Genomic DNA, 56,634 nt, shown 5'->3' on the forward strand with positions numbered 1-56,634 from the left:
GCAGCAGAACGCGGCGCTGGTGGAAGAAATGGCGGCGGCGGCGAGCAGCCTGAACAGCCAGGCGGGCGAGCTGGTCAACGCGGTGGCGGTGTTCCGGCTGGCGGGCGACGGCGGTGGTGCAGGCAACTACCGCGCATCGGCACCCGGACCGGCCCCAGGGGTGCGCAAGCCAATGGGCATGCCGGCACCGGCTGCGCGCGCCGCAGTATCGACCGAGCCTGCGGCCAAGGCTGCAGCGGCCAGCCGGCTGGCGGCGCCCAAAGGGCCAGCAGCACCCAGCCCGGCAGCGGGAGCACGCAAGGCGCCGGCCAAGGCAGGCGGGGGCGGGGAGGATGAGTGGGAGAGCTTTTAGCACGCGGCCAAAGTTCCGTGGCTGCGCAGCTTTTGCCAGGAAGCGAACAGTCCATTTCTGTGCTTCTGGCGGAACACGCGCTTGCGAAGCGTTCTTTGTGGCGCTGCCCGGGATCTATTTTTTCGTAAGGCCTTGGCTGCGCGGTGCTGGCGCTAAAAGTGCAGCGCGTCCATACCCAGTGATTTTGTGCACCACTGCAACGCCTGTTGATCCAACAGAGGGTAAGTCTACGTCGATCATCTGAGCGGCGGCCAGCACACGCAACTGGTCGATCTCCTGCTGGCCGGTAACCGTCAACGGCAGCGGTTCATCAGAGATTCGTCGAAGGAAATCTAATGGCATATGTTCTCCATCTATTGGGCAGTACGGTACGCCAATCAATCATGCTGATGTCTATACAGAAGAACGCGGGCCTAACCCAGGCGAACTCAAGGGAGGTTTGCGGACAGTGAATAGATGGGCAACACCAGCTCTCTCACCCAGAATAGATGTGCGCTACTCACTCCGCAGTTTCAACGCACACCCGGTTGCGGCCTTGGGCCTTGGCTTCATAGAGCGCGTCGTCACTTCTGCACAGAAGCGCTCTGGAGGAATCGTGCTGAGCGCGAAAGCTCGCCACGCCGGCACTTACGGTTATTCGTCCAACCAGTGGCATCTCTTGTGCCGCGACGCTTTCAACGATCGCCTGGGCAAGAGTTCGTGCGCCATCGCAGTCCGTGTCAGGCAGTATTACGACGAATTCCTCGCCACCTAACCGGCCAATGATGTCGCAAGCCCTTACGCGCTGTTGGAGTAGCTGAGCCAGACGCCGTAGTACTTCATCGCCCGCATCATGGCCAAACGTGTCGTTCACTCGTTTGAAATAGTCCACATCCACCGATACGAGACTCAACGACCGTCCGCTTCGACTTGCCAACGCCACAGCAAACTCGATCTGTGTATTGAACCCGCGCCTATTCATCAATCCTGTCAATGCATCAGTGCGCGCTTGGAGGTCCAACGCTCGGTTTGCCGCTTCTAGCTCCGCAGTTCGAACGCGAACTTGCTTTTCCATTTCTGTGTTGGCCGTCAGCAGGCGCGCTGTCATTCCACGCAACGCGAAAGAGAGCTGCTTCACGTCCCTATTCCGGTCGACGAGCGGAATCGTGGCTCCTAGCTTTCCTGCTTCTACCTGGCTAGCCGCTTCACACAAGGTCTTTATGTCTTCGCTAAGACGTCTTGCCGCGAGCCATGCCAGCACAATTGCAGCCAGCGCCGCGAACGCACCGAAGATCAGCGTGGCGTTGACGGCTCTATAGGCGTCTGCGAAGGCGACGTCCACCGGTTGCCTGGCAACAATAGTCCACCCGAGATCACTCGCTTGGTTTCGCGGCTGTAAGGGTACCGCCGAGGTGAGGTAGCTTTTCCCATCTACCCACGATGTCACTGCTGCAGGCGCCTTCGATCCCTCGGTGAAGGACGGCGGTACAGGCAGTCGTTGTTTTCCACGCTCCAACTCACTTCTGTACGCCGGAGGTGAATAGATCAGCGCACCTGAGCGGTCGAACACGAACAATGCAATCGACGAAGCTTGGGTGACAGTGGGCGCGAGACTCTCCAACACATCCCTGGTCCATTCCCAACTGCCATGCATCCCGAGCACTCCCACCGTCGTGCCGTCCATCTTGATAGGAGCTGCAAAATCGACAAATCGATGAGGCTCACCCGAAACGTTGGGAGGCAGGAGCTTCTCCAACAGCTTTGCGGGGTGAACGTCTCCAACGTGCAGGTCAGCAAGGCCAGCGGTGAACCATGGACGCTCGCGCACGCTATCACCTTCCAGCATGCCTTGTGTCGCGGCCTTCACGTCGCCTCCTGCGTCAGCGACACCGATCCATAAGCTGTAGGGGTCAATTGCCTGGTTGCGGGTGAGGAGCTCGCGTACCTCCGGCGAGTCAAGTCCCTTCTCCCAGATGCCTCGCGCTTGGGAAAGCACCTGCACGACGCGACTTCGCTCAAAAAGGCCTTGTGAAAGCTGTCGACTGGCGTTGTCTGCGACGGTGTAGAGCACCTGGCTCGCATCTTTTTGCACACTCGATCGAAGCAACCCGCCCAATCCTGAAGAGAGAACCAGAGTCAGGACCGCGACAAGAGCAGCGAACACAACAGAGAGTTGGGTTCGCAGGCCAAGTTGTCGAAATGGCGCAAAATTAATCATGCTGACCCCACTGAAGTGGCCCAAAACACCCTCTGGCACATGGGCCTTCCAAAGGCTGATACTCCAGGGACTACCGAGATCACACCTCAGATCGTAGCACTGTCAACTGGCCGATTCCAGGACTGCTGTCAAGAATTAAATGGCAATGAAAATCATATCGATTTCGCTGCGGTTCTGACGAGGACAAGCAGTTTCTGATAATTTCGATTGCATGAAAATCATCACTACAGAGCACAGGCTTCGATGCGATGCATACAGCAGTTGTTGGGTGCTTCTTGTTCGACAACGGAAGTGGTCTGTCGCTTCCGTAGAGCTCCCAGATGGCAAGACAGAGTTCGTTTACCCAGCCGAATCATTCGACACAGAAGAGGAGGCGTTGAACTACGCCAGAACCTGGATGTGCGCTTACAGTGGGACGCAGTTCCAATAGGGATGCCAGCGCTGCAACGCTGAGAAACCGCGAAGATGATGCAGGCTCGGTGCCAGATGAAGTCTTTATTGCGCCCGAGAAGGGTTGCGTTTGCCCTGTTAGTAAGCACACTAGCAGTGGTCATCAGCTACTACTAGGTAGCCAGCAGTTCCAGACGCATTTATGCCCTTTAAGAATCAACTTTTCTTTCTCGTCATTTCGGTGTTGATTCCAGATCTGGCGCGGGCATGCTGACTATTTTGTGCGGGAAACGGGCCTGATGGAATCTTTCGCACTTGGTAGACTACGAGCTCCGGTCAGACCAGAACGTTCTGCGCACTCTTGCCAATTCGCCATCTCTCTCAAGCGGCTACATGGCCACGTCCTACGAGTTCGCCAAGAAGACTGCGCCACGCCAGACACAGCCATCATCCTGATCGCCCATTGTGTTCGGGGAGGGGACTTCGGCGTTGACTCAACTGCCGGATTTCATCAAGAGATCATGAGGATCACGATGGGCCCACACTAAGGCATCGTGAGTGCGAGATATTGACGATGCAAAAACGTCACGCTCTCAGGCTAAAGTTCGTTGCGCTCCCCAAGTTCACCGGGGCTACCGGCTCCCCAGCCCCGGCCCCACCCCGGGGCACAGGACAAATACGCCACACCACTATCCAGGCTTGCTTAAGCCACGTTGGAGCCCTGGCGTTCCGATTCGGTCGGGACGCTACCCTCCGAGGCGCTGGCATGACTACCGCTATCCCCAGCGGATGCAAGCGGAAACTGCCTTCGACGCACAGGCTTTCGGTCAAGCAACATCCCTGAAAGCCTGGGCGCTCAGCGCGCAGCTTGAGCCTGATTATCTTGTCGTATATTAAGGAGATATCAATGACGGTCAAGCTCATAGACAACATTGGCATCGTGGTGGACGACATCGGTGCGGCCATCGAATTCTTCATTGCGCGTGGGCTCGAACTCAAGGGGGGCGCTTTCGGGGCGGAGTCATGGTTGCCGTGGGGATGAGCATTGGCGTGGCCCTGGCCAACGGGAGGACTCAGGCTGAAGCCTAAGTGGCGGAGGCCGACGAGGCAACGCTGTTGGCCAAACGTGCAGGCAAGCGCCGAACTCATCTGGCTTCACCAGGTTCTTAAATCCGGCTGGAGGGCGCCAGACCATGAACCTTACGCTGCTGAAACTATTGCTTATGACGGTGGATAGCAAACTACGACATATATGGCGTACATGGTTGACGGCTGCCGGATGTCGAGCTGAACGCGGCATGTAAGACAACCGGCTGAAATCTGGCAAAGGGGTTTTGTATCCCCAATGCTTTGGTTACATTCCAATCGCCGTGCGTGCATCGCGTTCAGAGCCGCGTTGTAAGTACAGTGAAAACCCCGCCGCACAAAGCGTGGCGGGGTTTTGTTTTCTAGGTCTATCGCTCACCAAAGGATTGGCAAACTGTACCGAGTGGTTACTGCACGACCACCGTCTGCACCAGGCCATCGGCCAGGCGCAAGTGCAGCAGTAGTTGCCCCTGCAGGCGCTCCAGCCAGAAAGCCTCTGCACCCGTTGCACCGATGGCACTCGTTGCGCGCTGGAGTACCGGTTGCGGATAAAACCGGTAGGCCTGTCCCAGCAGCAGCCCCGTGGCCGTGCCGTCCAGCCCTACCTGCCATTGCAGCAGGGGGTCGGCACCCACCAGCAGCGCCTGCAGCGCGCGGGGTTCGGCCAAGGCGGGCAGCACCGGGGTCTGCAGCCCGTTGGCCTGCAACAGCCATAGGTTGCCAGCGGCATCCAGCTCGAAGCGCAGGGCCTGCGCTGGCGCACCCCCTGGGCTTGCCAGCCAGCCCGGGCGCACAGCCAGGGCCAGGGCCAAGCCGTTGGGGCCGGGTCCCGATGCGTCGATGCGCCATGTGCCTGTGGCGCCCACCCTCAATTTTGCCGCGGGCACCAGCGCCTGCAATGCCTGCAGTGCCGTGTGCAGGTCTACCGGCGCGGGGCCGAAGGTTTGCACCACACCGCGCCAGGCGATGGCCAGCGTGCCATCGGGCCTCAGCGTGGCGCCGTCGGGCGTGTTCAGATCGATATGCGGCAAGGCCAACGGCAGCAGGCCGAGGGTGCTGCCGTCAGGCAGCGTCCACAGCGCGTTGCCCAGCGCCTGCTGGCCATGGCCTGTGACAGCGGGCCCGAACAGCGCCTGCAGCGCGGCGTTGGCTTGCGCCAGCAACGATGCACCCGGCGTGCGCGCAGGCGTGGTGCCGCTCAGGTCTGCGGGCGCGCTGGGCAGTTGCAGGCCGGCGGGCACGGGCGTGGGCAGCGGCGCGGGCAGCAAGGTGACCGTCTGCACCAGGCCCTGGCGGTTGACGTGGGCTTTTTCGCCAGCCAGCAGGGTGATGGTGGTCGCCGGGCTCACGCAAGGCCCGGCGCAAGGGATAAGCACGCTGCCTTCGAGCACCTGCACCGTCAGGCTGCCATCGCCTGCGCGATCGGCCAGGATGCGCGCACCACCGGGCCCGGCAACGGCTTGCCGCCCGCTGGCCGTGCTGCCCGCTCCGGGCGCCCCCACGTCGAGCAGCACCTGCCCGCCCTGGCCGCTTCCTGTAACGGTGCCTGAACCAGTGCCTGGAATGGTGCCTATGGACAAACTGCCTGACGCCAGTCCCAGCACCATGGCGCCTGAGCCCGCAGCGGGCGCCAGTACCAGCGCCCGGCCGCCACCCAGCGCCTGCGCCAGGGTGACGCTGCCTCCCTGCCCGCCCAGGCGCACGGTGGCAGTGCCTGCAGAAGGTGGCGTGATGGAGCCGCCTGCCGCGGCGGCTTGCACCGCCAACGCCGACCCCGCACTCAGCGTGGCGCTGCCGGGCGTCGACAAAGTGCCGCTGCTGCCGGGTGCCAGCGTGACATCTTCCTTGGCAGGTGGGGCGGGTGGTTCATCCGCTGCGACGGGCGTGGCGTTGGCGCTGGCCGCAGACAGTGCACCCGTTCCCGCGGAATTCATGGCGGCGACCCTGAAGGCATAGGTGGTGCCGTTGGACAGGCCCGTTACCGTGATGGGCGACGCCGCGCCCGTGGCCGTGCTGGTGGCGCCACCGGGCACGGTGGTCGCAGTGACCGTGTAGCCGGTGATCGGCGCTCCGCCGGTGAACGCCGGGGCGGCAAAGGCCACCACTGCCCGCGCGTTGCCCGCCGTGGCGCTGCCCATCGTGGGGGGCCCGGGGACGACCGCATTCACCGTGAAGGTGCGGGTGACCTGCGCGGCTGGCAGGAACGTGCCATTGCCGGGCTGGTCTGCGTTGATGGTGCACGATCCTGCCGTCACGAAGGTCAGCGCCCCCAAGGTGGTGATGGTGCACACCCCCGTAGTGGATGACGAGAATACAGGGTTCAGGCCCGAATCCGCCGTGGCGTTGAATGTCGGGGTGGTGCCGAAGTTCTGCGCCCCTGGCGCGGCAAAAGTGATAGTCTGCGTCGCTGCGGGATTGATCGGCGCAGAGGGTGCGGACGCAATCCCCGGGCCGGCCAGGTTGTTGGCGATCACGGTGAAGGTGTAGGGCTGCCCATTGGTCAACCCCACGACGATGACCGGTGACGAGGGGCCACTCACCGGCGCCACATCAGGTGGACTGACGGTGACGGTATAGCCGGTGATGGCCGAGCCTCCCAGATTGATCGGCGCCACAAAGGCCACGCCCGCCTGCGTGTCGCCCGCCGTGGCCACCACCGATGTGGGTGCCCCGGGGGTGATGGGCAGCACCGTGAAAGTCTGGCTGACGGTGGACGCTGCAAGCCAAGCCCCGTCGCCAGGCTGGTCGGCGTTGACGGTGCAACTGCCTGCGGCGACAAAGTTCAACACGCCCCCCAGCGTGATGGTGCACACGCTTGGCGTGGGCGTGCTGAATTCGACCGCAAGGCCCGACGTTGCATTGGCAGTCAAGGTGGGCGTGGTGCCGAAGTTCTGACTGCCCGGATTGTTGAAGGTGATAGACTGCGGGCCGGGAGCGGCAACCGCCAGGCTGCCGTGGGCCAGCACCCAGCCCGACAGCAACACCACTGCAAGCCGCACAAGCCACAGGCCCGGGTGCCTGCGCAGCGTGGGGGATGTGGGGTAAATGCCCGGCACAGACGGAAAAAGCATGGGTACCTCGTTGGCAAGACAGGCGTCTTGCAGTGAACGGTGGAAAACAAGAATGGCAGCACACAGGCCCGTCCCCTGGCTCCTAGACGTGGTGGATGCTGAAACGAGGCAGCCCAGGGCCGGGCAGTGCACTGGCAATGCATGGTGCGGTTGCACTCTAGACGCTTTCACCCCGACTGTCAGTACCCAGAACTGATGATGGACAGCGGCGCGCCACTGCCGATAATTTCTGCGCAGGCAGACCAGGGTGGCCGACCCAGGGGTGCACAGTTTCGCCCGCTGCCCACCGGCGACTGGGGCAGCTGATCGCGGAACACTATCTGCGCGGCACTATATAGGCCGTGAGCTGGGGGCGCCTGTGGCGCTCCACGTCCTCGGCGGTCAACGCCGAAGAAGCTGCTCCACCCACACACTCATCTCTGAGCAGTTGCTTGACGCCGCCCACAACACTCTGGCCACGCTCGCGCGCCGCGCCGGCAGAATGCTGAAAGCCTTGTTCAAGCGGCTGGCCTGCGTGCCCGGTTGCCACTACCACGTCGGCACCGTGGCTGAGTTAGTCAATGGCGAGAACAGCGCTATCCATATGGCTGCCTGGACGCTTACCCTCGTTCTCTAGTTGCATCACCTTGTCAGGGGTCATCGGTGTACTTCGCACGCGTTTGCCAGTGGCATGGAAGATGGCATTAGATATGGCAGCCGCGACACCCACCTGGCCGATTTCACCCACCCCTTTGGCGCCGAGCCGGCTCACGATCCGGTCATCTTCATCGACGAAAATGAGGTCGATGTCGTGGATGTCCGCCTGCACCGGGATGTGGTATTCGGCAAAGCTGTGGTTCATGAAGCGACCCAGTGAATTGTCGGAATGCGCTTCCTCATGAAGAGCCTGGCTGATGCCCCACACCACGCCGCCGTAGATCTGGCTGCGGGCCGTCTTTGCGCTGATGATGCGGCCGGCTGCGATGGCGCTCACCACGCGCGTCACACGGACGGTGCCCAGCTCTTCGTCCACCCGCACCTCGCAGAACACCGCAGAGTGGGTAGCCCTCGAATATTTGCGCTGCTTGAGCATGTGCGGCAGCATCAGGTACTTCTCTTCAAGAGGCTCGCCGCCAGCAGCTGCAAGGATCTGCGAAAGGGGCAGCTGCGCTCCTGACACCCCCTTCAAGCGCAGAGTGCCGCGAAAGAACTCCACGTCTGCGATGCGCGCCTTGGCAAACGGCGAATCGTCCAGGCCGCGCGCAATCTGGAACAGCCTCTTTTGCAGCTTTTCACACACTCCTTCCACGGCCGACCCCACCGTGGCCACGTGCGATGAGCCCCCCTCGATGGGCGCGACCGGTAGGGTGGAGTCTCCGAGCTTGAAGGTCACGTTCTCTAGCGGCAGACCAAGGGCCGCGGCGGCAATCTGCGCCATCACGGTGTAGGTGCCCGTGCCAATGTCGCTCGCAGCGCTGCTTACTTCCAGTCTGCCGTCAGAGTGGAGCACTGCCCGGGCGCGGGCGAACATCTGCATCGCATCCCAGACACCCGTCGCCATGCCCCAGCCGACCAATTCGTTTCCCTCCCGCATGGAGCGTGGCTCCAGCGGGCGTTTTGCCCAGCCGAAGCGCTCGGCGCCCTGTGCATAGCAGGCCCTCAGCTCCTTGGTGGAATGTGGTAGGTCCCTGGACGGGTCGCGCTCGGCATAGTTCTTCAACCGCAGCGCCAGGGGGTCCATCCTGAGCGCGTAGGAGAGTTCGTCCATCGCGATTTCGAGCGCGTGGACCCCATGGGCGGCGCCGGGTGCGCGCATGTCGATGGGGCTGTAGCGGTCCAGGTCGACGAGCTTGTACTCCAGGCGAACGTTGTCGCTCGTGTACAACTGGCCCGACCAGTTCACGACCACTTCAACGTAGTCTTCCAGGCGCGATGTCTCTGCAACCGCTTCGTGGATGACGGATTGGAGCTTTCCATCGTGGTCAGCGGCGAGCCGCACTCGCTGCACGGTTTCCGGCCGATGCCCGAAGGTGAACATCTGCTGGCGGGTCAGCACGAGCCGTACGGAGCGCTCTGTATGCAGTGAAGCCATCACCGCGAGGATGAGGTTGTACTGCGGCCGAAGCCCCGAACCAAAGGCACCCCCGACGAACGGGTTCTTTACAGTGATCTTGTCCTTGCCCAAGCCAAACACGCGCGACACCACCCAACGGCTGTTCTGCGATCCCTGCGTCTTGTCGTAGATGGTGAGGTGCCCCTCTTCGTCGCGGATCACCGTGGTGGCGTGCATCTCCATGGGGTTGTGGTATTCGGCCCCGCTGTAGTACTGCGAATCGATCTTTACTGGCGCCGCCGCAAACGCGGCGTCCGCATCCCCCTTGGGCTTCGGTGGCGGCGCATACCCGGCCTTGAACCCCTTGGGCTCGTGGGCCCGGTGAAGCGCGGCCATCAGGTCGGCTTCATGCTTTTCGACTTCGTATTCCACCTCCACCAGCTGTGAGGCCTCGCGGGCCGCCTCGAAGGTTTCTGCCAGCACCAGGGCGATGGGTTGCCCGCTGTAGAGGATCGCATCGCTGTGCAGGGGCTTGAAGGGGGAGCCACCCGGTGCCGTCATGTCCTTGTAGAAGATGTCCATGGACCGGGTTTTGGGCCGGTTCTCATGCGTCAGGATGTCGCGCACGCCGGCAACGGCCATGGCGCGCTCGAGCGCGAAGCGGACGATGCGGCCGCGGGTGATCGTGCTGTTCACCACCACGCCAAAAAGCATCCCTTGCACGAAGTGGTCTGCCGCATACAGCGCCTGACCCGTGACCTTGGCACGCCCGTCCGTGCGCGAAATGGAGTCTCCAATCCGGACATAGCCCGTTCCGGCTTCCGCCATGGGCTGCTGAGGACTCTGATTGATCGTAAATGTCATGCGGCTTGCCCTTTCGCGGAGCTGCCTGGCAGCAGGCTGGTTTGCCCGGCCAGGGCCATTTCAAGGGCGCGCACCACGGCGCGCTGGGCCATGGGGATTTTGAAAGCGTTGCTCCCGGGTCCTCTGCCCTGCGGGACCGCGCCAGCCAGCAGCGCTGCGCCTGCCTCGGCAAACACGGCCCGCTCAGGGCTTTTGCCTTGAAGTAGGGCCTCTGCCTGCGTTTGGCGCCAAGGCTTGTGTGCGACTCCCCCTATCGCTATTCGCGCTTCTACGATCCGGCCACCTTCGTCCAGATGAAGCGCCGCAGCCACTGACACGAGGGCGAAGGCGTACGACGCCCTTTCCCTGATCTTGAGGTAGGCGCTGTGCTGGACAAACTGAGGGGAGGGAGGCAGCTCGATTTGCGTGATCAACTCGCCTTGGTGCAGGGTATTGTCGATTTCGGGACGGTCCCCGGGCAGCCGGTGGAACTCGGCGAATGGAATGCTTCTGGCACCAGTGGGGGACTGGACGTGCACCACCGCGTCCAGCGCAGCGAGCGCGACGCACATGTCTGAAGGGTGGGTGGCGATGCACTGAGAGCTGGCGCCCAGGATGGAGTGCTGGCGCGCCAGGTTGCCTATTGCCGAGCAGCCGCTGCCGGGATCGCGCTTGTTGCAGGGCGTGCCGGTGTCGTAGAAGTAATAGCACCGGGTGCGCTGCAGCAGGTTGCCCCCATCGGTGGCCATGTTGCGGATCTGCGGGGACGCTCCCGAGAGGATGGCAGCAGAGAGCATGGGATACCTGTGGCGCACCAGCGGATGGTATGCCGTGGCCGCGTTGCGGGCCAGCGCGCCAAGCAACACCCCGCCGTGCTGCGTTTCCTCGATGGCGCTCAGCGGCAGCGGGTTGATGTCAACGAGCGTCCGCGGGCGCGCCACGCCCTCCTTCATCAGATCGAGGAGGTTCGTGCCCCCGGCAATGAACGCGCCCTCGCGGCTCGCCGCCAGCGCCTGCGCCATGTCTGTGGCCGCCAGGTAGGTGAAGCCTTTCATTGCGTTCCTCGCTCGCCCAATGCGACTTCGCTCACCGCGCTGAGAATCTGCACATACGCACCGCACCGGCACAGGTTGCCGCTCATGAGTTCGCGCACCTCGTCGCGCGTACTGGCATGGCCCTCCTTCATCAGGCCCACGGCGGAACACAGCTGGCCAGGCGTGCAGTACCCGCACTGGAAAGCGTCATGCGCCACGAACGCCTGCTGCAAGGGGTGCAATTGGCCGTCCTTGGCAAGGCCCTCCACGGTGGTCACCTGGGAGCCATCCCGCATGACAGCCAGGGTCAGGCAGGAGTTGATGCGCTCGCCATTGACCAGCACAGTACAAGCACCGCACTGACCATGGTCGCAACCCTTCTTGACGCCCGTGAGGCCGAGCTTGTCGTGAAGGAGGTCCAGCAACGTGACCGATGGCTCGATGTCGAACCTGCGGGTTCGGTCGTTGACTGTCAGGGAAATGGAATGCGGCATGGGGCGGCTCTTTTGACGAATCTGGGAAATCGATTCTTATGAGTGGCGCTAGGTGATCCTGTCGGACAACAAGCCATCCCGTTACTCGGCTGCGTAGTTCGGCTACTGCACGAGATTCAACGCCAAGTGGTTAGAGCACTTCTTGCCCTACTTGGTAGCACCCATCTTGCCTTGAAGCACCGCCAGCAGGTGCTGTTTCGCTTCGGCGAGCTGTGCTTTGTCGGTGTCGTGGACCTTCTTGAAGAATGCGGCGCACTCTGGGGAGCCTGCTGCTTCGGCGTCCTTGATGTACTGGTCGTAGGCCATCAATGCCTGGGCCTTGTTCTGAATCAAGGTGATCCAGTCGTAGGCGAGGTCGCTGAGAGGATGTGGATCACTGGGTTTTTCTTGCATGGGTTTCTCCAAAAGTTGAGACAGCAAAGGGGCATTGAAGATGCCCCGTATGCGGTTCTTAGCGACCGTCCTTGTCGGAATCACCGGGAACTGCCCGCTCCACAGCGTTGCTCACCCGGTGCCATGCATCGCGGGTCGCGTGCTTCGCCTTCTCCCATTCAAGTGAAGACCGCCCGCGGATTCCGCCCCAGCCTCTGCCAAGCTCGGGTTCGATGTCTTCGTACGTGCGATTCGGGTACCTGGAATAGGAATCCACGCCATACTGAAAGGCAGGTTGATACTCCTCGTAGGTCGATCCGCTGCCATAAGGACGCGAAGAAAAGTTCTCGCGCCAGTAGGTGTCTTCCGCTGCGGGATCCACTGCCTTGCTGCCCATCACGGCGCCCGCCACGGCGCCCACCACTGCCCCTATGGCAGCGCCTGCTGGCCCAGTCAGACCGCCTGCCAGGGCGCCTGCAGCGGCTCCACCGGCAATCCCTCCTGCTGCGCCTCCGACGACGGCGCCAGCGCCAGGTTTGTTCTCGGGATCAAGTGGACTGGTACGAAGCTCGCTCATGATGGTCTCCTTGGGGTCACCCGCAGACTGCTCGATTGAGGCCTGCCGCGGCTGGGTTGGAAAACTGTCAAAGTACGGCCTGCAAACGCAGGTGGGACTAGGCAGACATGCCAACTTCCCGGCAGGTATCTCCTACAGAGGGCACCGCCCGCTGCGCCCTTTCCTACGCGGCAGTTCGCACGATGCTGACACCCATACATTCGTCTGCGGCGCACCATGAATTTGTTCGCCCACCCTGCGGTCGGCGCCTCATCAGGAAATGCTATGTCTCAACACCAAACTCAGTTGTCGTCGCAGAAAGACGGCAATCAGTCTGATCGCAACCAGGCCGGACAGGTGCCGCCAAGTGGCTTGAACAAAGGCGATCGCGGTGTCGTGGATTCTCCGCCCACGACATCCGAACAACTGAACTTTGACGATGGGAGTGAGGACCACCCGCGCGGTAACACCAGACGCACTGGTGGAACTTGGGTTACGCCAGACCACAATACAGGTGATCAAGGCGATGTTGGCAAAGCGCCTGGTGCGGGCTTGTCAGACAGTAACGGCCCCAGCGTTCCGGATCCCAAGGATAAAACGCCTCAGGCCTGATCTGCCAACGGCGATTACTGCGCCGGTTCTACCCTGGCCACTTACCGCACTGGGTAGCGTCGAGATTTCCAATGGAGGATATGCCGCCATGCCAAAGCGCTTATGGACCATCACGGCCGAAAACGATGAAGGCACCGAAATTTATCTCTCGGACCTCTTCGAAACTGAGCCCTCGCGCTCTGCATTGGCCCGAGGCCTCTGCACTCTCGCGATGGAAAAGGCGGGCGGTTCTATACCGGACGGCCGGGAGGGCGCCACAGCGGAAGAACGGCTCGCCGAACTGGGTTACACGATTACCGCCATCACAGGCAAAGACCCTACGCGCTGAGCACCGCGCCACCGCAGCCGGCCTCCGATTTGCGCGTGAGGCAAGGCTCACCGTGGTTTCTGAGATTTCGTGCCGGGGGAGAAACCAATCAAAGCCAGGAGAGCATGCATGGAGGACGCCAACAAGGAAACTTTGAGACAAGCCAACGCGGCCATTTCGCGACTCGACTTTGAGGGATTTCTCGCACTCTGCACCGAGGATACGGAATGGGCATTCGTGGGCGATAACACGCTGCGGGGCAAGGAAGCCGTGCGCCAATGGATGCCAACGGCGTACCCAGAGCCACCAATATTCCAGGTGCAGCACATGGTGGCCGACGGCGACTGGCTCACCGCCATTGGCGAAATCACTTTGAAGAACGACGCCGGCGAGTCCGTACGGCACTCCTACTGCGATGTGTGGCGCTTCAAGGATGGCAAGCTGTACCAGTTGCAAGCTTTCGTGATTCCTGTGGAGTGAGCCGTTGATGTGCTGTCCGCATCTATTGGGTCACCTTCATAACGCCCCTGGGGTGTGCGGCACGGTGCAGGTGCGCGACTGGAATGCGCACGCGGATGAGGTGCGCGCCCATTGCCATTCGTCTATCAGGACCGCGATGGGCACCTCCGCATTCATAGAGCCAATCTGGGTATCACTGCCCAACCTACAACGCTGCTGGGGGCTTCCGTCCGTCGGTGACGGGAGAGGACGTGGCACTGGTCCAGGATCTCCCTGGCCGCCATGAACATGCGCGGCCTGGCAAAGACCGATAACGAGAGTGAAGTGAGTTGAGGAATGCAGCCAAGCTACTTTCAACAGGCCAGAAAACCACATCTTCGGCCCAGCCCGAGGGTGCTGCTGCTGGTGGACTTCATCAATCCCATGCAGTTTCCTGGGGCTGAAAAGCTGGTGCCGGCCGCATTGCAGGCCGCGCAAGCCACAACGCGGCTCAAAAAGCGCTTGGCCGCCAGCGGCGTGACGGCCATTTACGCCAACGACAACTACGGGATCTGGCGCTCGGAATTCAAAGACCTTCTTACCGCCTGCAAGGCTCTGCCTGGGGCGCGCGGGGAAATGGCCACGCTGCTGGAGCCTGGGGACAACGACCTCACCATCCTCAAGCCGCTGCATTCTGCGTTCCATAGCACTCCGCTAGAGCACCTGCTCAAGCAGCTCAAGGCGCGCGAATTGATCGTTGCCGGGTTGGCTGCCGATATGTGCGTGCACCTTACGGCGATGGATGCGTACATGCGTGGCTATAAGGTGTGGGTGCCGCGCGACTGTACGGCCGCGGAGAACGAGGAGTTCAAAGAGGCTGCGCTGCGGCAAATGTCGCAGGTGCTCAAGTGCTCTGTGCGAAAGTCCTCCTCCATTACCTGATTGGAGGACTCACGCTTTGACGGCGTATCAAGACAGTGCGCGGGAAGATGCCAAGCCAAGAGCTTTCACCGCCTCGTGCACGCGCGCGAGATAGCCTTGAGGGTTTGGCAGAAAGACAATTGCTCAGCATTGTTTTGAGCTGCTCGAACCAATACGCTAGCTCTTGGTGCCCAAGCGCCACTGCCGCTCATCCGACACGATGGCTTCCGATAGATCGCGCCACGAGCGGATCAGCGGGTGCCTGCGCCAGTGCCAGTGCCAGCTCCGCTGCCTGTGCCCGCTCCGGCGCCAGTACCTGCTCCTCCGCTGCCTGCTCCGGAACCTGCACCCGCGCCTGGTCCAGTTCCAGCGCCTGTGCCGGCACCTCTATCGCTGCCAGGGTTGCCGCTACCAGCGTTTGTGTTGCCAGCAGGGCTCCCAGAAGCAGCGCCTGATGTCGTACTTCCAACGGAGCCTGTACTCGCATCACCTGCCGCTGTGCCTCCGCTGGGCGCCATGCTGCCGCTGCTTGTAGAGCCGGAGGGAATGCTGTCTGCAGAGCTTGGCGTCGGCGCGGATGCTGGGCCCATCGATGAGCTAGGCGTGGTACCAGTCTGCGGGGTCTTGTTGCGATCACAAGCTGTCATCGCAAGCATGGAAGCCGCGATCAGTGGCACAGCGATCCAGCGGCGTGAAACAGGGTTGGAACCTTGGTGAGAATGGGTCATAGTTGTCTCCTTAGAAGGGTAGCAAGGCGCCACCTGCACGCATGCTCAAACTGGCAAAGGTGTTTCAGAGTAGGACGGTGCCGATAGACAGCTCTTTAACCGATGGCTGCTGTCGGTATGTTCCTGTTAGTGGCTTGGTCCTACAGCGCTTCGTGCACCCTCGCACTACAACGATGAACCGCGATCGCGAGCCACGGCCCAGGCGATGCCTGCAAGCTCCGCCTCAGGCGTGATCGCAGTCCCGTACCAACCCGAGCCAGAGCCATGACGACACCTGTAGAAATCTCCCCCAATGCTGTAGTTTCTTCAGCGCCAGCATCTGTCTCAGCGCATCGGGGCATCGTGGTGGTGATCACGGGGGCCTCTAGCGGCATCGGGCATGCCACTGCACTTGAATTTGCCAGCCGCGGTGCCCGCTTGATCTTGGCCGGGCGTGACCAGGAGACCCTGTCACCTGTGGCCATGTCCTGCATGGCCGCAGGCGCCCACGGCGCCCTCGGCGTGCCGACGGATGTCACCGATGCCGATGCCATGGATCGCCTGGCTCAGGCGGCACTGCTGGCGCATGGGCGCATCGACGTGTGGGTGAACGGCGCTGGGGTAGGTGCCATTGGCCGATTTGACGAGACGCCGCTGGCATCGCACCGGCGCGTGGTCGAGGCCAATCTGATGGGCCATATGAATGGGGCCTATGTGGCATTGCGCCACTTCCGCGAGCGTGGGCGCGGCACGCTCATCAATATGATCTCGGTGGGCGGATGGATCCCTGCCCCCTATGCTGCGGCTTACACCGCCAGCAAGTTCGGTCTGCGCGGCCTCTCAGAAGCGCTGCGCGCTGAGGTGTCCAGCCTGCCGCACGTCCACGTGTGCGACGTGGCCCCCACATTCGTGAATTCGCCGGGGTTGTCCCACGGCGCCAACTACACCGGTAGCAACATCCAGCCGCGCATCCCTTTGGTGGACCCGCGCAGGGTGGCGAGTGCCGTGGTATCACTGATAGACCGACCGCGCGCGGTGACCTGGCTCGGTGCGGGCGCGGGCCCGGGGCGGCTGGCCCATGTGCTCGCGCCTAACTGGGTTGGCGCCACCATGGAAAGGGTCACGCGCTGGGCACTGCGCCGTGCCAAGCCCGCCGCGCGCTCCGATGGCAACCTTTTCTCGCCCTCGCGAGGCACCGCTATCGACGGGGGTCAGCGCGACGCTACCCACAGTGCGGCCGCCAACCTCGTGGCGCTTGGCCTTGTAGGTCTGGCCATCGGTCTTTGGGTTGGAAGTCAGCGATCCGAACGGCAACGGACGACCGGGCGCTGAGCTTCGGCATCAGCTCAAGCACGCAAGCCCCTTGCCCAGGCTAAGCTGCGGCTGCTAGCCTACTCCCCCAAGCCCTGTTCAAGCCGCTGCACCACGGACTCCCGAAACCGCTGCAGCTGGGTGGCTACCCGGGCCTGCAACTCTAGCGCCACGTCTTCGGACATGGGCTCTGTACGCCGGGAACTCGTGCGCGCCATGTCGATGGCGCCTTCCATGAACTCCTCGAAGGCCTCGGGCTGGTTCAGGAACTGCTGCGCATACAGCATCTCCAGCAGGTAGCGCTGAGCGGAAAGTCTGGCGCTTTGCTCCATCAGCTCCATGTGAAAGGGTTCGGCCAAGCGGTCAAAAAGTTCTGCCATGCGCTCTGGCAGCTCGTCTTTCGGCGTCGTCATGTCGGTCTCTCCCGGGCTTGGTTAGTTGGAAAGGCGTAAGGGTTTCGCCTTCACTACTACACAGGGTAGTCGATGGGGAGCGTCCGGTTCGAACACAGGATGTTGTCTGACTTACATCCAGTGCAGGGGGCCCGACCATCACCCTGTCCAACCAGAAGCTCGTCCTGTCCGCTACTGAGTACACACCATGTTTCTCAAACTAGTTACCGACGCGCCGTATCCGGATGAACGCACCGCCCTGGGAGCGCTCGACGCCGTGCGGATGGTTTGCGCCCTGGGCGGCGTGGAGCCCCTTATGGCTTGGCGAGACCACGTTGCCTTGCTGGCTTGGCACGGCCACTGGTCTGCCGATGGCATGGTGTCCGCCGCAGAACGGGAGGGCGCTGCGCTATGGGAGTCGGCCTTGGTCGCCACCCGGCGTGCGCTGAAATTGCCCCTGGGGGCACAGCTCGATATCGAGTTCGTGTTTACACACCGCATGCCGCTGGCCGAGCAACATGGCCCGGACCGCTACCTGTGGCGCCGCAACTGGGCTTGGTCGCTAGATGAATGGGCCCGGACGACCTTGACCAAAGTGCACCGCGTGTAGCTGCACTGTGCCGTGCATGACTGAAGTATGCCCCCCTCGATTGGCGGGGCTTACCGCGGTCTCATCAGCGGCAGATCTACGAAGAAATCAAGAGCCGTGCACCGGCGAAAAGGAGGTACTGCAAGCAAAGATATGGTGCGTTTTTGTTGAAGGTTCAGCTGATTTCCATCGACATATTCTCAAAAACATGGCGCATAGCCAAAGCAACTATGAGCAACCTTACTCACCCCAACAGCAAGCGCGGCCTCGATTTCGCACATGTGGCTTTGAATCTGGCCACGCAATGGCAGGGCCCTGTCATCATCAAGGTAAGAAGCTATCGGGCCCTGGTTCTAAGCGGCCTGGAAACCTTCAGGGCAGATGCGCTCGAGGTTCCGCAAGCGACCGGCTTCATCGAACTGATCGGTCCGCGCTCAGGCACCGCCGCGACATCTCTGCTCGTCGGATTCTCAAACCAGGACCAAGGGCCGATCGGCACTTTCGAGCTTCGCAGCAACGAAGCAGTGGGAACGTTGATCCTGCCGGGGAAGCACTTCACTTCCTGGCTGGAAATCGCCAAGGCCCCCAATGCCCACTTCCGAATAGGCGGAGATGGCCAGCGCAATGCGTTGGCGTCAGATGCGGCGCTGCTGCACTTCTAAATCGCGAGTACATAGAAAACACCCGCAACTGTTCGAGAGTGCTGGGCACACAAGCGAGCGCATTGATCTAGCTGCTACGTAGCAATTCGCCCATGGTCGGCAGGGGTGGAGAACCTAGGCTACGCTGTGTGAACTCGGTGGCGCTGGCATCGGATGTCACCTCGACCGCGCCTCCTTGAGCGGACGCAATCGCGCGCACTTCGAACAGGCCAAGCCCCAGGTTGGCACCCACCTGGGCGCTAAAAGCGTGAGCGCCGCCGAACTCAAGATGGCCAGGCAGCTTGTTGCCGCGATGTCCGGCAAATGGAATCCGGCGACTTCAAGGACGAGTTCCGCATCCAGGTGATGAAGCACTTGGAGAAGAAAGCCAAGGCTGACGAGGGCAAGACCGTGGTGGAGCCTGAAGAGGAAGCGCCACAGTCCGGTGACGAGGTGATCGTCCTCACCGCACTGCTCAAGCGCAGCCTGAAGAGCGGCGCCAAAGACGGCGCTAAAGCACCTGCCGAGAAGACTCCCGCGAAGCACGCGGCTGCCTAGCGGGCTCCAGTGAAAGCCGCCCCTCGAAGAAAAGCCAGTTCACCAGAGCTACCAGGCCATGGCGCCAGGGCCTCTTTGCACCTCCAGATCATCGCGCCACGTAGGACTCCGCACCCTGTGCATTGGGCTGGTTTCTGACGATCCGGGCAGGGGCGCAATTTCACAATGGCTCGTTTCAGGAGTCGTACTATGTCCAACCCCTATCGCCCCCTTGCCGTCGTTACTGGAGCCTCCTCCGGCATCGGTTTCCACCTGGCCCGCTGCTGCGCCGAAGAGGGTTTTGACCTGGTGATCGCGGCCGACCAGGCACTGGACCAGGCGGCCAGTGACCTGCGCATGCTGGGCGCCAACGTCGAGGTGGTGCAGGCAGAACTCGCCAGCCGCCAGGGTGTGGACGCGCTGGTCGAGGCCATCGCCGGGCGCCCTGTGGATGCATTGCTGGCCAATGCCGGGCATGGGCTGGGCAAAGGTTTTCTGGAGCAGGATTTTGCCGATGTGCAGCATGTGATCGACACCAACATCACGGGCACCCTGTATCTGCTGCACAGGATCGGGCACCCGATGCGCCGGCGCGGCAAGGGGCGCATCCTCATCACCGGATCCACCGCAGGCTTCATGCCAGGCAGTTTCCAGGCCGTCTACAACGGCACCAAGGCCTTCATCGACTCATTCGCCGCGGCACTGCGCAACGAGCTCAAGGACTCCGGGGTCACCGTCAATTGCCTCATGCCCGGTGCCACCGACACGGAGTTCTTCGCCCGCGCCGACATGCTGGACACCCAGTTGGGGGCTGACGAAGGCAAGGCCGACCCGGCGGACGTGGCCAAGGTCGGCTTTACGGCCATGATGGACGGCGAGGCCGACGTGGTGCACGGCCTCAAGAACAAGCTGCAGGCCATCATGGCCAAGGTCACGCCCTCGCAGGTGCTGGCCGAGCAGCACCGCAAAATGGCCGAGCCGGGCTCGGCGCTCAAGGACTGAGGGGCAGGCATTCATGAACCAGCAAGTCCTGACCCAGGGCGATGGCACCGATGCCCTGGGCTCGATGCCGTCGACCAGCAGCCCCTCGTACGCAGACCGCTCGGCACTGCAGACCGCGTTCGACCATTTCGCCTCGCGCGTCACGCGCTGGGCGGGTTCGCCCGGCATCTTCTGTGCGGCGTTGATCACTGTAGTGCTGTGGGCGGCAGCCGGGCCCATTTTCCACTTCTCGGAGAACTGGCAACTGGTGATCAACACCGGCACCACCATCGTCACCTTCCTGATGGTGTTTTTGATCCAGCAGAGCCAAAACAAGGACAGCGTCGCCATCCACCTCAAGCTCAACGAGCTGCTGGCAGCCAACCGTGAGGCGAGCAACCGCATGATAGGCATCGAGGAGCTTGACGAGCAGGACTTGCGCGACGTGGCCAGCTTCTATGTGCGCCTGGCCGAACGGGCCAAGGTCGCTGGCTCCAACAAGGAGGTGCACTCCATCGACGAAGAGGGCATGCCTGCCTCGCAGGCCGACAGGGCGCAGGGCGGCCCCCACACACAGATGGGGCAGTGAGCTAGGCAAAACGTGCTGTAGCAGCCTGAAACGCCGGTATCCAATCGATTCACTCACAGGCGGTTTGCCTACATGGGTACGCACCAAAACGGAACACCTTGCGCATTGCGTGCTGCCTACCCTTGGGGCATCTCAACAGGAGGCACATGCCATGACCACCACCGCCTATGAACCGGGCTCCGACCGACTGGTCGCACAACCATTGGAGAGTGAAGTTTCTCTGCGAAACGCAAGCGGCGTGAGCTGGGCGGCCATCCTTGCAGGTGCCGCAGGCGCTGCTTCGCTGTCGCTCATCTTGCTCGTACTTGGCACCGGGCTCGGGCTGTCATCGGTATCACCGTGGGCGCAGTCGGGCATCGCTGCCACCACCTTCGGTATCTCCACCATCCTGTGGATCACGTTCACGCAGATCGCTGCGTCCGGCATGGGCGGCTACCTCGCCGGGCGGCTGCGGGTGAAGTGGGTGGGGGTGCACACCGACGAAACCTATTTCCGCGATACGGCCCACGGCTTTCTGGCCTGGTCCGTGGCCACGCTGGTGACGGCAGCCATGCTGACTTCGGCCATCGGCTCCATCGTGGGCAGCGGGGTGCAGGCGGGTGCGGCCGTGGCGGGTGGCGCGGCCACCACCGCAGCCGCTGCCGGTACGGGGGCCGCCGCTGCAGCTGCCGGCCAGGCATCGCAAAGCGACTCGTCGCCGAGCTACCTGGTGGACTCGCTGTTCCGCAAGAACGTGGCGGCGGCCGATCCGGCTGCACCCGCATCGGCACCCGTTGCAGCGGACGCTACCGCCGCGCCGGCCGCGTCGAACCCGCAATCTCCACCCAACTCCACCGCCGAAGTGGCACGCATCTTCGCCAACAGCCTGACCGCTGGTGCTCCACTGCCGGCGGAGGACGTGAAGTACGTCGCCCAGTTGGTTGCCCAGCGCACCGGCATCCCGCAGCAAGAAGCTGAAAAGCGCGTGACCGACACCTACACCAAGGCCCAGGCCAAGCTGGCCGAGGCCAAGGCCAAGGCCACCGAAGCGGCAGACACTGCGCGCAAGGCCTCTGCCTATGGTGCGCTGTGGCTCTTCGTGTCCCTGCTGGTGGGTGCCTTCGTCGCCAGCTTTGCTGCCACCTTCGGCGGCCGCCACCGCGACCTGTAATCCCCACAGCCAACTAACCCCCCAAGGAGTTTCCCATGCGTTCTCTGCTCTTGTTGTTTCTCGGTGTTCCCATTCCGATCATCATCCTGATCGCTATCTTCCTTCGCTGACCAGCAAGAGAGCCTTCGGGCTCTCACCTTTTCTGGCGGAGGCGCAGCTCCTGCAGCCGAACGACGTTGATACGTGTGACAGCGCTGTATCCCCCGCCTCGCCGTGAGCGGTGGGTAATCTGGGCTTTGGTTCCCATGAACGATCTCAGCCACATCGTCGCTGCAAGAGTGTGGCCGGCTGCAGCATGAAAGACTTCAAGATCCGCTCTCATGAACGAGCATTGCACCGAACCATCTCACGGACATGATCAAGACGCTTTGGAATTGCGCGTTGTGCTCCTGGAAAATGTGAACCCTCATATCAGCATCTTCTACAGGCATGCAGTGACCGGAATCCCTCTCCGGCATCCCGCACTGAAGCATCGCCTCAAGGGGCCGCTGGTCTGCTTGGCTGATTGCGCCAAATTGGTCGAGCACGAATCAGAACGCACCACCGACCCAGCCCTCACTCCTCCACCGCACGTTTCGCCTCTTTGCGCTTCTCATAACCCCGCATCAGTGGCGTGACCGAGACCCCGTGCAACAACATCGACACCAGGATCACCGCCAGCGTGATAGCTAGCAGCCGCTGGGCGATGACGGGCTGCAGGTCGTGGGTAATCGCGTACATCAGGTAGTACACCGAGCCGATGCCGCGGATGCCGAACCAGGCGATCAGCCGGCGCTGTGATCGCTGCATCCGAACCCCCACCAGCCCGGCGTAGACCGCCAGCGGCCGAATCACGAATAGCAGCAGCGGCACAAACCACAGCACCTCGGCGCCAAAGTCCACCACCGCGAGCAAAGCACCGACCACCAGCACCACAGCCACTTCGGCAAGGCGTTCGAGCTGGGCGTTGAAACGCTCGACCGACTCCATCAGGTAAGTGGGCAACTCATCAATGAGCGGCGTCTCGGGCGAGCGCTCGGCGGACTGCGCATCGTCCTTGGCCTTTTGCTCCTTCATGGCAGGCTCGACGTCTTCAACCTGCCCCGGCGCCACCTGTGCCAGCGGCTGCGCGGCCACGCGCCGCAGCGCTAGCCCCGCCGCAAACACGGCCAAAAAGCCGTAGGCGTGGCACAGCATCGCCACCCCGTAGGCCAGCCCGATGAGGCCCAGCACCATGAACTCATCCGGCCCCAGCGCCTCGCGCCGACGGATGCGCAGGTACAGGATGGCGCGGCCCACGACGGCGCCCAGCGCAAAGCCGATGCCCACGCCACCCACCACGGCCCAGAGCACGTCCACCGTCCACCAGCGCCAGCCGCCGTCGCCCAGGTCGTGCAGCGACAGCATCCCCAGGCCTAGCATCACTATGGGAAAGGCCGTTCCATCGTTCAGCCCTCCCTCGCCCGTCAGACCAAAACGCAGTCGGTCGCGGTCTTGCGGGTCTGAAACCTGTACGTCCGACGCCAGCACCGGATCGGTGGGCGCCAAAATTCCGCCCAGCAGTACGGCAGCGCCCAGCGGCAAGTTCAACAGCCACACGCCAACGGCCGTGATCGCTCCCACGGTGATCAGCATCGACACCGTGGCCAGCTGCAGCGGAATGCGCCAGCGGGCGTCGCGCAACGGCAGCTCCAGCTTTAGGCCCACAGTAAATAGCGAGATCAGGACTGCGACTTCGGTCAGGCGCTCGATCAGCCCTGCGTCCTTGATCGGATCGAGGGTGAGCAGCTCCAATCCCCAAGGGCCGATGCACACGCCCACGCCCAAGTACAGGATGGCCGAGCTGAGCGGAACGCGCGCGATGAAGGAACTGGTCAGCGTCATCACCACGAGCAGAAGGCCCACCAGCGCAAAGCTAAGGGCTGGGAGCAGTGCTTCGTTCATTGGCTGAACGCAGCCTGTGGGCCGGCACCGGAGGTCTTGAAACGCGGGCTGCGGTGTCCGGCGGCGACGTAACGGGCGACACGATCGCTCCAGCTCGCTGCCGCGACGTGGGGATTGAGTGGGTTCGGGGCTGAGTGCATGTGCCAGATTGCAAGCCGCACCGCGCCATGGATGCCAGCGTGGGGCGCAATTGCCTGTCAGATCGGGCCGCGATAGGCCTGTTGTAGCCGGACGCTAAGATCCGGTGAATTCGTGGCAAAGGACAGCGTCGGGCACGGTCTCGACGCGCCCGTCGTTGACGCCCAATTGGGTGAGGCCTCGCATGGGGTTCATGAAGTTGAAGGAGGGCGGCATGGCCAGCCAGCTGTGCCACGAACGCTCTGCGCTGTAAATACCTGCTGGGCGTAGAACTCCCTACCCCGTATGAGGCCTACACGCGTACGCGGTGATGGACCACAACAATACGAGGGGTTCCCGCGCAGCGGGCAGTTGATCGCGCGCAAAATCGATCCACGCATGCAAGATGGCGGCGTGGTTCTCGGTGATGAATACGGCAAGTCGCATAACGCATTGTCCCTCGCGACACCTAACCGATAGATGGTGCGATGGCCTACGAAATGCGTGAGAAAGCACCTACGTAAGCAAATATGGGCGGATCGCAAAATTGCGACCACCCGGGATCCCCGCGCGTGGAGAAGATCAGCATGGCAACTGGAAGCCGCACCCTCTGGAAAGGTGCCATCACCTTTGGCCTCGTCCACATCCCGGTGGGCCTGCACACAGCCGCCACCAGCGAGGGTGTGGACTTCGACTGGCTGGACAAGCGCACCATGGACCCGGTTGGCTACAAGCGCATCAACAAGCGCACCGGCAAGGAAATCGACAAGGACAACATCGTCAAGGGCGTGGAATACGAGGACGGCAAGTACGTCATCATCAGCCCCGAAGAAGTCGAAGCGGTGTTCCCCAAGACAACGCAGACGATTGAGATCGAGCGCTTCATCGACGCCAACGAGATGCCTTTCATCTTCCTGGAACGGCCGTACTTCGTGGCGCCAGTCAACAAGAGCGACAAGGTGTATGCGTTGCTGCGTGAGACGCTGATCGCCACCGGCAAGATCGGCCTGGCCAAAGTCGTCATCGCCACGAAGCAGCACCTGGCCGCGCTGGTGCCTTCGGGCCCGGCACTCGTACTCAATCTGCTGCGCTGGGGCGACGAGGTCAAGGGCTTCGACTCCCTGGAACTGCCGCCTGCCGGCGCAAAGAGCGTGAGTGCCGCCGACCTCAAGATGGCCAAGCAACTCGTCGCCGAGATGTCCGGCAAATGGAACCCCGACGACTTCAAGGACGAGTTCCGCATCCAGGTGATGAAGCTCGTCGAGAAGAAGGCCAAGCCCGGGGAAGGTAAGACCGTGGTGGAGCCCGAAGAGGAAGCGCCACAGTCTGGTGGCGAGGTGATCGACCTGACCGCGCTGCTCAAGCGCAGCCTGAAGGGCGGCGCCACGGAAGAAGCGAAGTCCCCTGCCAAGAAGGCCCCCGCGAAGAAAGCAGCTGCCAAGAAAACACCAGCAAAAGCCGCCCCTCAAAGAAAAGCCGCCTGAAGGTCATAGATCACCAACCCCAACGAGACGACCATGTCCGATGACAAGACCAAGACCGGCGGCCAGGACCGCACCCGCATCAGCCTGACTGAGGACTACGAAGTGCGCGACTGGGCCAAGAAGTTCGGTGTGACCGTCGACGAGCTCAAGGCCGCCGTAAAGGCCGTGGGCAACGACGCCAAAGCAGTCGAGGCGCACCTGAAGGGCGGCCGGTGAGCATTCGGTGCGCGTTGCGACCTGGAACATCAACCACGTCAACAAGCGCATAGAGCTGCTTGTCGATTGGCTGCGCCGCACGCAGCCTGACGTCGTCGCGTTACAGGAGCTCAAATGCCCTACGGCGCAGTTCCCCACCGCGGCCATCGAAGCGGCGGGCTATAGCGCCGTAGTGGTGGGCCAACGCGCGTGGAACGGTGTGGCCCTGCTGTCTCGCAGGCATGAGCCCTTGCCGGTGATCACCACACTGCCCGGCGACACGGCGGACAAGGAGGCACGCTACGTAGAAGCCGCCATCAACGGCGTACTCTACGCCTGCCTGTACCTCCCCAACGGCAACCCGCAGCCCGGCCCCAAATTCGACTACAAGTTGCGCTGGTTCGAGCGCCTGCGGCTGCGCACGCAGGAGCTGTGGGATTGTGGCTACCCCGTGGTGCTGTTGGGTGACTGGAACGTTGTGCCGACCGATGCCGACATCTACAAGCCCGACACTTGGCGCGACAACGCGCTGCTGCAGCCAGAGCCTCGCGCGGTATACGCCTCCATCTTGGCCCAGGGCTGGACCGATGCCATCGCACAGGTGCACAAGAAGGGTGTGCCCTTCACCTTCTGGGACTATCGCCGCAAGCGCTGGGAGCGGAATGCCGGCCTGCGCATCGACCATATCCTGGCAGGGCCGATGCTGAAGGTGGTGGACGCCGGTGTAGACCGCGACGAACGTGGTCAGGAAGGCGCCAGCGACCACGCCCCCGTGTGGGCTGAACTGGCGGTGCAGAAGAAGGCTCCCGCACGCCGCAAGACCTTTGCGGAAGCCAGCCCGGCGCCAGCGAAGATGTCAAAGGCCCCGCCGGCATCGGCGCCCGACACCCCCCTTGCCAAATACAACGCGAAGCGCGACTTCAGCAAGACCGCAGAGCCGGCCGGTGTGCACAAGCCCATTAGGCGCGGCAAGAAGGCAGTCCCATCGGATGCGCTGCACTTCGTCATCCAGAAGCACTGGGCCTCGCGCCTGCACTACGACTTCCGGCTGGAGCTCGATGGCGTCATGGTCAGTTGGGCCGTGCCCAAGGGGCCGTCGTACGATCCGGCCGCCAAGTCCATGGCGATCCACGTCGAAGACCACCCGATCGACTACAACACCTTTGAAGGCTCAATACCCAAGGGCGAGTACGGCGCGGGCAAGGTCATCGTATGGGACCGCGGCACATGGGAGCCCGTGGGCGATCCGCGCGACGGCTTGGCCAAGGGCAAACTGATGTTCAAGCTGCACGGCCAGAAGCTGGCCGGGTTGTGGGAGCTGGTGCGCATCTCCAAGACCGGCGAGAAAACGCAGGACCAGTGGATGCTGTTCAAGAAGCGCGGCGACGCATGGGCAAGGCCAGGCACCGAGTACGACGTGATCACCGCGCTGCCTGATAGCGTGGTGGACAAGCCCCTTGGATTGATCGAGGAGCGGGAGCCGAGGGAAGCTACAGCACCCCGGCGCACAAGCGCAGCGGACACCGACACCGCACTGAAGGCGGCCCGAAAGGCCAAGCTGCCCGCCAAGCTTGCGCCTCAACTCGCCACTCTTGTGTCCTCCGTGCCGGAAGGGGACTGGGTAATCGAGACCAAGTTCGACGGCTACCGTGTGATGGCACGCATCGACGGCGACGACATACGCATCTTCACGCGCAACGGCAATGACTGGACCGACAGGCTGCGCCCCATCGCCGATGCTGTTGCCCAGCTGGGCCTGACCAGCGCCTGGCTGGATGGCGAAATTGCCGTGCTCAGCGACGCCGGCATCCCCGACTTCAACCGCCTGCAGAACGCCATTGACAGCGCCCAGGTTACCGACATCGTGCTGTTTGTGTTCGACGTGCCCTTCCTCGGCGACATTGACCTGCGCGCTGTGCCGCTCGCAGCGAGAAGGGCCGTGCTCAAAGAGCTCTTTGACGAGCGTGAGAGCGATACCGTGCGCTTCAGCCAGTCGTTCGACGTGGCGCCTGTTCAGTTGCTGGGAGCTGCCTGCCAAATGGGCTTGGAAGGCGTGATGGCCAAGCGCGCAGACGCACCCTATGTGTCAGGTCGCACCGATACCTGGGTCAAACTCAAATGCCAGCATCGTCAGGAATTCGTGGTGTTGGGCTTCACCGTACGCGCAAACGCCACCAAAGAGGTGGGCAGCCTGCTCCTGGGGTACCACGATGACGGGCAGTTGCGCCATGCGGGTTCGGTTGGTACGGGCTGGGATTCGGCTGCGGGAAGGGAGCTGCACACCCGCCTGTCCAAACTGGAGGTGAAAACGCCGCCGGTGAGTGCGGCTGAGGTCAAGCCGGGTCGCTGGTCCAAGCGCAGGGCTGGGAGCGAGAGGTGGGTGAGGCCGACCATGGTGGTGGAGGTCGCCTTCGGCGAGTGGACGCCCGACCAGCATATCCGCCATGCGGTCTTCCGAGGCATCCGCACGGACAAGCCAGCTAGCGAGATCGTTCGGGAGCGAGCCAAGGCGGCGCCCGCAAACGCAGGCCCCATCGCGGCCGCCACGCCAAAAACGAAGTTGAAGGCCAATAGGCTGAAGATCAGCAACCCGGAGCGTGTCATCGATCCCACGACCGGGGTGCGCAAGATCGACCTGGTGCGCTACTACGAGAGCATTGCCGAACGGATGCTGCCGCACTTGAAAGACCGGCCGGTGTCGCTGGTGCGCGCGCCCACCGGCATCACCGGAGAGTTGTTCTTCCAGAAGCATTCCGAAAGCAAGATGCCCGGCGTCAAGGACCTGGACCCTGCCCTGTGGCCTGAGCATGCAGCGTTGTTGGCGGTCGATTCAGCGCAAGGGCTGATCTCCGCGGCGCAGATGAATGCCGTGGAGTTTCACACCTGGAACTCGAGGATCGCGCGGATCAACCAGCCGAACCGGTTCATCCTCGACCTGGACCCGGGCGAAGGCGTGACTTGGCCCATGCTGCAGGAGGCGGCCGAACTCACGCGGGTGATGCTGACCGAGCTCGGGCTGGAGAGCTGGCTCAAGACCAGCGGGGGCAAAGGCCTGCACGTCGTGGTCCCTATCACCCCGAAGCTCGATTTCGATGAGGTGAAGGCGTTCTCGCAGGCCGTGGTCAAGCACATGGCCAAGGTCATCCCGTCCAAGTTCGTGGCCGTCATGGGCGGCAAGAACAGGGTGGGCAAGATCTTCATTGACTACCTGCGCAACGGGCACGGGCAAACGACGGCGTGCGCGTTCTCGGCGCGGTCACGGCCAGGCATGGGTGTCTCAATGCCGGTGGCCTGGGAGCAGATCAGGGAGCTCAAGGGCGGGGCGCAGTGGACCATCGCGACCGCCCGTGAATACCTGAGCTTCCAGCAGGAGGACCCTTGGCTTGGCTACTGGAAAAAGAAGCAGGCCATCACCCGCGCATCCCAGATCCTCAGTAAAACCATCCCCGACTTGAAACGATCATGACAAGCCCTTCATCGACATCGAAGATCCGCTCTGGCGGTTGCCATTGCGGCGAAGTGCGTTACGAGCTGCAGGGAGACGTGGCCAATGCCACTTTATGCCACTGCACGCTGTGCCGCGCGACAACGGGGGCGCCGGTGGTCGCCTGGTGCAGTGTTGAGGCGATGAATTTTCGGTTCACGCAAGGCTTCCCGCGCAACTACCGGTCAACGCCGCGTGGCATGCGCACCTTCTGCGCCAAGTGCGGCACACAACTGACTTTTCGTGAGGATGGGGAGACGTGCATTGACGTCACGACAGCCAGCTTGGACGATCCGAACGCAGAAGCCGTTTCCCCCCGAGACCAGACCTACGCGCGAAGCCAACTTTCCTGGATGGGTAGCTCGCATGCATTGCCTTACTTCAGCACCACAAGGCAACATGAACGATGAGCGAGATTCGTCCAGTCCGACAGGCATTCAACTGCAGTCTCAATGCCTAGCCCGACGAAAGGCTGTACCGAGGAACGATGCATCCGGGTCCGCGAGCTCCGGCGTTCCGGTCTGACGTTCAGAACCGGCCGATGTGCTACTGCAAGGGTCGGGTCTGACAATATGAATGACGCCCGCGAATTGGAGAACGAACTGCGTCTGACCAACCTCTACGCGTGGAGATCCGATTTGTAGCGCTGGCCTGCTTGCGCCGCCGGGAGCTAATATTGCTTGCCGGCTTCGTCCCCGTGGGCGCGAATGCTGATCGGACTGGGCCTGCGCTGCGCAATGCGGCGCTGACGATACCCTCGCTGCTCGCCCGCGGCACCTCACAACGCTGTTGATTGCAAATCTGCCCTTGAAGGGCAACGCTGCTTTGCAGGCATGCGCCGCACCATGACATCTGCTGAAGGAGCCGTCCGACATGAAGCCCAGAAGGCAAACGTTAGCGTTGCTTCCATCACACGCAGGAGGCCGAAATGGCGACCGAACAGAACCATGCCACTACTTCTCGCAACTTGGCCGGCGAGTTTCCCCAACCTGTTTCGCCATGGGAGAACCGTGGGCTACTTTGGGCCGAAGTGGTGGCGACGGCAGCTTTTGCCATATGGCTGCTCATAGGTGGATTGGTTCCTGAGGAAATTGCCCGGGTCGAGGCGGGGGCCCGGGCGCAGACAGCGCAGTCAGCCATCTCGATTTCAGTCGCCGCAACCGAGGTGAAACCATGACCGGCTTTAACCGTTTGCTCGAAGCGCGAGGTGTCCGGCGATGATTGCGGTTGTCGTTCCCGCTCACAACGAAGAAGAACACATTGCGCAATGTCTGCGCTCCCTTACTGTGGCAGCCCTATGCCCCACCTTGGCGACCGAGCCGGTGATCGTCATCGTAGTGCTCGACGACTGCTCTGATGGCACTGCGCGCATTGCCCGAGGGTTCGCGCGTGTGCGGACCGTACAAAGTCGGGCTCGCAATGTTGGCGCGGCCCGTGCAATTGGAGCGCAAGCGGCACTGGCTGCCGGGGCGCGATGGCTTGCCTTCACCGATGCGGACAGCGAGGTAGCGCCCGATTGGATCAGTCAGCAGCTCGGGTTGCAGGCAGACGCCGTTTGCGGAACGGTACAGGTGCGCGACTGGGGCGCACACGGCGATGAGGTGCGCGCAAGTTTCCAATCGTTTTACCAGGACTGCGATGGCCATCGACATATCCACGGCGCCAATCTAGGCATCACGGCCGACGCCTATCACCTGTCCGGCGGTTTCCTACCACTGGCCACGGGCGAGGATGTAGCCCTGGTACACCGCCTGCTGGAGCGGGGTCTGTCGATTGCGTGGACTGCCGCAGCGCGCGTGACCACCAGCTCTCGAAAGCATTTTCGGGCACCTGGAGGCTTTGGCGCCACGCTGATGCAACTGAGCGGTGCCCTGGTGACGTCGTCTGCATCCTGAACTTCGACGGAGATTTCAACCATGGATGACTGGCTTGACTGGGTACAGTGGCCCGCTTTCGTGGCATCGGTGCTGGCTGCATGGCTGGTCGGTTCCAACGACGCCAGTCGCCGCAACGTCGGGTTCTGGGTGTTCCTTGCAAGCAATGTCCTGTGGATGGCTTGGGGCCTGTATACCCATGCCATGGCGCTCATGGCGCTACAGGTGTGTCTGGCTTTCATGAACATCAGGGGTCTGTTCAAAACCGAAGACAAAAAAGATGACGAGGGCTAGCCGCCACATCCCGCGAACCCGTCACGACATTCGGCCGCTGAGCGTGAGGAGTTCCGGGACGGTGCCTTGCACCGACGGTTGCGGATGCAAAATGGCTCAGTAAAAATCAATGCCAGGCGCTTGACTCCATCCCTCGGCTACGCAGGTCTGTTCGGGCTGGGCGCAGAAAGCGCGGCGCGGCCATATCCGGTGATCTCGCGAACGCTCGCTGAGCCCGCCTTGCCCACTTCGGGTAGATCTGCAACGACCATGTCGGCCGCTGCAAGTACCCTCAGCTTGTCGATTTGTGCCACGCCGCTCACTTCCAGCGGGAGCGACCCCCGAGAGATTTCGCGCAAGTATTCCAGCGGCATACCATCACCCCCGAAGAGTTCTCAGGCATCGCATGGTAGCAAAAAGGACAACGCGAAAATGCCGATGAACGCGCGCACGAGAGAGTTCCATATGCCATCACGGCATTTGGAAGAACGCCACTTAAGGCGCCCGGGCGAGGCACCGGGCAGGATGACTTAATACTACTCGCGACGACCCTCTCGCTGGGCTACGCTCTCCCGCGCGCTTGACCAGATGTCCAGGCAGAAGTCCGCATCACACCACTGGGCCACACGCGGCATCTGAAGGTGTCCGTGCATGATCTCGTGCACGCGCGCCCCGCCCAACGGGAAGCTGTCGAATGGATGTAGCCAGTGACAGGAAGCAACGGTGGCAGCCGAGCCAGAAGCGAGCAGAGTGGCGCGGCATCGCTGTGCTAGACGCTCGATATCGGTCTCTTGGAGGTAGTACAAGAACTCGCCGAGCACGATCAGTTCGAAGCGCCCCTGAGGCCATTGGTTAGGCACCCAGCCTTGTGCGACCTGGGCGTGGGCGAAGGGCTTGAGCCGGTTGGCCGTGTACTCCACTGCTCGCACTGCGCCGTCCCAGGCCAGAAGCCGGTCGCAGCGCTGCGCCAAAGCCTCGGAAACAAAACCGCCAGCGCAGCCCGGTTCGAAAATGGACTCGTATCGCGCATGCGGCAAGCTGGCCAACAACAGGTCGCGCTTGCGGGCCTCGTACCAGCTACCCTCGAAATGCCAGGGGTCCGGGCCCCGGGCGAACAGCGGAGGCACCGCTCGCTGATGAGGCGAGTGGCCGGGGGGAGGCCCTCGGCTGCAGCGGGATGGTTCAGAGTGCCCATGGGTAGTTCTCTTGCGCCAGCACTGCGCTGGCAAGGGCCGCATCGTCGCGGTATCCGTGACTCTGGCGAATGAAAACCGGCAGGTCTGCCGCAGCGCGTGCAAACGCCGCGTCGCGGCAGTAGGGCGTTGCGCCCAGCGCGCGCCCGGTTTCCTCCAGCACGCAGTGGGCCGCAGCCTCTGCTGCTTGGCGTACACGCAGTGCCGTGGCCATGGCGTCCGCGTGCGGGTTCGCATCGATCCAGGCGGCGCTCTCGCGCAGCAGCGCGGCCATACCTGCCAACACCCGATCCACCTTGCCGAAGGCTGCAGCGCGGTATGCGAAAGCCGGGTGCTCGGACGACTGACCGCGCATACCGCGATATAGGGAGTCGGCCACGGCCAGCGTGCCGCCATACCAGCAGGCGGCAATGCCTGCACCCCCATGCCAGAAGCCGGGCCTGCGCAGGTAATCTCCAGGCTCGCCCACCAGTGTGGCAGGCGTGGCATCGAAAGCCACCTCCGCGCTCAGCGTGTCGGCCATGCCCACGGCCTGCCAGGCGCCGGTGTTCATGCGGATGCTGGCGTGGCCGAGTTCGACGGCGACCAACTGGCTCTGGTCCAGCCCCGGCCGCCATGCGGTCAGCAGGGCGTGGCTGACCCCCTGTGCACCGGAGCACCAGGCCTTAGCGCCGGACAGTTTGGCCAGACCGCTGTCGCCTCGTGGCAGAACTTGCACCCGCTGTCCGGGGACCTCGGCCGCCCAAACCGCCCAAGTCTCGTTGGTCTCGCCTCGATCATGGCCTAGCTCTAGCAGAATGGCCAGTGCATCGCAGTGCCCCTCATACAGCTTCGCTAGTGACAGGCTGTGCTGCGCCACGTGACTCAGCGCCTGCCAGCGCTGCAGCGTCGAACCCGCGCCCGGTCGGGGCAAGCGAGCCAAGCCCATGCCAACCAGTTGCCGAAGCTGTGTGGCAACGGACAGTGCTGCCATACCGGGCAAGGCCTGGGCGAGTGAGGACACGGCGGCGAGCGCATAAGGGTGGGCTCGGCGGTCAGGGATGGGCATGCGGGCAAGAGTCGATCTGTTGCTGATTCCGCTCAATTTGGCGGTACGACACTCGTTACCCGGTCAGCAAGCGGCGCCCACTTCTGTGGGACAGACTCCTGACCGCTCGCGCGCAGAGCAAGCGCCTATCCCCATACCTACCGAGTCGAACCCCAAGAGGATGGGATTTGGAGTCGGGCCTCCTCATGGGAGCAAAAGGGCGCGTCCCAGGAGCACGCCTCAGTGGCGCTCGTTGCTTTTCAAGTTCGAACCGACTCCCGTTCAAGTTGCTCTTCCACACCCCGCCGGCGGCAAAGCGGGTCGAGTGGGCCGTCATTCGCTTTGCAGTTTTTCCTACACACTTGTGCAGTCCTTCATTCCATGATCGTCGCTGTAGCGTTATGGAGGTTCTTCATGTTCTTCTCCCCGCATTCCACTTCTCGCGCGGCGACCTTCATCGGTGCCGGCTTATCCATGGTCGCCTACGGCGCATCGGCTTCCGTCGGGCTGACAGAGCCAGCAGAAGCGTTTGCTGGGGAGGAGGAGGGTTCTCAGAGGCAACCGATCAAAGTTGGCCCCGACCTAGCTCAATGCTTGGGGCACCGGCTGGAGGTCCATCTGGCCAAGGGATGCTGAACGATCGCATGGTAACGGCTACTTCGACTAGCCCTGAATAACGCTCAACATCATGAATGATCACTGCGTTGCCCGGTTGGTAGACCTGGGCAATTTCCTGAAGTCAAGGCACTACGAATTCACTACTCCCACGCCATTGACGCACCATCGCGTGCTGCGCAATCGCGTGGAAAAGGCTGCGCGAGATTTGCGTGACATATTCGGCTGGAATTTGCCGTTCGATGGCGCGTTGCTGCCACTGCCGTTGCGTGACAAGCTTGTCAGCGAAGGACTCACTCAACTGCAGGATACGGGCATGTACCAAAGCATGGTGCGCGTGAGCAGCTTGGGCGGTGAGCTATACGCCCATTCGCGGTTCCCTACCTCGGAGGCGGATGCCGTTTTCTTTGGCCCCGATACTTACCGTTTTGCGGCACTGATTGCTCAAGAGCTGGCTGCCCACCCGTTGGGAGCGTACGGTCGCATCTTGGACATGGGCTGCGGTGGCGGGCCTGGCGGTATTGTTGCGGCGCGCTCCGCAGGCGGCAGTGTTGATGAATTGGTGCTTGCCGACATCAATCCTGAGGCCTTGGCGCTGGCCAAAGCCAACGCACGCCTTGCACAGGTGGAGTTCTGCACCTTCGTCCAGTCTGACCTGTTCCAAGGCATCACGGGCGACTTCGATCTGATCGTCTCCAACCCTCCGTACCTGGTCGACGCAGAGCGGCGCACGTACCGGCATGGCGGCGGCGACTACGGCGAAGGGCTGTCGCAGCGCATCCTGGAGCAATCCATCGCCCACCTCAGGCCTGGCGGCCGCTTGGTCCTCTACACCGGCAGCGCCGTGGTGCAGGGGGTGGACTCGTTTTCCGAATGGGCCGCCGGCATTGCCGCACGCACGGGCTGCGCGTTCACGCGCCGCGAGATCGACCCCGACGTCTTTGGCGAAGAACTCGACCGGCCCGAGTACGCAGGGGTGGACCGCATCGCTGCCATCGGGCTCGTGGTGCAAAGGCCGCCAGCGTGAGGATCCTGGGCATCGGTGACTGCAATGACCTGGCTGCCATGTACGGCGGCATGCAGGCACGCGGCCACGAGGTGCGGCTGTTCGTGCGCGACCCGGCCAGCCACGGAGTGTTTGCCGGCATGCTTACGCGCACCCATGATTGGCAAAGGGAACTGGGCTGGATCAGGGAGGCTGGGCCCGAGGGCCTGATCCTCTTCGAGACGGCGGACCAGGGCGCTCAGCAGGATGCGTTGCGCAGGGACGGCTTTCAGGTCATCGGTGGCAGCGCCCTGGGCGACCGGCTGGAGGCCGAGCGCGAGTATGGCCAGGCCGTGCTGCGCGAGGCGGGCCTGTGCACCGCGGCCAGCCACTCGTTCAGCAGCTACCGTGAGGCCTCGGATTTCATCGCCTCGCGGCGGCAACGCTATGTGCTCAAATTCAACGGCGCCAACAGCCCGCGCACACGCAACTACATCGCGCAGAAGGGCGACAGCAGCGACTTGGCCGCGCTGCTCCATTTCTACGGCGTGCATGAAGCACCCGTACCGTCCCCGGACTTCGTGCTCATGGAGTACATCGACGGCATCGAGATCGGTGTCGGCGGGTATTTCAACGGCACGGATTTCATGGAAACCGCGTGCATCGACTTCGAGCACAAGCGATTCTTTCCGGGTGAGTTGGGCGAGCTGACAGGCGAGATGGGTACCGTGGTCAGCTATGCCGGCAGCGGCAGGCTGCGTGACCAGGTGCTCAAGCCCCTGGCAGGCGTGCTGCGCGATGGCGGCTACTGCGGCTACATCAACGTGAACCTCATGGCCAATGCTGACGGGCTGTGGCCGCTGGAGTTCACCAGCCGCTTCGGCTACCCCGGCTACGCCATCTGCGAGCGCCTGCACCGGGAGCCATGGGAAGCCATCTTCCAGAAGATGCTGCACCGCTCGGCCAACCATTTCGACACAGTGCCGGATTTTGCCGTGGGCATCGTGTTGACGGTACCGCCGTTCCCCTACACCCAGGGATACGAGGAAATCTCCAAGGGCATTCCCGTGATCCTGGACGAGGGCCTGTCAATGGCAGAGCGCGCCGCCATCGCCTTTGCCGAGGTGGAACTGCGCCAGGGCGCGCTCATCACCAGCGGCACCAGCGGCTATGTGGGCGTGGCAACGGGCTGCGCGCCTACCGTGGCGGCGGCCAGCGCCAGCGCGCTGGCGCTGGCGCGCAAGGTCTACGTGCCCAACCTGCGCTACCGCGAAGACATCGGTGTGCGGGTGTCGGACGAGGCCCTTGGCAACCTGCACCGGTGGGGCTATTTGTAGGCACCAGAGGCCGGCCGTAGGAGGCCGCCCACGCGGATCGGAGCGCTGGCCCGATGGTGGCGCAGGCGGCGATGGCCCACCCTCAGGGACATACCTACACACAACACGCCATGTACCTTCATCTGCAGGAACGCCTTCGTTCCGAACCGACCATCGCCCCTCTCGTCTCCATGGCATCCGCCCCGGCTGCGCTCCATGCGCCTCTCTATGACCGTCTGGCCAACCACATTCCGACGCCACCGGAGCGCGAAGCGGCAGCCGATTTTCTGCGCCGCACCCTGCAGGACGTGGCTGCGCACGCGGACGATCTCCCTGAGAATCCCGCCGACCTGACGGCCTGGATGGAGGCCAATATCCAGAAGGTGCACGGCCTGTACCAGGCTTATCTGGACGAGCGCAAGGCCGGTTCGCCGCGCCGCTATTTCAAGAACCGCGCGCATGCCCTGTACTTTCTGCGCAATGTGGCGCCCACAAAGCTGGTCGATGGCTCCTGGCTGTACGGCCTGTGCGCACATGCCGACAACTCCCGTTTGTCCGACCTGGTCACCACCTATGTGGAAGAACTGGGTGATGGCCTGGCCGACAAGAACCACGTAAAGCTCTACCGCGCTCTGCTGGCCAACTACGGGCTCGACCCGATCGAAGACCTGCCCGACGCGCTGTACCAGCAAGGGCTGGTGCAGGTGGCACTGGGCTGGAATGCGCAGGAGTTTTTGCCCGAGATCGTGGGCTTCAACCTGGGATATGAGCAGTTGCCCCTGCACCTGCTCATCACCTCCTTCGAGCTCAACGAACTGGGCATCGACCCCTACTACTTCACTCTGCACGTCACGGTCGACAATGCCGACACCGGGCATGCCAAGCGCGCCTGCGTAGCGGCGCTGGAAGCCGCCCCGCGCATCGACGATGGCGGTGACTACTGGCGCCGGGTGCGTGCCGGCGCCAAGCTGGGCAACGTGGGCGTCAGCACACTGGACGTGATCAGCGGTTTCGACATCGACAGCGAGGTGGTCGCCATCCTGGCGCGCAAAGCGCCGTCGGGATACGGTGCGCACTCCGACTTCTGCAAGGTGGCGGGTCGCAGTGTGAACGACTGGCTCTCCAGTGCCGACGACCTGCCGCAGTTTCTGGCCGCACTGGAGCAAGCCGGCTGGATCAAGCGCAACCAACCGGTGACCGACAGCCGCTTCTGGCACCTGCTGCAGGGCGAGCGTGCCGAGATGTTCGGCGTGTTCTCGCCCTACGAACTGCAGGTGATCCACGACTGGATCCGCGGCCCGGCCAGTGCCGATGGTGCGCCCTTCGAGACAGGCGCCACGCCCGGTACGGGCAAGCGGCAGATGAGCTTTCGCGTGGCCGAGCGGCTCAAAGCCGCCAAGGGTGGCCGGTCCGAGCCCGTTGCGGCGGGGCTGGACACGGACCTGGAAATCTTTGAGAAGCGCTACCCCACTCTCGGCACGGCCGAAAAGCGCGACTTGCTTGTGCAGGCCATGTCGCCTGCCCTGCACTGGACACCGGTGGGCTTGCTGGCCACCAGAATGTTCCTCAACCGTTCAGTCTAGTCAAAAACGGGGCCTAGCTGGATTGGGTTCCCGATCGAGAAGGCGTCTGGTTACGCACTTCATCCAGCCCAGCATTTCATCAGCGTCCGCGATTTGAGGCGCCGTGCAGACCTACGCTGCCCCCGAACGCAACGTGCGACCAGGATCGAGCATCCACTCGCTGAACTTCCACAAATCACCGTGTGAGGAATGAATCTCGTCGAGTTCCGGCCCGACGTTGGGCGTCCCATTGAGGCCCCTGCAGATCAGAGCGCGATGAACACTCGGCGCGATCCCTCGGAAGTACGGTAGGAAGTCGTCAACGAAAGCCAGTGGCGCAAGCTGCTCAATGGCGTCGGCCTTCGGGCTTCGCTCCCCTGCTGAGCGTCCTGTCGCGATCACACGCTCAATGGGAAACCCTGCATCCCTCAGATTCCTGAGGCGGGCCCCTTCAAATTGCCGAGCAAGCGCAGAGACGCAGACCAAGTCATACCCCGCGTCGTGAAGCCGATGGCATGCTTCAACTGCCAGCTTCAGAGGTGGAACAGAAGACCAAAATTGCTCGTCCATGCAGGCCCGCAGCGCGGCCAGGCGCTCACCTTCAAGAAATCCGACGGCCCACCGATCGAGGGGAGAGTAGGCATCCCTATCCCGCTCCAGAGGTCGACGACCAAACGCGCGCTCCCAGACAGATGCATAGGCCAAGCCGTAGTCGAGGAGCACGCCATCCGCATCCAGGGCGATGATTGGTTTGGCGCTCATATCAGTGCTCCTGTAGGAAGTCTGGGAATTGGAGCCGTGTCACTTCCGGGTGTTCCCGAACCGACCAAACATGGCCATGTTTGCAAACACGCCCATGTTACGAGCCCGAGCCATGCTATTGCCAACTGCTGGTCGCTGTCTTTGCTCGATGAGACGAGGTAGGTGCTGCTCATTGATCTGCCTCGGGCGGAATTGGAATCCATGGATCACCCTGGCGCCATGACTGCACATCCAGAAACTCCCATTCGCAACCGGTGCAGCGCAGCCGCTGCGTCGTGCGCATTGCACCGTGGGCATCGCGTTCGATCCCTTGCGGTAGCTGGTCGCGCAGCAGATGCCGCAGCAGTTCCGGGATGATGGGGAAACTGGTTGCATACCGGCAGTTTTACCCTCGATCGTCCACCACGTTGAACTCGAACCGGAAATTGACTGCTGCCGTGTCGGGCAGCGTCAACACCAGCCGGGTTTCCTGGGGATGAAAGATGGTCTCGCCGTCACTCTCGAGAGCGCCATGGCTCACTGAAAGCGTTTCCATCTTGGTGGTGGTGGTCTTGCGGGTGGCATCCCAGCCGAACTGGCCGGGGCGCAGCTTCTGGCGCTGCAGCCAAGTCCAGATCTCGACCAGCTCGGCTTCTACTTCGGGTTGTTGGGTTCGGCTGGTCTGGGCCAGGGCGGAGAACACATATTGCTGGTCCCGAAGGACCCATTTGAATTGGAAGTGCTTCATCGGTGGGAGGTTGGGAGCCTCGATTGTCCCAAAAGAGGACGCGCGTCCATTCGTCTGGCGCGATATCGCGCACCCCACTGCCACATATATTTAGCATTTCGCGAGCAAATGCCCAACATATGTGGCATCGAAGTTGTCTCCGGCAGGCCGCATACCTCCGATAGCGCGAACAAGTTGCCGCACTAGCCTTTCCGCGCACAAAATCCATGCAGACCTATGGCCCGGGCGCTAATGAATGGGCGGCAGCAAGCTGCCCTCTTCGCCATTCCAAGCACCGGACGAGACTGCCTTCCAGATGGCCTCGCTCACGTCATCGGATACCACGACAAGATCCCGTGCAGCGTTCAATGTGATCAGGCCCCGCAGAAACTCGTTTTCCTCTGGTGGAGCGCACAGTCGATAGCTGCGACCCGAGTCTGTCTTGATGATGGCGCGGACAAGGTCGATGGCGAGCAGAGCCGATGTAACCCTGAACGATCCTGAGGCCATCTGAGCCGCAAGGTGGAGGGCACCATTGCCCCGCTGCAAAACGCGCCAGTGACGAAGATCTACTTCGGACTGAGATTGGACATCAGGGGCTGGTCGCTCATTTACAAAGACAAGTGCATTCATCGTTGTCCTCTCGCGCACTCGCACGAGCCACATTTGAGGTGCTTCTGGGGGCGCTGGCCGCTTACAGATCAACGGCTACTGGCAGGTTTGGTGTCGTCGTCAAGATCGCATGGCTGGTCGCTTGCCTGACAGTTGGTGCCGGAGCATCTATCGCGTGAGAGCTGTTAAGGCCTAGCTGACATGTTATGCAAGCAAAGCATCGTGCTGCTCCGCTAATATTGAAATTTCAGTGTACAGCGAGTATGTTGGACTCCTTTGAAAGGAGCACAAATGCTCGATGTCAACAGAGCCGCCTACCCTGGAGTACCGCTGGACTTTCCCGTTACAGCGGTACATTCCGCCCTCGCAGGCGCTCAGCCAAAAATCTCAATCGTCGAGGAGGCCGGGAAGTTCTATGCCCTGGGTACCTCACCTACCGAAGTGATCAAGGCCTTCGAAGTCTGCGCGGATTTGGTGGAGCAGATGATTCCTTACTGCCAGTGCAAGCTTGTGGCTTTTGACGGCGACCACGATGCCACCGTGCATGCAGTTCTGCAGAGTTTGGTTGCCAAACAATGGTGCACTGCGGAGCGGTCTATCTGGATCATGCGCACGACTACGCAGCGTCTGGAATGGCATTTGCGCAATGACACCTTGCCCGACTGATTGTCGCTTGGCGAGATACGCCTAGTAGCCGCGAACCTTAACGTCAATAAGGTGGGGTGCGAGCACTGCCATGTAACTGAAACCAGACAAAGAAGGCCACAACACATCGCAGTCCCAGAGCAGCGATATCTCCCTGCTCTTCGTGCGGTATCGAAACATTCAGGAGAAACCCACCCTAGAAAGAACAAACGCCAACCACCCTTTCAGATGATCGGCGCTGTCGGTCGCGGAGTTAACTGCCACCTAAGGATTCGGCCCCTTTGTGGTGAATTTACTCCTGTGACTGCGGCGATGTCAAGCCGCGCCCGCAAATCTCTGGTTGCGGGTGGGCTGAGCCCAACCTACAGGAGTAACTATGCCAAGAAAAGCTACCAGCACAACGCCCGGCACCGAGCCGGGTGCAAGCCCTCCCGCGCGAAAGGTCGTGACGCGCTCACCCGCTCACACAGTCCGCGCGATCAATCTACCCCACCTGCAGAAAACCGCTATCGAGGCCGATAGTTCGCTCGAACGCGACTTCGTCTATGTCTGCCTCGGGTTCCCCTATGTGCGCTCCATCGTGCACCAGCCATTCACGCTCGAACTCGCAGCTGGCCGGTACACGCCGGACTTTCTCGTTGGATTCGTGGACGGATCCAAAGCCGTGGTGGAGGTGAAGCCTGTTTCGAAGATCAAGCGATACAAAGAAAAATTCACCCAAGCAGAAAGCAAGCTGGCAACCCAGTCCATGCGCTTCGTGGTGGCTCACGACCTCCTACTGAAAAAGCATGATCTGCATGAGCGTGCCAAGCGGATTCGCAGATACGCCAAAGGTACCTACCCTCTGCTCGAGAAAGCGCTTGTGATCTCCGCCTTGCAGCAGGCTTCACAAGGTCTGTCCTTCGAAGAGCTGATCAATCGAGGCGTACAGAAGGTCACGCTGCTGCACATGGTGGCTCACCAACAACTGCAGCTTGGCGCTGATCTGGACATCAGCGACGGCGCCATCGTCCATCTTCCCGATCAACATTGCCTGGGAGGTAGCCATGCGATTCGCTTTGCAAGCTGGCTTGGCGCTTAGGAACGGCCAACGAACGCTGGAGGTCGTGAGGGAACTTGAAGGCGGCAGCTACCTGCTTGAGGATGTCATTACCCGCCGACCCATTGAGTACACCAGACAGCGGCTGGTCGGGGATATCCAGGCCAAGAAGCTTGTGATCATCGTGGGTGAAAAGCCGCTCACCGACGGTGAGGACTCGGTTGAGCCTCCGATCGTAGTGGATCTCTCAACTCTTTCGGCAAAGGAGCGTGCGAGCCTCGACTACCGTCTTCTCTATGTCAGGGCCCTCCAGAAAGGGAAGGTGAGCCGTGGCCAGCGCGCGAAGGTGGCTGTCGTCATCGCCGAGACGGCGGCGAAAAATGGCCACACGCGACCACCTTCTGCGACCGCCGTCATGTTGTGGGCGCGCAAGTATCAAACCGCCTGCATGAATGTCGTTGCCCTCATCGATGCGCACAGGCGACGTCGTTCTCCTCGACGGCTTCATGAGACGGTGGAAAAGACAATCTGGAAGGTACTCAAGCGCTCATACTTCACCACCGCCCGGCATACACTTCAATTCGCGCATGATGATCTAAAGCGCGAACTCAAAGCGCTGTGCAAGAGCGGGGAGATCCCTGCTGAAGAGGCGCAAGTGCCCTACTCGACGCTACAGCGCCGAGTCAAAACAGTGGACCTCTACCAGCGCGTCGCGAGCCGCGAAGGTGTCGCTCGTGCTCGAATCGTGTGCCGAACCGCCTTTCCTGAAGGATTTGCTTCCTACGCGATGCAGTCTGTTCAGATTGACCACACCCCATTGAATTGGGTTGTCATCTGCGACCGGACTGGTCTTCCGCTCGGGCGCCCGCTCCTTACCATTGCGATCTGTGCCTACAGCGGGTACATCGTCGGCTTCTATTTAAGCTTCTATGGTCCAGGAATGACTTCTGTCAGCGGAGTTGTGAGAAATGCGATTCAGATCAAGGACGATCTGGTCGCGTGTGCTGGCTTGAAGAATGCGTGGCTATCCGGCGGACTATCCGACGAGTTCGTCGTCGACAACGGCCTGGAATTCCACTCGTTTAGTTTCAAGACCATGGCGATGACGTTGGGCGTTGATCTCACGTACTGCCGAGTTCGGACACCTTGGCTGAAGCCACAGGTAGAGCGCTTTTTTTCTACGCTGAACACTCTGACCTTGCTCAAGGGAAAGATAACTAAAACCGTGGCCAACGTGCTGCGCATTGATCCATACAAAGACGCGGCCATCACCTTCTCCGACCTGGTCAAGGGCTTGATGATGTTTGTTGTGGATGTGCACGCTCAGCAGCCAAACTGGCACAAGATGGCAACTCCTCATGAGCTGTTGGTAGAGAGTCTTGCGCAGATTCCTCCAGTCCAGTACCCATCGAGTCTTGACGAACTCAAGCTTGCTACTGGCATGAGTAAGTACTTAACCCTGGGAAAAGGGGGGATTGAGATGATGGGGTTGCCTTTCGGATGCGTTGACTTCAGCAGAGTGATCAACAAGCATGGCTCGGGACTGAAACTCCTGTGCAAGTGGGACCCCGACGACATCTTCAACCTTCATGTCCTGGACCCCGATGGCTTCACGTGGCACACAGCCGAGTGTCGTTGGAAGCACTACGCGAAGGGCCTGAGCTTTAACCAGCACCGGCTGATCCGCGACTTTGGCCGCAAGACGTTGACAAGTCCAGAGCGTGAAAAAGGTCTGTTGGATGCCAAATTGGCGCTTCACGACCATTGGATGGATGCAACCACCAGCCGAGGGCGCGCGGATGCATTGCAAGCGGGCCGGTACCAGAACATGACTTCGTCAAAAGTACTTGCGGGCGACGCTCTCGAGCCCTCTGCCCCCTCCCCTTTGATGCTGGTACTGCCCTTGGAGGCCCTGCCAGCGGACGCCCCCATCCCCACTTTTGATTCCTTTTCCTACGCAAACCCATGAATGCCAAGTCTTCCTCCAATTTCTCGGATTCCATGGCTCTGGATGCTCTGGATCCAGCCGAGTCCGAGATGCATGCACGTCGTCTGACGATGTACTCAGTGAATGCATTGCGCGTGGCTGCAGGGATTGAAAAGATCTACGTCAACCACACAGCCTTCGCCGCGGGTCTACGCTCGCTAGACCGGCTTTTTCAACTTGGGACGGAGCTGTCAACGCCCAATGGAATTCGGCTCATCGGCCCGCCCGGGAGTGGGAAAACCGTGTTGTTTCAGTTCTTCCGTGATTCACTGCCGCGGTCGTCCCTGTTCGCGAACAGCATGGGTGCTATCGGACTTCGTGTTCCTAAGCGACCCTCATCCGGCCTGTTTGTTCGTGAGCTCCTGCGGCAGCTGCGGTATCCGTTTGCTGGTGGTTCCTACAAGCAGCTCTACGAGCGCAGGCATTTGGTTTTCGAGGCACTTCGTTCCAATGGCACGCGCCTGGTTTGGTTGGATGAAGCGCATCACTTGCTGAACAAACATAGCACCAAGGTCCTGGAGCTCGAGGAGCACGAGTCGATTGAGTTCTTTCGGGAGCTGATGGATGAGTGCCGAGTCAGTTTGGTGCTCGCGGGGTCAAGCGAATTGGACAACCTGAAATCGGTTGCGCCTCATTTCTGCTCTCGGGTTGCAGGCCGCGAGACGCTGGATCCGTTTGCCGCGGATGTCAACTGGTTGGGATTCTTGCGAGCCTTCGCCGGCCAGTCGGTAGTTTTCAATGTGGGGCTGATTGCTGACAATGCCTTTGGCACCTTGCTGCACATGGCCACCAACGGAAATTTGCGCACCTTCAAACAGTTGATCGTCGAAGCGGTACTGGTTGCACACGACAAGGCGGATCTTGCGCTCAAACGTGAATCGTTCCAGCAGGCGTTCGGGCTTGTGTTTGGTCAAGGTAGTCTGCGGAGCAATCCCTTTGCCTAGTCATAGTGACCGGCTACCCATAGCGGTGACCCCGTACCCGACCGAGTCTGGTATTGGGTTCATGTTGCGGGTGGCGTCCGCCAACGCTATGAGCCTGGCGAAGCTGCGGCAGTTGGTGGGCATGGGAGAGAACGAAACCTTCAATGCCCACCACGAAGTCGCGCTCATGGGGCTGGTGGGACTGACGGCGGAACTTCGGTCCAATCTCTTGCCTCATGGTGCGCGACATGGTGTCGGCAATGTCGCGTGCTATGGACATCATTTCAGAATCAGGGCCATGCTGCGGACTCGACGTCCGCAGGTGTGCCTGGCATGCGTGAGAGATGCCGCGTACTGTGAGGCCCATTGGGACCTTTCATTGTCGGTGCTCTGTCTGCGCCATCGATGTCTGCTGCAGGACAAGTGTCCATCCTGTGGCGCGTCACTTCGGTGGGCCCGACCTTCAGTCGAATGGAGTCATTGCAAGCATTACCTCGGGCGCGATGTTGGTGTACAAGAGATCCCTGCGCAGATCACCATTGCGCAGCAGATTACCCATGATCTGTTTTACGGGAAAGAGCCGGACTTCGGCTTTCTGGGGATGGCTTGCCCTGGGATCTCACTCGATGCCTGGCTGAGTCTGCTATGGGCCCTCGGAGCGATGGACGCTGCATTTGTGTCGCCGCGACGTGGCGCCTTGATCGCGGCGCCAAGTGCTGCCGATGCGTGCGGGATGGTACTCCGTGCCGTGACCCGAATTCAACGTTGCCAGGAATCCGGGAAAGGCCTGCATGACCTTCGGAACGAGGTCGTAGAGGCGCCTTTGCTGGGGACCATTCTCAATCCTGTCGGACGGAGGGATCGGGCGCTGGCAATGGGATGGTACGCAGCGATATTTGGCGAGCGAGAAGCCGAGGCGCTCGCGCTACGACATCGGGAAATTGCTCAGATGAGTCTCTTTTGAACAACCCATGAAGCTACTGGATGTCCCTGATCATCAGGAAATGGAAAGTCCCTCGTCATGGTTGATGCGGGTGGCGTTTCGCCAAGTGGTCGCGCCAAGGGAGCTGGCTCGATTCCTGGGTGTGGGGATCGGCGTGGACTGTGAAATGGCGTTCGCCAAATTGTCGTTTCAAGCGCTCGCAAGTACCCACACCAGCGCTGCAGGAACCTTCAGGCATGTGGATCTGCTGATGGAGCGGCTGAGGAAAGTAGATCCCTATGGCGAGCGGTTTCTTTTGAGGCACAACTCAGTCGCTTACCACCGGTTCTGCGCTGCTTGTCTTGCGACGGACAGGGTCAAGTACTTTCGCCTTGAGTGGCGCTTCAAGTGTTGGCGATGGTGCCCAGAGCATTCGTGTCTGCTCTTGGAGTGTTGTCCGCACTGCGGCAAGCGAGCCAGTCTGCCGCAAGATATGTGCGATGCGGGCCCAGATGGTCTGGGGGTAGCAACCCTAGATCGGTGCATGCATTGCGCAGAGCTTCTCACCACGAACTGGCAGGTGTCGGTGGACACTTTGGCCCAAGAGTTGACTACGCCGTGGGAGCAGGCGCTGCTCAACAACGGGCGCGCGGCGCTAGCCGCTCTGGTGCTTGGAAAAGTGCAGATCCAGGGTGAACAAAAGGCCCATGGGTTGAGGCGCTTGAAGACGATCGAACGGCAAGGGTTCTTGCCGCACGCCTCGCAGTTTCGGCTTACACACGACGAGATGATGCGTCGTCACGAGCAGAGCTTGCTGACGATGCTTGAGTCCGCGAGTAGCCATCCGCTGCAAACCACAGCACACTCTCAGAATTGAATTCGCTCTTCACTGGGGAGTTTCCATGGCAACCAAAAATCCAAAGCTCGAATCCGATTCCTCGGTCCGCAGCCAACTGAAGCGGGAAAGCCTCAGACGAACCGTCAAGGCACTCGAGGCCGCAGTTCAGGAAGAGCGACTCGTTGTCCTGCGCCCTGCTACGCCAAGCGGCAGACGCCCGGGTGAGGTTCGCATTTCCAGGCGATCTACTCCGAGGGCGTAGGCGACCGGTTGGCCGGCTGGGCCGGTCCCAGGCAGAAGTGCGGGCGGCATTGAGTGCTCTCAGCCCCATGTTGCCTTTCGACAAGTACAACACTTAGTGAATAAGGCTCGGAAAAATACAACACTGAGTGAATAAGCAGTACAAACGTTGCCCTTGGGCGTCTCTGTAACCTGTTGATTTGATTGAGACGGTAGTACAAGACTCACGAGGAATCGACATCGATGCCCTGACCGTCTCTGGGCGGGGGCCAGGTACTGGCTGTCCCTTGATCGGACCTTTGCACTAGCCAATGAGTCTAGGCGGGTCGATTCGTGTCACCTGTAGGAGCCGAGGCCGGACGATTGTGGTGAACCAGAGGCTGATGGCGCTCGCTACCCAGCCGTTCCCGCGGCTCCCCACCCTCAGGTCGTGCGGAACTGCCTGCGGTACGCCAGGGGGGAGACCTTCATGGCCGCAGCAAAATGCTGGCGCAGCGAGGCCGGGGTGCCAAAGCCTGCCTGGTCGGCCACCGCGTCGATGGATTCCTCGGTGGTCTCCAGCAGGCGCTGGGCCAGGGCCAGGCGCTGGTGCAGTAGCCACTGGCCGACGGTGGTGCCCATGGCCTCGCGGAAATTGCGGGTGAAGCTCCGGCGACTCATGAGGGCGCGCTGTGCCAGGGCGTCCAGGTCGTGCGGCTGCTGCAGGTTCTGCAGCATCCAATCGACCACGGGACTCAGGCGGTCGCGTTCGGGCGCGGCGCGCACCGGGGTCTCTATGTACTGTGCCTGGCCACCCTGGCGGTGCGGGGCCACGACCATGCGGCGGGCTGCTCGGTTGGCCGCATCCGCACCGTGGCGCATACGCAGCAGGTGCAGGCAGCAGTCGATGCCGGCAGCGGTGCCTGCGGACGTGAGCACGTCGCCGTGGTCCACGTACAGCACCTCGGGCTGCAGCACCACCTGCGGGTAGCGCTCGGCAAATCTCCCGGCCAGGTACCAGTGGGTGGTGGCCGTACGCCCCTCCAGCAGGCCCGCCTCGGCCAGCACGAAGGCCCCCAGGCACAGGCCCACGATGGTGGCGCCGCGGCGGTGGGCACGGCGCAGCGCGTCCAGCAACTCTACGGGTGCCGCCCGGGTGTCGTCGAACCACGAGGGCACGACGATGATCTGCGCCCGGCGCAGTATCTCGAGCCCATGCGCGACATGGATCGCAAAGCCCGCGTTGGTGCGCAGCGCGCCGGGCACCGCGGCGCAGACCGAGAGCGCGAAGCGGTGGCGGCGGTCCTCGTCGCGGTCCTCACCGAAGACCAGGCAGGGCACCGACAGGTGGAAGGGGCTGATGCCGTCGAAGGCGACCACGGCGACGGTTTCGGGCTGGCGGGCGATCATGGCCCGATTCTATCGATGATTGGCATTCGGGCCGCTATCGGCCAGGCGTGTCGCTGCCTAAGATCCAATCCATCGCAACCCAATGGAAATACCGACCATGTCCAACGCACCCCGCCGCGCCCTGATCGTCATCGATGTGCAGAACGAATACTTCGAAGGCGGCCTGCTGCCCATCGAGTACCCGCCCGTGGCGCAAAGCCTGCCCAACGTCCTGCGCGCCATGGATGCCGCGCACGCTGCTGGGGTGAAGGTGGTGGTCGTGCAGCACCATGCGCCCAAGGGCGCGCCGGTGTTCCAGGCCGATGCGCACAACGGCCAACTGCACCCCGAAGTGGCGCGCCGCCACCGCGACCACCTGATCACCAAGGCCACGCCCAGCGCGTTCACGGGCACCGACCTGGCGCAGTGGGTCGCCGACAACGGCATCGACACGCTCAGCATTGCCGGCTACATGACGCACAACTGCGATGCGTCCACCACCTTCGAGGCCATGCACCGCGGGCTGGCGGTGGAGTTCCTGTCGGACGCCACGGGCGCGTTGCCGTACGAGAACGCGGCCGGCTACGCCAGCGCCGAGGAGATCCACCGGGTCTTCAGCGTCGTCTTCCAGAGCAATTTCGCGGCGGTGGCCAGCACCGAGGGCTGGCTGGCTGCGGTGCGCGATGGGCAGGCCCTGGCCAAGGACAACGTCGTGGTGTCGAACCAGCGCGGCCGTGCACGCGCAGCACGCGCCTAAGAGGCTGAGAATATTTCGTCCATGTCCGCCTTGCACGCCAAAACACCCCGGCTCGTCGTTGCAAATGCTCGCCATAGCCCGAGCTATGGCTGTGCTTCGCGCCTAGATCCGGGGCGTTGTGACGCGCCTTCCGGGCACGGTCAAACCATTCCCAGCCTCTGTGCCCTCACCCGGCCAGGTCGCGCAGCGCCCCGGCCAGGGTCGGGTGCTGGAAGCGGTAGCCGGCGTCCAGCGCGGCTCTGGGCACCAGGTTCTGCCCATCGAGCAGCAGCGTGGCCATTTCGCCCATGAGCCAGCGCAGTGGCGCCTCGGGCATGCGCAGGAAAACCCTGCGGCCGAAGGACTGCGCGAGGGCGCGGCTGAAGCCCTCTTGCGACGGGGTGTCCGGCGCCACGGCGTTGACCGCACCCGCCAGCGCCTGGTGTTCCAAGCCGAAGCGGATCAGCCCCAGTGCATCGTCGAGGTGGATCCACGGGGCCGGTTGCCGGCCGGAGCCGAGCACGGAGCCCATGCCCAACCGGGCCGCCAGGGCCAGCATGGGGTAGGCGCCATCGCCCCGGCCCAGCACCACGCCCAGGCGCAGCCGGACCACGCGCACGCCCAGCGCCTCCGCGCGCCGGGCCTCGTGCTCGATGGCCACGCACAGGTCGGATTGGAACTGGCCAGGCTGGGGCGGGCCATCCTCGGCGAGTGCCTCGCCAGACACAAGATTGGCCGCACCGTAGTAACCCACCGCCGATGCGCTGACCAGCACCTCGGGCACCTGCTGCAGCCGCCGCATCAGCTGCACGAGGGCCTGCGCCACCTTCACCCGGCTGTCCAGCAGCTCACGCCGCCGTGCCGCCGTCCAGGGCCGGCCCACCACCCGCGCGCCGGCAAGGTGGACCACGGCATGGATGCGGGTCTCGCTGGGGATCTGGTCCAGGTGCTCCACCAACCACACGCCTTGGCCGAGCAGGGCTTGCGCCTGCCGCGTATCGCGCGACAGGGCGATGACGCGCCGGCCATCGGCCTGCAACTGCCGCACCAGGGCACTGCCCACAAAGCCGGTGGCGCCGGTGACCAGCACCGTAGGCCCCCGGGGCGGTGTGTCCGCCAGAGGGGCGGGCGACGGCTCCTGCCGCGCGGCTGACTGCCCCAGCCGACGCACGGCGCGCACATTGCGCACGCTCCAGGCGAGCACGCCCAGGCCATACAGCGTGAAAAGCCAGGAGATCCAGCCATGCGGGCGAAAGTGCAATGCGGTGTTCATGGAGGCCCAATCATGCAGCACCGGCACCATCAGCGCCACGAAGGCCCCATAGCTGATGGTCAGCACCGTGTGCAGCAGGCGTTCGAGCGGCGGCAGCCGGCGCGTTCGATCTTCTTCCAGAAAGTCGGCCAGGGTGACCAGCACTTCCGCAGCCAGGATGAGGGCCAGCAGCCCCGCCAAGGCGCCGCGCCATTCAAACCAGGCCAGGCCCAGGAAGACCAGGCCGTAAAGCGCCTCGCGCGCCGCATGCAGCGCCAGTTCGCGGCGGGCCGACACGCGCTGGGGCAGGTGGGCCTGCCATTCGTGGTGCCAGAGGTTGTCGAAGGCGCCCAGCACCGACTGGAAGGACAGGAGGATGAAAACGGCCTGCATGGTGGTCATTCGACTTGGAGGGGGTCGGTGAAGACGCCCGACTGGTGGAAGGTCTCGCCCCACAGCGGGTGTTGCATGGAGAGGGTGAAGCGGAAGTCGCCACCGCCCAGGTCGGTGTGGGTCACGCGGCACTGCCCGGGTGACAGCCATTGCGGCACCGGGATGCGCAGCGGGCCCAGCGCCAGGAAGAAGCGGCGGCTCTGGAAGACCAGCGTGCCGTTCTCCTCGAACACATCGAGCGCCATGGCCAGGCCGCCGTCCGTGCGCTCGGTCAGCTGGCCTTCTGCTCCGGGTTCCTTGGTCGAGCGCACTATGGCCGCCCCGGTGGCGCCATTGGCGGCCTCGCCGAACACCCGCTCCCACACCACGCCGCCCTGGTCGTTGCCGCGCACCCGCACGGTGGCCGCCAGGCCCCGGGCCTGCAGGCTGGTGAGCGGGCTGCCGAAGGCGCGCGACAGGCTGGCGTAGATGCGGCCGATGGCGGAGCAACGCAGGTCCATGCGGCAGGTGTAGTCCACGTCCGGGTGGCCGGCACCAAAGCGCCGGCGCACGGCGGCCGGCAGGCGGGCCCAGCCCGCGGCGCCCACGTAGTCGGCCAGGTCCAGGTGGCGGGCGGCGTCGGCTGCGGGGGCGAAGGAGGTCAGGGCGGTGGAGGGCATGGCGGGTTTCCTGTGGGTTGCTTGATCCCTCTTCTGCGAAAACCGGGCCAACCCTCCACACCACTGCAAGTCGTTGATTCATTGGACTTTTCGCCAATGGCCTGCATACTTCGTTTACAGTGCGCGCAGGCTATGTTGTCAACGCTGGCAACAGGTCACCCCCTCGCCGGCACCGCTTTTCATCCCATGCTTATCCGCGCCGTCCTCGGCTTCTCCATCATCGAAACCCTGGCCCTGGCGGGCATGCTGCTGTGGTGGGCCGACCGGGTGGCCGGCGCCCGGCTGCTGGCCGCCTTCCTGAGCGGCATTGCGCTGTGGATGGCGGGCAACGAGCTGCCCAACTGGCTGGGGCCAGGCAGCGGCGACATCGCCATGGCGATGATCGGCTTCTCGCCGCTGACGTCGGCGTTCTTCTTTCACTTCTGCGTGGTGTTCTGCGGTGTGCGGCTGCCGCGCTGGGGCGTGGTGGCGGCGTACCTGCTGGGGGGCTCGGCCACCCTGGCCGTGCAGCTGCTGACACCGGGCGCCCTGGTCTGGCGCGAGCACGTGGGCCTCATCGCCATCGCCAACACCGTGGGCATGGTCGCCAGCATGGCCTGGGTGCTGCTGGGCCTGGGCGGCATCGCGGTGCTGCTCACGGCGCTGGCGCGCGCCCGGCGGCCGGCCTTCAACCAGATCGCGGCGGTCACCGCGTCCTGCCTGTGGGGCGTGGTCTGCCTGTCGGGCTACGGCATCGTGGTGCTGGACCTGCCGCTCTACCCCTTCCCGCTGCTGGGCCTGCCGCTGTACCCGGTGATCCTGGTCTACGGCATCCTGCGCTACGGCGTGTTTGTGTCCAACGCCTGGGCGCGCCGCGCGCTGGCCTGGGCCCTGCTGCTGGCGCTGGGGGCCGTGGTGGTAGCACTGACGCCGCTGCTGCCCATCGAATCGCGCTGGATCGGCGGCTTCGTGGTGGCCATCAGCTGCATCGCGCTCAACGGGCCCGTGCGCCAGTTCGCCGAGCGCCTGGTGTACCCGGGCGGTGCGGTCTCGGCGGCCGACCTGCAGTCCTGGCGCGAGGCGCTGCAATCGGCCGACAGCATGCAGGCGCTGGAGAATGAGGCCAGCACATTGCTCAGCCGCCGCACGGGCACCCAGGTGCGGGTGCTGCTGGGCGATGGCAGTGCCCAGGCCCCTGGCGACATGCCCTGCCTGCTGGGCGCGCCGTCCAGCCACGGTTGGACCATCACGCTGCACGGCTGGGAGGCCGCGCCCCCCGGGCCGCGGCGCGTGGCCGAGCTCTTCGGCACCGTGGTGGCCGATGCCGCCGAGCGCGTGGCCCAGGGCGAGCAGATCGCGGCGCGCGAGCGCGAGCGCCAGCTGCAGGCGCGCCTGGCCGAGCTCGGCTCGCTGGCCGCCACCGTGGCGCACGACATCCGCAACCCGCTGAACATCATCGCCATGGCGGTGGCCACGGCCTCGCCCGACGTGCGCCGCGAGGTGGCCGGCCAGGTGGGCCGCATCGCGCACCTGAGCAGTGACCTGCTGGACTACGCCAAGCCCTGGAAGCTGGTGCCCCAGCGCTACGACCTGGCGGCCCAGGTGCGCGCCGCCGCCGGCCGACTGCCGCACTGCACGCTGGGGGCCGCGCTGCAGGCGCCGCTGCTGATCGACGGCGACTCGCGGCGCGTGGAGCAGGCACTGACCAACCTGCTGGAAAACGCGCGCGCCGCATCCGGTGCCGACACCCCGGTCGCCGTGCACATCGACGCCGAGCAGCGCGCCGATGCCGTGCTGCTGCATGTCTGCGACGACGGGCAGGGCGTGCCCGAGGAAATTCGCCACCGGCTGTTCGAGCCCTTCGCCTCGCGCAGCCCCGGTGGCACCGGCCTGGGCCTGGCCATCGTGGCGCGCACCCTGGCCGCCCATGGGGGCTCGGTGGCGCTCACACAGCGGCCGCCGTGGACCACCTGCTTCACTCTGACCTTCCCCCTCAAAGATGCAAACCCCTCCTGACGCTGCAGACCGTGGCCGCATCCTGCTGGTCGACGACGAGCCGGCCTTCCAGCGCCTGGGCGCCAACTTTTTGCGCGGGTTGGGCCACGAGGTGGTGGTTGCCGGCGACGCCGAGCAGGCCCTGGCCGCCTTCGCCTCGCAACCGGCGCCCGATCTGGTGCTGCTGGACCTGGCCATGCCGCCATCGATGGACCCCGAGGCCGGGCTGGCGCTGGTGCCCCGCTTCGCGCGGGTGCCGGTGATCGTCTGGTCCGGCCACGGCGACCACGAGCTGGCCCTGCGCGCGGCCGAACTGGGCGCCTGGGACTTCCTGACCAAGCCCATCGACCCGGACATGCTGCGCTTCGTCATCGCGCGCGCCATGCGCAAGGCCAAGCTCGACGCCGAGCTGCGCAGCCTGCGCGCGGCGCAGGCCGGCGACGACGACATGGGCTTGGCCGGCCAAGCGCATGCCACCGTGCAGCTGCGCGCCATGGTGCGGCGCGTGGGGCCCACGCGGGTCAGTGTGCTGGTGCTGGGGCCCACCGGCAGCGGCAAGGAGCTGGTGGCGCGCGCCCTGCATGCCTGCAGCCCGCAGTCGGCCAGCGCCTTCGTCGCCATCCACTGCGGCGCGCTGTCGGCCGAGCTGCTGGAGAGCGAGCTCTTCGGCCACCTCAAGGGCAGCTTCACCGGGGCCTACCGCGACCAGCCGGGCCTGGTCGAGGTGGCCCATGGTGGCACCCTGTTCCTGGACGAGGTGGGCGAAATGCCCCCGCCCATGCAGGTCAAGCTGCTGCGCTTTCTGCAGGAGGGCACTTTCGTGCCCGTGGGCGGGCGCAGCCAGAAGAAGGCCGAGGTGCGCGTGGTGGCCGCCACCCACCGCGACCTGGAGGCCATGGTGCGCGACGGCAGCTTTCGCGAGGATCTGTACTACCGCCTCAAGGGCGTGGTGCTGCGCACCCCCGCGCTCAGCGAGCGGCCGGCCGACGTGCCGCTGCTGGCCACCCGCTTCCTGCACCGCGTGGCACCCCGTGCCGGCCTGTCGGGCAATGCCCTGGCCTGGCTGGCCGCGCGCGAGTGGCCGGGCAACGTGCGCGAGCTCAAGGCCCTGGTCGAGGCCGCGGGTGCCCTGCTGCTCCAGGACCAGAGCGAGGTCGATGCACCGCTGCTGCGGCTGGCCGCGGGCGAGGCGGACGAGAACGGCACCGCCACCGAATCCGCAGCCCCGCTGGAAGGGCTGGGGCCGCTGGACGCAGCGCTGGCCGAGCTGGAGCGGCGCCTGGTGCGCGATGCCATGCAGTCGGCCGGCGGCAACCAGTCGGAGGCCGCGCGGCGCCTGGGCATCTCGCGCGTGGGCTTGATCAAGAAGCTGGCGCGGCTGGGCCTGCGCTAGCCTTGCCAGGCAAGCGCGCCACGCGCTCGGCCAGAAACTCCACCAGCACCCTCACGCGCTGCGGCTGGTAGGGGCGGGCGGCATAGAGCAGGTGCGCCTGCTGCGCCGGGCCGGTGTACCGGGGCAGCACGCGCACCAGGCGGCCGTCGGCCAGCAGCTCGGCCACCATCCAGGTGGGCTGCAGCGAGATGCCGGCGCCGGCCAGCACGCTCTCGAGCAGGGCCACGGCGTTGTTCACGCGGTAGCGGCTGTGCACCGGCACGCTCACGGGGCCGGCAGGGCCTTGCACCAGCACACCGTCGTCACCCGCCGCATAGCGCAGGTAGTCGTGCGCCGGCAGGTCCTGCGGCTGGCGCGGCTTGCCGCGTGCTGCCAGGTAGGCGGGCGAGGCCACCAGCACGCGCGGCCAGGTGCCCAGGTGGCGGGCGGTCAGGTCCGGGGGCAGGGGGCCGCCCAGGCGCAGTGAGACGTCGATGCGCTCCTCCAGCGGGTGGATGAAGCGGTCGTCCAGCACCAGCTCAAGCGCGATGTCGGGGTAGGTGGCGAGGAACTCGCCGGCCATGGCGTTGAGCCGGCACTGGCCCAGCGCCACCGGCGCGCTCACGCGCAGCAGGCCGCGGGGGTGTGTGGTGCACTGGCGCACGTCGGCCACCGCCTCGTCGTAGCCCTCCAGCGTGCGCCGCGCATGCTCGTGAAAGCGCTGGCCTTCTTCCGTCAGGCTCAGCCCCGCCGGGGCGCGGCGCAGCAGGCGCACGCCCAGCGACTGCTCCAGCCCGGCCACCAGCTTGCTCACCGTGGGCTGGGTGGTGTCCATGGCGCGCGCCGCGCCCGAGAGGCTGCCCAGCTCCACGCTGTGAACGAAGGCCGCGAGCGCGCGCAGGGTGTCCATGAGTATTCCGATTTCGAATGAATGGCATGCCATTTTGCCGTCTGTTCATGGATTGTGGAATGCAAGACAGTGGGCTCTTCTTTCAGCCCCCACGAGGATCGACCGACATGAACAAGCCCTGGAATCTCACTGCGCACCTGCGCCGCGCCGCTCTGGCGCTGGCCATGGTTGCTGCCGCGCTCCCCGCCGCCGCAGCCGCCGAACACTGGAGCCCGAGCTGGATGGCCGCCACCCAGCCCCTGTGGGGTGGCGACTTCGTGTTGCCGCTGGGCCTGCCCCTGCGGTACCAGCAGCACACCATCCGCCAGGTGGCGCGCTTGAGCGTGGGCGGCACGCAGCTGCGCGTGGTGCTTAGCAACGAGGGCAGCACCGTGCCGCTGCACATCGGCGCGGCCCGCGTGGCAAGGCATGCCCGGGGATCGGCCACCGTGCCGGGCACGAACCGCCCGCTGCTCTTCGGCGGCCAGGCCGCCACCACGCTGCCGCCTGGTGCCCGCTGGGTCAGCGACCCGGTGGACCTGCCCCTGCCCGCGCTGGCCGAGGTCGCCGTGTCGCTGTACCTGCCCCGGCCCAGCCAGCCCGCAGGCTTTCACTTCGATGCGCGGCAGACGGCCTATGTGGCCAATGGCGACCACACCGCCGCCCTGCAGTTGCCCGCATCGGCCACCGAATGGAGCACCCGCGCCTACGTGAGCGGCTTGCTGGTGCAGGCGGCAACGCCGCCGGTAGCCGTGGTCGTGCTGGGCGACTCCCTCACGGATGGCAACGGCGCCACGCCCGGCGCCCACGCGCGCTGGCCCGATGTGCTGGCCGAGCGCCTGGCGGGGCAGGGCGTGGCCGTGCTCAACGCCGGCATCTCCGGCGGCCGGCTGCTGCGTGACGGCATGGGCCGCGCGGGACTCACGCGGGCCGCGCAGGACGTGTTCGGCCAGCCCGGCGTGCGCGCCTTCATCGTGCTGCTGGGCACCAACGACATCGGCTGGCCCGGCGGCCCCTTCGCACCCGGGGAGACTGCGCTGCGCGCCGAGGAACTGGTGCAGGGCTACCGCCAGCTCATCGCCATGGCCCGCGTACACAACGTGCGCGTCGTGGCCGGTACCATCCCGCCGTTTGGCGATGCGTTGGCCGGCACGCCGCTGGCCGGCCACTACTCGCCCGAAAAGGACTCCGTGCGCCAGGCTGTGAACCGCTGGATCCGCGAGGGCGGCGCCTTCGATGCGGTGGTGGACTTCGATGCGCTGCTGCGCGACCCGGCCCGCCCCTCGCACCTGCGCGCGGCCTTGGACTCGGGCGACCACCTGCACCCGGGCGATGCGGGCTACCGGGCCATGGCCCAGGCCATCGATCTGGAGGCGCTGCTGGGCTGGTGAGGGTTGCCCCACCCAGAACCTGCTACAACCCCTGGACGGCCTTCGCTCTGGTCGCGGCGTTTTTCTGGAGGATCCGATGTCCCACCACCCCCGCTTCAACGTCTTCGGCCGCATCGTCGAAGTGCAGCGCCAGGGCGCGCAGTGGCAGTCCTATCTGATCGGAACGGACGGCAAGCGCGCACCGGCGGGCTGGGTGGTGCCCGACTTCATCGAGGCGGATGAGCTGGCCCAGTACCTGGCCGACCTGTTCCATGAAAGTGCCATGCCGCACAACGG

At 63.4% G+C, this 56,634-nt stretch carries 51 protein-coding genes and 2 pseudogenes (1 of these 53 only partly in view); 33 read left to right on the plus strand and 20 right to left on the minus strand.

The genetic code is table 11. The features are described from left to right. A pseudogene (locus ASE28_RS32135) lies at positions 1 to 352 on the plus strand (methyl-accepting chemotaxis protein); the annotation flags it as partial. A 114-nt stretch (positions 353 to 466) separates the two neighbouring features. Here the strand turns inward: ASE28_RS32135 and ASE28_RS31510 are convergent. Together ASE28_RS31510 and ASE28_RS18635 are read right to left on the minus strand one after the other, a co-directional pair. Then, positions 467 to 694 (minus strand): hypothetical protein, encoded by a 228-nt coding sequence (locus ASE28_RS31510; RefSeq protein WP_082608141.1) that lies wholly within the window; start codon positions 692 to 694, stop codon positions 467 to 469. A gap of 157 nt (positions 695 to 851) precedes the next feature. Then, positions 852 to 2,549 (minus strand): diguanylate cyclase, encoded by a 1,698-nt coding sequence (locus tag ASE28_RS18635; protein ID WP_057268020.1) that lies wholly within the window; start codon positions 2,547 to 2,549, stop codon positions 852 to 854. Between the two features lie 1,297 nt (positions 2,550 to 3,846). On the opposite strand from ASE28_RS18635, the gene ASE28_RS33375 reads away from it, so the two are divergent. Beyond that, positions 3,847 to 3,981: a hypothetical protein gene (locus tag ASE28_RS33375; protein ID WP_255361084.1), complete on the plus strand. Its 135-nt coding sequence runs from the start codon at positions 3,847 to 3,849 to the stop codon at positions 3,979 to 3,981. 1,960 nt (positions 3,982 to 5,941) lie between these two features. On the opposite strand, the pseudogene ASE28_RS33610 reads toward ASE28_RS33375, so the two are convergent. The 6 genes and pseudogenes from ASE28_RS33610 to ASE28_RS31520 form a co-directional block, all read right to left on the minus strand. Continuing rightward, positions 5,942 to 7,096, minus strand: a pseudogene (locus tag ASE28_RS33610) (fibronectin type III domain-containing protein); the annotation flags it as partial. Positions 7,097 to 7,649: 553 nt separating this feature from the next. After that, a complete protein-coding gene (locus ASE28_RS18645) occupies positions 7,650 to 9,992 on the minus strand; it encodes a xanthine dehydrogenase family protein molybdopterin-binding subunit (RefSeq protein ID WP_057267967.1) in 2,343 nt (780 codons plus the stop codon). Further along, positions 9,989 to 11,026: a xanthine dehydrogenase family protein subunit M gene (locus tag ASE28_RS18650; protein WP_057267968.1), complete on the minus strand. Its 1,038-nt coding sequence runs from the start codon at positions 11,024 to 11,026 to the stop codon at positions 9,989 to 9,991. The genes ASE28_RS18645 and ASE28_RS18650 overlap by 4 nt, the downstream gene beginning before the upstream one ends. Further along, the gene (locus tag ASE28_RS18655; protein ID WP_057267969.1) at positions 11,023 to 11,499 is read right to left on the minus strand and encodes a (2Fe-2S)-binding protein; all 477 of its coding nucleotides are present in this window, start codon (positions 11,497 to 11,499) and stop codon (positions 11,023 to 11,025) included. The genes ASE28_RS18650 and ASE28_RS18655 overlap by 4 nt, the downstream gene beginning before the upstream one ends. A 147-nt stretch (positions 11,500 to 11,646) precedes the next feature. Next, positions 11,647 to 11,892, minus strand: a complete 246-nt coding sequence (locus ASE28_RS18660) for a hypothetical protein (protein WP_057267970.1) — start codon at positions 11,890 to 11,892, stop codon at positions 11,647 to 11,649. A gap of 58 nt (positions 11,893 to 11,950) precedes the next feature. Continuing rightward, the gene (locus ASE28_RS31520) at positions 11,951 to 12,448 is read right to left on the minus strand and encodes a hypothetical protein (protein ID WP_082608143.1); all 498 of its coding nucleotides are present in this window, start codon (positions 12,446 to 12,448) and stop codon (positions 11,951 to 11,953) included. A gap of 679 nt (positions 12,449 to 13,127) precedes the next feature. On the opposite strand from ASE28_RS31520, the gene ASE28_RS18665 reads away from it, so the two are divergent. From ASE28_RS18665 to ASE28_RS18675, 3 genes are all read left to right on the plus strand, one after another. Beyond that, on the plus strand, positions 13,128 to 13,367 hold the full coding sequence (locus tag ASE28_RS18665; RefSeq protein ID WP_057201347.1) for a hypothetical protein: 240 nt from the start codon (positions 13,128 to 13,130) through the stop codon (positions 13,365 to 13,367). A 108-nt stretch (positions 13,368 to 13,475) separates the two neighbouring features. Continuing rightward, entirely contained in the window at positions 13,476 to 13,826 is a 351-nt protein-coding gene (locus tag ASE28_RS18670) for a nuclear transport factor 2 family protein (RefSeq protein ID WP_057267971.1), read from the plus strand. Positions 13,827 to 14,141: 315 nt separating this feature from the next. Then, positions 14,142 to 14,726, plus strand: a complete 585-nt coding sequence (locus ASE28_RS18675) for a cysteine hydrolase family protein (RefSeq protein WP_057267972.1) — start codon at positions 14,142 to 14,144, stop codon at positions 14,724 to 14,726. A 187-nt stretch (positions 14,727 to 14,913) separates the two neighbouring features. Here the strand turns inward: ASE28_RS18675 and ASE28_RS32145 are convergent, their stop codons facing one another. Next, positions 14,914 to 15,174 (minus strand): hypothetical protein, encoded by a 261-nt coding sequence (locus ASE28_RS32145; protein ID WP_157422034.1) that lies wholly within the window; start codon positions 15,172 to 15,174, stop codon positions 14,914 to 14,916. A gap of 523 nt (positions 15,175 to 15,697) precedes the next feature. Here ASE28_RS32145 and ASE28_RS18685 point away from each other — a divergent pair. Then, positions 15,698 to 16,744 (plus strand): SDR family oxidoreductase, encoded by a 1,047-nt coding sequence (locus ASE28_RS18685; RefSeq protein ID WP_057267974.1) that lies wholly within the window; start codon positions 15,698 to 15,700, stop codon positions 16,742 to 16,744. Positions 16,745 to 16,803: 59 nt separating this feature from the next. On the opposite strand, the gene ASE28_RS18690 is transcribed toward ASE28_RS18685, so the two are convergent. Beyond that, complete coding sequence (locus ASE28_RS18690) at positions 16,804 to 17,136, minus strand: hypothetical protein (protein ID WP_057267975.1); 333 nt, start codon at positions 17,134 to 17,136, stop codon at positions 16,804 to 16,806. Between the two features lie 187 nt (positions 17,137 to 17,323). Between ASE28_RS18690 and ASE28_RS18695 the strand changes: the two genes are divergently transcribed. The 6 genes from ASE28_RS18695 (at position 17,324) to ASE28_RS18720 (ending at position 21,602) form a co-directional block, all read left to right on the plus strand. After that, positions 17,324 to 17,725, plus strand: a complete 402-nt coding sequence (locus ASE28_RS18695) for a hypothetical protein (protein ID WP_057267976.1) — start codon at positions 17,324 to 17,326, stop codon at positions 17,723 to 17,725. Between the two features lie 146 nt (positions 17,726 to 17,871). Beyond that, complete coding sequence (locus ASE28_RS18700) at positions 17,872 to 18,366, plus strand: hypothetical protein (protein WP_235516165.1); 495 nt, start codon at positions 17,872 to 17,874, stop codon at positions 18,364 to 18,366. 303 nt (positions 18,367 to 18,669) lie between these two features. Next, positions 18,670 to 18,903 carry a hypothetical protein gene (locus ASE28_RS18705; RefSeq protein ID WP_235516166.1) on the plus strand — a complete coding sequence of 78 codons (234 nt, stop codon included), beginning with the start codon at positions 18,670 to 18,672 and terminating at the stop codon, positions 18,901 to 18,903. A gap of 189 nt (positions 18,904 to 19,092) precedes the next feature. Next, positions 19,093 to 19,884: an SDR family oxidoreductase gene (locus ASE28_RS18710; RefSeq protein ID WP_057267977.1), complete on the plus strand. Its 792-nt coding sequence runs from the start codon at positions 19,093 to 19,095 to the stop codon at positions 19,882 to 19,884. A gap of 13 nt (positions 19,885 to 19,897) precedes the next feature. After that, a complete protein-coding gene (locus ASE28_RS18715) occupies positions 19,898 to 20,452 on the plus strand; it encodes a low affinity iron permease family protein (protein ID WP_057267978.1) in 555 nt (184 codons plus the stop codon). A 151-nt stretch (positions 20,453 to 20,603) separates the two neighbouring features. Further along, on the plus strand, positions 20,604 to 21,602 hold the full coding sequence (locus ASE28_RS18720) for a hypothetical protein (RefSeq protein ID WP_057267979.1): 999 nt from the start codon (positions 20,604 to 20,606) through the stop codon (positions 21,600 to 21,602). Positions 21,603 to 22,157: 555 nt separating this feature from the next. On the opposite strand, the gene ASE28_RS18730 is transcribed toward ASE28_RS18720, so the two are convergent. Continuing rightward, positions 22,158 to 23,525, minus strand: a complete 1,368-nt coding sequence (locus ASE28_RS18730; RefSeq protein WP_057267981.1) for a sodium:proton antiporter — start codon at positions 23,523 to 23,525, stop codon at positions 22,158 to 22,160. 704 nt (positions 23,526 to 24,229) lie between these two features. Between ASE28_RS18730 and ASE28_RS18735 the strand changes: the two genes are divergently transcribed. The 7 genes from ASE28_RS18735 to ASE28_RS18755 all read left to right on the plus strand — a co-directional run bounded on the left by ASE28_RS18735 (position 24,230) and on the right by ASE28_RS18755 (position 30,973). Next, positions 24,230 to 25,126 (plus strand): Ku protein, encoded by an 897-nt coding sequence (locus ASE28_RS18735; protein WP_057268021.1) that lies wholly within the window; start codon positions 24,230 to 24,232, stop codon positions 25,124 to 25,126. A 33-nt stretch (positions 25,127 to 25,159) separates the two neighbouring features. Beyond that, positions 25,160 to 25,342 carry a DUF3606 domain-containing protein gene (locus tag ASE28_RS18740; RefSeq protein WP_057267982.1) on the plus strand — a complete coding sequence of 61 codons (183 nt, stop codon included), beginning with the start codon at positions 25,160 to 25,162 and terminating at the stop codon, positions 25,340 to 25,342. Positions 25,343 to 25,349: 7 nt separating this feature from the next. Then, positions 25,350 to 28,787, plus strand: a complete 3,438-nt coding sequence (ligD, locus tag ASE28_RS18745) for a DNA ligase D (protein ID WP_057267983.1) — start codon at positions 25,350 to 25,352, stop codon at positions 28,785 to 28,787. Next, a complete protein-coding gene (locus tag ASE28_RS33615) occupies positions 28,784 to 29,215 on the plus strand; it encodes a GFA family protein (protein WP_082608145.1) in 432 nt (143 codons plus the stop codon). The genes ligD and ASE28_RS33615 overlap by 4 nt, the downstream gene beginning before the upstream one ends. 518 nt (positions 29,216 to 29,733) lie before the next feature. After that, the gene (locus ASE28_RS32150) at positions 29,734 to 29,982 is read left to right on the plus strand and encodes a hypothetical protein (protein WP_157422035.1); all 249 of its coding nucleotides are present in this window, start codon (positions 29,734 to 29,736) and stop codon (positions 29,980 to 29,982) included. A gap of 40 nt (positions 29,983 to 30,022) precedes the next feature. Then, complete coding sequence (locus ASE28_RS18750) at positions 30,023 to 30,700, plus strand: glycosyltransferase family 2 protein (protein WP_057267984.1); 678 nt, start codon at positions 30,023 to 30,025, stop codon at positions 30,698 to 30,700. Between the two features lie 21 nt (positions 30,701 to 30,721). Beyond that, on the plus strand, positions 30,722 to 30,973 hold the full coding sequence (locus ASE28_RS18755; RefSeq protein ID WP_057267985.1) for a YgjV family protein: 252 nt from the start codon (positions 30,722 to 30,724) through the stop codon (positions 30,971 to 30,973). Between the two features lie 515 nt (positions 30,974 to 31,488). Here the strand turns inward: ASE28_RS18755 and ASE28_RS18760 are convergent. Both ASE28_RS18760 and ASE28_RS18765 read right to left on the minus strand, forming a co-directional pair. Next, positions 31,489 to 32,079 (minus strand): SAM-dependent methyltransferase, encoded by a 591-nt coding sequence (locus ASE28_RS18760; RefSeq protein WP_057267986.1) that lies wholly within the window; start codon positions 32,077 to 32,079, stop codon positions 31,489 to 31,491. A gap of 55 nt (positions 32,080 to 32,134) precedes the next feature. Further along, complete coding sequence (locus ASE28_RS18765; RefSeq protein WP_057267987.1) at positions 32,135 to 33,193, minus strand: acyl-CoA/acyl-ACP dehydrogenase; 1,059 nt, start codon at positions 33,191 to 33,193, stop codon at positions 32,135 to 32,137. 667 nt (positions 33,194 to 33,860) lie between these two features. Between ASE28_RS18765 and ASE28_RS31535 the strand changes: the two genes are divergently transcribed. The 3 genes from ASE28_RS31535 (at position 33,861) to ASE28_RS18785 (ending at position 37,671) form a co-directional block, all read left to right on the plus strand. After that, complete coding sequence (locus tag ASE28_RS31535; protein ID WP_157422036.1) at positions 33,861 to 34,814, plus strand: class I SAM-dependent methyltransferase; 954 nt, start codon at positions 33,861 to 33,863, stop codon at positions 34,812 to 34,814. Continuing rightward, a complete protein-coding gene (locus ASE28_RS18780; RefSeq protein ID WP_057267990.1) occupies positions 34,811 to 36,109 on the plus strand; it encodes a phosphoribosylamine--glycine ligase in 1,299 nt (432 codons plus the stop codon). Before ASE28_RS31535 ends, ASE28_RS18780 begins: the two co-directional genes overlap by 4 nt. 170 nt (positions 36,110 to 36,279) lie before the next feature. After that, complete coding sequence (locus ASE28_RS18785) at positions 36,280 to 37,671, plus strand: iron-containing redox enzyme family protein (protein WP_057267991.1); 1,392 nt, start codon at positions 36,280 to 36,282, stop codon at positions 37,669 to 37,671. A 111-nt stretch (positions 37,672 to 37,782) separates the two neighbouring features. Here ASE28_RS18785 and ASE28_RS18790 read toward each other — a convergent pair whose 3' ends face one another. The 3 genes from ASE28_RS18790 to ASE28_RS32155 all read right to left on the minus strand — a co-directional run bounded on the left by ASE28_RS18790 (position 37,783) and on the right by ASE28_RS32155 (position 39,751). Further along, positions 37,783 to 38,412, minus strand: a complete 630-nt coding sequence (locus tag ASE28_RS18790; RefSeq protein ID WP_057267992.1) for a hypothetical protein — start codon at positions 38,410 to 38,412, stop codon at positions 37,783 to 37,785. 385 nt (positions 38,413 to 38,797) lie between these two features. Then, positions 38,798 to 39,139, minus strand: coding sequence for a hypothetical protein (locus ASE28_RS18795; RefSeq protein WP_057267993.1), 342 nt, complete (start codon positions 39,137 to 39,139; stop codon positions 38,798 to 38,800). Between the two features lie 228 nt (positions 39,140 to 39,367). Then, positions 39,368 to 39,751 (minus strand): hypothetical protein, encoded by a 384-nt coding sequence (locus ASE28_RS32155; protein ID WP_157422037.1) that lies wholly within the window; start codon positions 39,749 to 39,751, stop codon positions 39,368 to 39,370. 270 nt (positions 39,752 to 40,021) lie between these two features. Here ASE28_RS32155 and ASE28_RS18800 point away from each other — a divergent pair, with 270 nt between their 5' ends. From ASE28_RS18800 to ASE28_RS18815, 6 genes are all read left to right on the plus strand, one after another. Beyond that, positions 40,022 to 40,396 carry a hypothetical protein gene (locus ASE28_RS18800; RefSeq protein WP_235516167.1) on the plus strand — a complete coding sequence of 125 codons (375 nt, stop codon included), beginning with the start codon at positions 40,022 to 40,024 and terminating at the stop codon, positions 40,394 to 40,396. 355 nt (positions 40,397 to 40,751) lie between these two features. Then, positions 40,752 to 41,456, plus strand: a complete 705-nt coding sequence (locus ASE28_RS32160; protein ID WP_157422038.1) for a TnsA endonuclease N-terminal domain-containing protein — start codon at positions 40,752 to 40,754, stop codon at positions 41,454 to 41,456. Further along, positions 41,422 to 43,383: a DDE-type integrase/transposase/recombinase gene (locus ASE28_RS18805; protein ID WP_057267994.1), complete on the plus strand. Its 1,962-nt coding sequence runs from the start codon at positions 41,422 to 41,424 to the stop codon at positions 43,381 to 43,383. The genes ASE28_RS32160 and ASE28_RS18805 overlap by 35 nt, the downstream gene beginning before the upstream one ends. Beyond that, the gene (locus ASE28_RS18810; RefSeq protein ID WP_057267995.1) at positions 43,380 to 44,345 is read left to right on the plus strand and encodes a TniB family NTP-binding protein; all 966 of its coding nucleotides are present in this window, start codon (positions 43,380 to 43,382) and stop codon (positions 44,343 to 44,345) included. The genes ASE28_RS18805 and ASE28_RS18810 overlap by 4 nt, the downstream gene beginning before the upstream one ends. 25 nt (positions 44,346 to 44,370) lie before the next feature. Further along, positions 44,371 to 45,288, plus strand: coding sequence for a TniQ family protein (locus ASE28_RS31540; RefSeq protein WP_082608149.1), 918 nt, complete (start codon positions 44,371 to 44,373; stop codon positions 45,286 to 45,288). A gap of 7 nt (positions 45,289 to 45,295) precedes the next feature. Continuing rightward, positions 45,296 to 46,123: a TniQ family protein gene (locus ASE28_RS18815; protein WP_057267996.1), complete on the plus strand. Its 828-nt coding sequence runs from the start codon at positions 45,296 to 45,298 to the stop codon at positions 46,121 to 46,123. 624 nt (positions 46,124 to 46,747) lie between these two features. Here the strand turns inward: ASE28_RS18815 and ASE28_RS18820 are convergent. Then, positions 46,748 to 47,713, minus strand: a complete 966-nt coding sequence (locus ASE28_RS18820) for a GlxA family transcriptional regulator (RefSeq protein WP_057267997.1) — start codon at positions 47,711 to 47,713, stop codon at positions 46,748 to 46,750. Positions 47,714 to 47,810: 97 nt separating this feature from the next. Here ASE28_RS18820 and ASE28_RS18825 point away from each other — a divergent pair, with 97 nt between their 5' ends. After that, on the plus strand, positions 47,811 to 48,449 hold the full coding sequence (locus ASE28_RS18825) for a cysteine hydrolase family protein (protein WP_057267998.1): 639 nt from the start codon (positions 47,811 to 47,813) through the stop codon (positions 48,447 to 48,449). Positions 48,450 to 48,615: 166 nt separating this feature from the next. On the opposite strand, the gene ASE28_RS18830 is transcribed toward ASE28_RS18825, so the two are convergent. Further along, positions 48,616 to 50,073 (minus strand): TIGR01777 family oxidoreductase, encoded by a 1,458-nt coding sequence (locus ASE28_RS18830; protein ID WP_057268023.1) that lies wholly within the window; start codon positions 50,071 to 50,073, stop codon positions 48,616 to 48,618. A 5-nt stretch (positions 50,074 to 50,078) separates the two neighbouring features. Continuing rightward, the gene (locus tag ASE28_RS18835) at positions 50,079 to 50,732 is read right to left on the minus strand and encodes a DUF4166 domain-containing protein (RefSeq protein ID WP_057267999.1); all 654 of its coding nucleotides are present in this window, start codon (positions 50,730 to 50,732) and stop codon (positions 50,079 to 50,081) included. Between the two features lie 186 nt (positions 50,733 to 50,918). On the opposite strand from ASE28_RS18835, the gene ASE28_RS18840 reads away from it, so the two are divergent. Beyond that, a complete protein-coding gene (locus ASE28_RS18840; protein WP_057268000.1) occupies positions 50,919 to 52,727 on the plus strand; it encodes a HAMP domain-containing sensor histidine kinase in 1,809 nt (602 codons plus the stop codon). Beyond that, complete coding sequence (locus tag ASE28_RS18845) at positions 52,711 to 54,099, plus strand: sigma-54 dependent transcriptional regulator (protein WP_057268001.1); 1,389 nt, start codon at positions 52,711 to 52,713, stop codon at positions 54,097 to 54,099. The genes ASE28_RS18840 and ASE28_RS18845 overlap by 17 nt, the downstream gene beginning before the upstream one ends. Here ASE28_RS18845 and ASE28_RS18850 read toward each other — a convergent pair. Further along, the gene (locus tag ASE28_RS18850; RefSeq protein ID WP_057268002.1) at positions 54,068 to 54,988 is read right to left on the minus strand and encodes a LysR family transcriptional regulator; all 921 of its coding nucleotides are present in this window, start codon (positions 54,986 to 54,988) and stop codon (positions 54,068 to 54,070) included. The genes ASE28_RS18845 and ASE28_RS18850 overlap by 32 nt on opposite strands. Positions 54,989 to 55,095: 107 nt before the next feature. On the opposite strand from ASE28_RS18850, the gene ASE28_RS18855 reads away from it, so the two are divergent. Next, complete coding sequence (locus ASE28_RS18855; protein WP_057268003.1) at positions 55,096 to 56,358, plus strand: SGNH/GDSL hydrolase family protein; 1,263 nt, start codon at positions 55,096 to 55,098, stop codon at positions 56,356 to 56,358. A 76-nt stretch (positions 56,359 to 56,434) separates the two neighbouring features. Continuing rightward, positions 56,435 to 56,634, plus strand: partial view of a hypothetical protein gene (locus ASE28_RS18860; RefSeq protein ID WP_057268004.1) — the 5' portion only. 22 nt of this gene lie beyond the right edge of the window; only the first 200 of its 222 coding nucleotides appear in the window; it begins with the start codon at positions 56,435 to 56,437; the stop codon falls past the right edge of the window.

It is taken from the genome of Acidovorax sp. Root219, assembly GCF_001428665.1.
Lineage (GTDB): Bacteria > Pseudomonadota > Gammaproteobacteria > Burkholderiales > Burkholderiaceae_C > Acidovorax.

Bases quoted from the DNA above. Each gene is read 5' to 3' on its own strand.
- ASE28_RS18785 (WP_057267991.1), top strand. From the start codon at position 36,280: ATGGCATCCGCCCCGGCTGCGCTCCATGCGCCTCTCTATGACCGTCTG.
- ASE28_RS18845 (WP_057268001.1), top strand. From the start codon at position 52,711: ATGCAAACCCCTCCTGACGCTGCAGACCGTGGCCGCATCCTGCTGGTC.
- ASE28_RS18835 (WP_057267999.1), bottom strand. From the start codon at position 50,732: ATGCCCTCCACCGCCCTGACCTCCTTCGCCCCCGCAGCCGACGCCGCC.
- ASE28_RS18790 (WP_057267992.1), bottom strand. From the start codon at position 38,412: ATGAGCGCCAAACCAATCATCGCCCTGGATGCGGATGGCGTGCTCCTC.
- ASE28_RS18765 (WP_057267987.1), bottom strand. From the start codon at position 33,193: ATGCCCATCCCTGACCGCCGAGCCCACCCTTATGCGCTCGCCGCCGTG.
- ASE28_RS18805 (WP_057267994.1), top strand. From the start codon at position 41,422: ATGCGATTCGCTTTGCAAGCTGGCTTGGCGCTTAGGAACGGCCAACGA.
- ASE28_RS18650 (WP_057267968.1), bottom strand. From the start codon at position 11,026: ATGAAAGGCTTCACCTACCTGGCGGCCACAGACATGGCGCAGGCGCTG.
- ASE28_RS18665 (WP_057201347.1), top strand. From the start codon at position 13,128: ATGCCAAAGCGCTTATGGACCATCACGGCCGAAAACGATGAAGGCACC.
- ASE28_RS18850 (WP_057268002.1), bottom strand. From the start codon at position 54,988: ATGGACACCCTGCGCGCGCTCGCGGCCTTCGTTCACAGCGTGGAGCTG.
- ASE28_RS18670 (WP_057267971.1), top strand. From the start codon at position 13,476: ATGGAGGACGCCAACAAGGAAACTTTGAGACAAGCCAACGCGGCCATT.
- ASE28_RS18825 (WP_057267998.1), top strand. From the start codon at position 47,811: ATGTCCAACGCACCCCGCCGCGCCCTGATCGTCATCGATGTGCAGAAC.
- ASE28_RS31520 (WP_082608143.1), bottom strand. From the start codon at position 12,448: ATGAGCGAGCTTCGTACCAGTCCACTTGATCCCGAGAACAAACCTGGC.
- ASE28_RS18810 (WP_057267995.1), top strand. From the start codon at position 43,380: ATGAATGCCAAGTCTTCCTCCAATTTCTCGGATTCCATGGCTCTGGAT.
- ASE28_RS18690 (WP_057267975.1), bottom strand. From the start codon at position 17,136: ATGACGACGCCGAAAGACGAGCTGCCAGAGCGCATGGCAGAACTTTTT.
- ASE28_RS18820 (WP_057267997.1), bottom strand. From the start codon at position 47,713: ATGATCGCCCGCCAGCCCGAAACCGTCGCCGTGGTCGCCTTCGACGGC.
- ASE28_RS18695 (WP_057267976.1), top strand. From the start codon at position 17,324: ATGTTTCTCAAACTAGTTACCGACGCGCCGTATCCGGATGAACGCACC.
- ASE28_RS18800 (WP_235516167.1), top strand. From the start codon at position 40,022: ATGCTCGATGTCAACAGAGCCGCCTACCCTGGAGTACCGCTGGACTTT.
- ASE28_RS18720 (WP_057267979.1), top strand. From the start codon at position 20,604: ATGACCACCACCGCCTATGAACCGGGCTCCGACCGACTGGTCGCACAA.
- ASE28_RS18655 (WP_057267969.1), bottom strand. From the start codon at position 11,499: ATGCCGCATTCCATTTCCCTGACAGTCAACGACCGAACCCGCAGGTTC.
- ASE28_RS18660 (WP_057267970.1), bottom strand. From the start codon at position 11,892: ATGCAAGAAAAACCCAGTGATCCACATCCTCTCAGCGACCTCGCCTAC.
- ASE28_RS18710 (WP_057267977.1), top strand. From the start codon at position 19,093: ATGTCCAACCCCTATCGCCCCCTTGCCGTCGTTACTGGAGCCTCCTCC.
- ASE28_RS18740 (WP_057267982.1), top strand. From the start codon at position 25,160: ATGTCCGATGACAAGACCAAGACCGGCGGCCAGGACCGCACCCGCATC.
- ASE28_RS18795 (WP_057267993.1), bottom strand. From the start codon at position 39,139: ATGAAGCACTTCCAATTCAAATGGGTCCTTCGGGACCAGCAATATGTG.
- ASE28_RS33375 (WP_255361084.1), top strand. From the start codon at position 3,847: ATGACGGTCAAGCTCATAGACAACATTGGCATCGTGGTGGACGACATC.
- ASE28_RS18750 (WP_057267984.1), top strand. From the start codon at position 30,023: ATGATTGCGGTTGTCGTTCCCGCTCACAACGAAGAAGAACACATTGCG.
- ASE28_RS32160 (WP_157422038.1), top strand. From the start codon at position 40,752: ATGCCAAGAAAAGCTACCAGCACAACGCCCGGCACCGAGCCGGGTGCA.
- ASE28_RS18635 (WP_057268020.1), bottom strand. From the start codon at position 2,549: ATGATTAATTTTGCGCCATTTCGACAACTTGGCCTGCGAACCCAACTC.
- ASE28_RS18715 (WP_057267978.1), top strand. From the start codon at position 19,898: ATGAACCAGCAAGTCCTGACCCAGGGCGATGGCACCGATGCCCTGGGC.
- ASE28_RS32150 (WP_157422035.1), top strand. From the start codon at position 29,734: ATGGCGACCGAACAGAACCATGCCACTACTTCTCGCAACTTGGCCGGC.
- ASE28_RS31510 (WP_082608141.1), bottom strand. From the start codon at position 694: ATGCCATTAGATTTCCTTCGACGAATCTCTGATGAACCGCTGCCGTTG.
- ASE28_RS32155 (WP_157422037.1), bottom strand. From the start codon at position 39,751: ATGAATGCACTTGTCTTTGTAAATGAGCGACCAGCCCCTGATGTCCAA.
- ASE28_RS18735 (WP_057268021.1), top strand. From the start codon at position 24,230: ATGGCAACTGGAAGCCGCACCCTCTGGAAAGGTGCCATCACCTTTGGC.
- ASE28_RS33615 (WP_082608145.1), top strand. From the start codon at position 28,784: ATGACAAGCCCTTCATCGACATCGAAGATCCGCTCTGGCGGTTGCCAT.
- ASE28_RS18645 (WP_057267967.1), bottom strand. From the start codon at position 9,992: ATGACATTTACGATCAATCAGAGTCCTCAGCAGCCCATGGCGGAAGCC.
- ASE28_RS18755 (WP_057267985.1), top strand. From the start codon at position 30,722: ATGGATGACTGGCTTGACTGGGTACAGTGGCCCGCTTTCGTGGCATCG.
- ASE28_RS31535 (WP_157422036.1), top strand. From the start codon at position 33,861: ATGAATGATCACTGCGTTGCCCGGTTGGTAGACCTGGGCAATTTCCTG.
- ASE28_RS18815 (WP_057267996.1), top strand. From the start codon at position 45,296: ATGAAGCTACTGGATGTCCCTGATCATCAGGAAATGGAAAGTCCCTCG.
- ASE28_RS18830 (WP_057268023.1), bottom strand. From the start codon at position 50,073: ATGCAGGCCGTTTTCATCCTCCTGTCCTTCCAGTCGGTGCTGGGCGCC.
- ASE28_RS18685 (WP_057267974.1), top strand. From the start codon at position 15,698: ATGACGACACCTGTAGAAATCTCCCCCAATGCTGTAGTTTCTTCAGCG.
- ASE28_RS18675 (WP_057267972.1), top strand. From the start codon at position 14,142: ATGCAGCCAAGCTACTTTCAACAGGCCAGAAAACCACATCTTCGGCCC.
- ASE28_RS18705 (WP_235516166.1), top strand. From the start codon at position 18,670: ATGGAATCCGGCGACTTCAAGGACGAGTTCCGCATCCAGGTGATGAAG.
- ASE28_RS18855 (WP_057268003.1), top strand. From the start codon at position 55,096: ATGAACAAGCCCTGGAATCTCACTGCGCACCTGCGCCGCGCCGCTCTG.
- ASE28_RS18840 (WP_057268000.1), top strand. From the start codon at position 50,919: ATGCTTATCCGCGCCGTCCTCGGCTTCTCCATCATCGAAACCCTGGCC.
- ASE28_RS18730 (WP_057267981.1), bottom strand. From the start codon at position 23,525: ATGAACGAAGCACTGCTCCCAGCCCTTAGCTTTGCGCTGGTGGGCCTT.